This is a genomic window from Paraburkholderia sp. D1E (assembly GCF_052682275.1).
The window spans coordinates 3,958,606-4,016,276 of record NZ_JBQYMB010000001.1; the positions used below are offsets into that span (position 1 = coordinate 3,958,606).

A 57,671-nucleotide genomic window follows, 5' to 3' on the forward strand; every position below is an offset into this window, starting at 1 on the left:
CCCTGTTTGAACGATAGAAGCCGGTCAATCCCATAGAAGTTGGGCAGCGCCCGAACCGCATTCGGCGACGCCAGAATCTGGCGTAACTGTGGAAACCACCAGAAATTCACCGACACCGCCACCTCCGCCGCCTGCACGTGATGCCACCAGAACGCCGGCATAAACAGCAACTCACCCGAATGAATCGTGAAGCTCAGAGGCGCCGCATTCGCGAACTCGGGGTAACGGGCAAGATCGGGCGCATTGAGGTCGACGTACGAGATATGTGCCGTCGCCGTTCCATGGTGATACGGATAGAGGCGAGCGCTCTCGTCCGGCGCAAAGAGCGTGAACTGCTTGGACCCGTAAAGCTGGGCAAAGAAGTTGTTCGAATAGTCGAAATGCAATTGCGTCGTCGTGCGTCGCCCAAACCATAAATTGATAGCCGGACGCTGTGCGACGATCCATTCCGGCACGACGAGATTATCAAGCAGTTCCGGCAGCACATCCGGTATCGACTGCTGCATCACGTAGATGTGATCGCCTGCGTCCTCTTCGAGCATGCGCGCGGTCGCGGTGCCGAAATCGATCTCGGCCGTATCGAACGCGTGAGACTTCGCGCCGTCATCGGACGAATCGAATTGATATCGCCCATCGCTGGACGTGCTGAGGGTGACCCGCTGCGTTTTCGACACACCTGCCAGATACGCGGGCGTCCAGCGATCGGCAATCGGCCAGTCGTTCAGTGCATCGGTGATGATGGCCGGCGTGTCCTGTTCGAAGAAGCTGGCGGAAAATTCACTGCGCGTGACGCGTGCAATCATGCTGTCTCTCTTGTTCATGGTCGTTGAGCTGCGCGCCGCAATCAGGCAGCGCCCAGCACAGTGCTGACGAGTTTGCCCAATACGTCGGCGTGCATCTTGACGATCGTCTCATGGTTGCCCGGCACGGACATCACCTCGATGTTCGAGCGATCGAGGACTGCCTGCCAACCCAGATCGGCCGGCAGCGCCGGATGACCTTCGAGCGGCGTGATCGACGCATCGCCGGCGGAAAAGACGTGCGCCTTTACGTCGATCGACTTCGGCCGCCACGCATTCATTGCTGTCCCGTGTGCGACCAGTCGCTCGAGAAAAAGCCGGTTCTCATCGGCCGATTCGTAGGCCAGATGCCACAGCGGATGGCACAGCTGTTTTCGCTGCTCGATCGCCTGCACGAGGCGACCGATCAATTCGTCGACATCCGTTACCTTGTCGATCGCAAGCGTCTGCGGATCGAAGTCGGTGAAGTTGTTCACGACGAACGAATACAGCGTCATCAAACGGGCCTCGTGCGGATCCACGTCGGTTGCATGAAGCGGCAGCGTCGTATCGAACACGCCGAGGAATTCGATTGAATCGCCCCGATCGATCAATTGGGTCGCAATCTCATAAGCGATCAATCCGCCGAACGACCAGCCCGCGATCCGGTACGGGCCGCCGGGCTGAATCGATTTGATTACGTCGACGAAACGCGCAGCGATCGCCTCCAGGGTACGCGGCTGCGACATCTGCAACGGCAAGGGCGGCAAGCCGTAGACCGGAATCGACGCGTCGATATGCGCGGCCAGATGCTCGAAATACCACGAGTAGCCCTGCAGTGTATGAGTGAGGAAAAGCGGCCGCTGGGTGCCCGCCGTATTGAAGGCCTCGAACGGTTGGAACGTCGCACCGGACGCGTTCGCCACCAACTCACGCGCCGACACTGTCTGCCGCGCATCGCCTGACGCGAGCAGCAACGCAAGCTTATGAACACTGCGTGTATCGAAGATGCTGCGCACCGTCAGCTTGACACCGAGTTTCTCGCCAATCCGCACCGCGACCTGCGACGCCATCAGTGAATGTCCACCGAGTGCGAAGAAATTGTCATGGCGCCCCACGCGATCGCCACCCAGTGCGTCGCTCCAGATCTGCGCGATGGTCTCTTCCAGCGCGCCTTGCGGCGCTTCGTAGGTGCGCGTATCGACGCTCGCGCCGATATCGAGTGCCGCAAGCGCGAGCCGGTCGAGCTTGCCGTTCGGCAGAGCCGGCAAAGCGTCGAGCGCGACAAAGCGGCTCGGCACCATATGCCCCGGCAAACGCTCGGACAACCACGCGTGAATCGTGTTGTGATCCAGTTGCGCGCCGGGCACCGGCACGTAGAAACCGATCAGTTGAACGGCACCGCCGCCTGCTTCACGACCCGCACCGCGCCCGATCGCGGCAGCCTTCGCAATCCCCGGATGCGCAGTCAGTTCCAGTTCGACGGCTGGCAATTCGACACGCTGCCCACGCACCTTGATCTGGAAGTCTTCGCGACCAAGATGAAGCAGTTGACCATCGGGCAGCCATTGCCCGATATCACCGGTGCGCAACAGACGCACCCCGGACGACGGACGCGCGATGAAACGCTCCGCACTCAGATCCGGCCGGTTCCAGTAGCCGGGACCCACGCTCGCCCCCTCGATGAACAGATACCCCACCGCGCCGACCGGCACCGGCTCCATCGCGTCGTTCAGCACATGCACGCGGCTATTGGCAATCGGCCGCCCCGCCGGTATCACCGCGTTGCGCCCTTCGAGCCCTTCGCCTTCGCTATAGGTGATGTCGTTCAGTTCGCTGCAGCCGTAGTTGTTGTGGAGCCGCGCGGCCGGCAGCGCATCAGCGAAACGCTCGCTCAACCGGCGGCTCAGCGGTTCGCCGGCAGTCGTCACGTGACGTAACGTTCCAAGGTCCTCCGCGTGATCAAGCAATACCGCCAGATGCGACGGCACCAGGTTCAGGCGCGTGATCCGATGCTCACGCAACGCAGCCGAGAACAGCGCTGCGTCCTTCACGACATGATCGGGAAAAACCACCTGCGGCACACCGGCCAGCAATCCCGACAGCATCTCCTTGATCGACGGCACGAACGATATCGACGTCTTCTGGCCGACCACTTCATCCGCGGCAAACGGCGTGCGTACCCACAGCGCCTGCAGACAATTCAGCACCTGCCGCTGTTCGACCATCACGCCCTTCGGCTGACCGGTCGAACCGGACGTATAGGCAATGTACGCGAGATCGCCGGGGTGTGACGGTGCATCCCCGAACGGCGCTTGGGGCGCTTGATCGGGGCTCAGATCAAGATCGAGCCGCAACACGTCGAGCCCCGTACCGGCCAGCGACTCAGTCAGACCTGAAGCGCTAATCACGACAGCCGGCATTGCATCGTCGAGCGTGCGACGCACATACGCCGTCGGATAGCCCGGATCGACCGGCACATAGGGACAGCCGAGCTTGAACGACGCGAGTATTGCAGCGAGCAGATCGATTGAACGTGGGTGATACAGCGCGATCCGCATACCCGCTTCGACTCCGCGGCTGCGCAGCGCATACGCGATCCGATCGCTACGCCGGTCGAGTTCGGCATAGCTCGCCGTTTCGTTGTCGAACCGGCAGGCGAGCGCGTCGGGTCGCTCGGCCGCACGTTGCGCGAACAGTGCGGCCACGCCCGTGTCCGCAAACGCGCAGTCTGTCTGGTTGACCCCGTCAATCAACGCGCGCTCGGTCAGGGTCACTGCGAGGAACGCCGACAGCGGCGCATGCGGGGTGTCGACCAGACGCGTGAGAATGTCCTGCAGCACATCGAGCATCAGCTCGATCTGTTGCGTGCCGAAGCGATGGCTGTCGAGATTCGCGACCACTTCCATGCCACGTGCGTCGCCAAAAATTTCCAGATCGAGGTCCGACTGCGCCGGGCGGTCCACGCTGTCGGGCCAGACGTCGGCGGTGAGTCCATCGCCCCAGTCGCTGGCGTCGACGGGCGGCACGTTCTGATGCCGCAACATGACCGGCACCGGCGAACGACCGTCGCTCTGGCGCAGTGCCGGCACCGCGGCGATCATCTGCTCGAACGGCAGCGCCTGATGTTCAAGCGCGTCGAGTACAACCTTGCGCGCCTGATCCAGCAGGTCGACAAGCGTCGGATTGCCGCTCAGATTCAGCCGTAGCGGCAGGATATTGATGAAGAAGCCGATCAACGGTTCGAGCAGCGGATCGTCGCGACCGGCCGTCGTCGTGCCGATGCATAGATCGTCGCGGCCGCTCTGCCGATGACACAGCACCGCCAACCCCACGAGGAAGATCGTGAAGAGACTCGTGCCGCGTTGCTGGCTCAGTTGCCCAAGCCCGGCCGCGAGACTCGCCGGCAGTTGCCTGCGCACCACCGCGAGCGGACCATGCTCGACGCCTGCCGGTGTGCCCGGCACCGCGAGATCGACCGGATCGCTGTAGCCGGTCAGCGTCCTGGACCAGTAAGCGGTGTGCGCACGCAGATCCTGTCGACGCTGCCAGTACGCATGATCCGCGTACTGGATCGCCAACGGCGCCAACGCGTTGGATGCAGTGCTTGCGTTCAGATGCGAGGCATACAACGCCCGCAGATCGCTGACGAACACGCCCAGCGACCAGCCGTCCGAGATGATGTGGTGCATCACGATCGACACGACGTGCCGCAGCGGCGTTCCCAGCGGCATCACCCTCAGCACGCGGACTTGCAGCAACGGGCCACGCTGCAGATCGAACACGACTGCCGCATGGCGGTCCATCGCGGCGGCCAGAGCGTCACTGACGACGTCCTCCACCTGGAAATCGACCGGACCGCATGCGTCGATAAACTGCGACGGCAAATCCGCGTCAGCTGCAAAATCGAAACGGGTACGCAGCGTCTCATGCCGCGCCGCGAGTGAATCGAATGCGCGTTGCAGCGCCGGCAACGACAGCGGCCCTTCCAGCAACAGCGCGCCATGCATGTTGTACGCACGACCACCGTCGCGCTGCTGGATCAGCCACAAACGTTCCTGCACATACGAAAGCGGCAGGGGCCCGCTGCGTTCAACCGGCGCCAGCGCCTGGCGAAGCGGCGCCTGCGTCCCCCGCTCGCCCAGTTGCGCGGCAAATCCGGCCAGATCCTGCGACTCGAATAAGGCCCGCAGCGTCGCACTGTCGCCGAACTGCTGACGCAAGCGGCCGATCACCCGAACCGCGAGCAACGAGTGCCCACCCAGTTCGAAGAAGTTGTCGTGCCGCCCCACCCGCTCCACATTCAACAACTGCGACCAGATCTGCGCAAGCATCTGTTCGACGCCGCCTTGCGGCGCTTCGTAATCGCTGCGGCCGTACGCGCCGATATCCGGTGCCGGCAACGCGCGGCGATCCAGCTTGCCGTTCAGCGTCAGCGGCATTTTTTCGAGCGCCACGTAAGCTGCCGGCACCATGTACTCCGGCAGGCTTTCGCGCAGATAGGCGCGGATAGCGTCGATCGGCTGGACGTCGCCGGCGTAATACACCACGAGCCGTTTGTCGCCGGGCGTGTCTTCGCGCGCGATCACGGTCGCATCGTTCACACCATAGCGGCTCAGCTTCGCTTCGATCTCGCCGGGTTCGACGCGAAAACCGCGAATCTTGACCTGATCGTCATTGCGGCCGAGATACTCGATGTTGCCGTCCGGCAGATAACGTCCGAGGTCGCCGGTGCGGTACATCCGGGCACTCGGCGCCGTCGAGAACGGGTCTTTCACGAACCGCTCCGCAGTGAGCACGTCGAGATTGAGGTAACCCAGCGCAACCCCCGCGCCGCCGACGTGAATCTCGCCCGGCACGCCGATCGGCGCCGGCTGACCGTGCGCATCGAGCAGATAGACGCGCGTGTTCGAAATGGGCCGGCCGATCGGCAGCAGATCGTCGTCGCCGCTGTCGGGACGTAGCGCGTAGGTCGTCGAGAAGGTGGTCGATTCGGTCGGGCCATAGCAATGCACCAGATGCTGCGGCGCGCTGTTGCGCATGATCCGTTGCACGGCGCGCACGTCGGCCGCATCGCCGCCGGTGAGCAGGTAGCGCAGTCCGGTGAATACCGGCGCGAGCGCATCCGCATACGAACTGAGCAAGCCCGCGACCAGATGCAGAATACTGACCCGTTCGGTGATCAGCAGCGCCGCAAGCTGCGGAGGCGCCAGCAGATCCGCCTGCGACACCACGACGAGACAGCCACCGTGCAGCAGCGCGCCCCACACTTCCATCGTGCTGGCGTCGAACGCCGGATTCGACGTGAAGGCGATCCGGTCCTGCGCGTTGAAGTCCGCGTAGCCGTTGTTGAGCACGAGACGGTTGATGCCCTGGTGCGCGACCACCACGCCCTTCGGCTGGCCCGTCGAACCCGACGTGTACATGATGTACGCAGCAGCAGCGCCACCGCGCTGTAGAGGCAATGGCGCCGAATCCCGAATACTGCCTTCCTCGCCCGCGAACAGCGTATCAAGGTCGAGCCGCAGTGCCCGCGTACCTTCCGGCACGGCGAAATCGCTTTGCGTCAGCACGCGTGCCGCACCACAGTCCGCCAGCATGAAGGCTTGCCGGTCGGCTGGCGCATTGCGATCCAGCGGCACGTAGACCGCGCCGCATTTCAGTATCGCCAGTTCCGCGACGATCAACTCGATCGAGCGGTCGAACAGAATCGCGACCCGGTCGCCCGGCTGGGTACCGGAGGCGGTGAGGTGGCGAGCCATGCGCTCCGCTTGTGCGTTCAATTGTGCGTAGCTGAGCGAGCGGCCACCGTCCAAGATGGCGAGCGCCGTCGGCGTCGACACAGCCTGCGCTTCGAACAGCGCATGTACCCCTTCAGCGGCAGGAAATGCGACATCGGTCGCATTCCAGACTTCGAGGACTTGATGCCGCTCCGCTTCTGGCAGGAACGGCAGATCGCAAATTGGCGTGCCGGGCGCGTACTCCAGCGCATCGGCGAGACTTTCCAGCGTTCGACGCAGATAGCCGCACAACCTCGACGCGTCGAAACGCGCGACGACTTGCGCTGTGAGCTTGAATGCCTCACCGAGATCGTCGACGCTCAACGCGCACGGGTAGTTCGTGCGCTCTTCGCCGTCGAGTATTTCGATACCTTGCCAACCTTGCGCCCCCTCGATGCCGGCCGGCCCCTGCTCGGCACTGTGCCGGTAATTCAGCAGCGCGCTGAAAAGCGGCGCAGGCGCGGCCACGCCGCTGCATCGCTGGGCAAGTGCGAGCGAAGCATGCTCGTGACCCAGCAGTTCGGACACGCTCTGATGCGTATGGACCAACGCGTCCTGCACGCCGACACCACTCACGTTCACGCGAATCGGCAGCGTATTGATGAACAGCCCCAGCGCCCGCTCAGCGCCCGCGCCGCTTTGCCAGCGGCCGAGCAGCACCGTGCCGAACACCACGTCCTCACGGCCCGACAGCTTACCCACCACGTGGCCCCACGCGAGGTGGAACAGACTCGCTGCGCTGACGCCCAGCTTGCGGCTCTGCGCGCGCAAGCGGGCGGACAAGGCTTTATCGAGCGTGAGACGCGACTCGCCGATGATGGCGTTATCACCTTGCACGTTCGCAAGACCATACGGCAACGTCGGCTCCTCGACGTCCGACAGCATGTTCCGGAAGAAGGCTTCATGCGTGGGTTGACGCGCGCCAAGACGAGCTTGTGCGACATACTGGCGGAACGGTGGCGGCGGTTGAAGCGCCGCGCCTTCGCCGAGCAGATACGCCTGCACCTCCTGCAGCAGAATCTCTACGCCGGTGTGATCCAGCGCGATATGGTGGAACAGCAGGATCAACACCCAGCGACCGCTCGGCGCATCCTGCGCGAACTGCACCGCCATAGGCGGCGCCTGGCGGATGTCCAGCCGATAGTGCTTCGGATCGAAACGCTGCTGCAATTGCGTGGCGACGTCGCCTTGAGCCGGATCGGCTGCCACTTCGTTCACCGACAACGCCGCTTCACGCCATACCACCTGCACCGGCTCACGTAACCCTTCCCACGCGATACTGGTACGCAGAATGTCGTGACGTGCAATCACCGCCAGCAACGCAGCGACGAACCGTTCGAGCGTCGTACGGCTGTCGAATGCGAGACCTGCGCGCAGCAGATACGAGTCGCCCTGCTCCGACGCGAGATGGTGGTAAAGCACACCCTCCTGCAACGGCGCGAGCGGGTAGATATCCTGCACGTTGACCGCACCGCCCGGCACCGTGTCGACGATCGTATCGATCTCCGACTGGCCCAGCTCGACAAGGCTGAGCATTGGTGGTGCGATGTGCTGCGCGTCGGCGGGAATCCGATTCGGCGGCACGGTGAATTCTTCCGCGTGGCTCACCGCTTCGGCGAGCGCAGTCAGCGTCGGCGTGCTGAACAGCGCCTGCACGTCGGCATTCAGGCCCGCCTGCCGCATCCGCTCGACCAGCCGTACCGCCAGCAGCGAGTGTCCACCCAGTTCGAAGAAGTTGTCGTACCGTCCCACGCGTTCGACGTTCAGCAATTGCGACCAGATGTGCGCTAGCGTCTGTTCCGCTTCGCCCTCGGGCGCCGCGTAGTCGCGCAACGCGTAAGCCAGCGCATCGGGCGCCGGCAATGCACGACGATCCAATTTACCGTTCGCCGTCAGCGGCAAAGTGTCCATCTGCACGTAGGCTGCGGGCACCATGTGCGGCGGCAGGCTGCGCGATGCATGGGTACGCAACACGTCGGTCAGATTCGCCGTGCCCGTGAAGTACGCCACAAGGCGTTGATCACCGGGCGTATCTTCGCGGGCGATCACGGCCATTTCGCGCACACCGTCCACTTCCGACAACCGCGCATCGATCTCACCCAACTCGATCCGGAAGCCGCGGATCTTCACTTGGTTATCGTTGCGGCCCAGATACTCGATGTTGCCGTCGGCAAGCCAGCGGCCCATGTCGCCGGTACGGAACATGCGCGCGGATGAGTGGGTTGATTCAGTTGCGCTGAATGGATCGTTCACGAATCGCTCGGCGGTCAGCTCAGGCCGGTTCAGATAGCCTCGCGCTACTTGTGCGCCGGCAATATGAAGCTCGCCGCCGACGCCGACCGGCACCGGCTGTCCCTGAGAATCCAGAATGTAGATGCGCGTGTTCGCGATCGGTCGGCCGATATGCAGCGTGACGTCGCCCTGCCGCAGCAAGCCGGACGTCGCGACAACCGTCGTTTCAGTCGGCCCATAGTTGTTGACGAGCGACTGCTGCGCGCCGATCGCGTCGGGCCACCGCTTGAGCCGGTCGCCGCCGATCAGCACCGTATGCGCCTCGGTATTCGCGTAGCCGGACGCATACGCGAGCTCCGCCAGCGGCGTGATCACGAAGCTGACGTCCAGCTTCTGCGCATGCCACCAGCGCAACAGACTCTGCGGATCACCCGCCGTCGACGCCGGCGGCATCAGCAAGGTCGCACCGCAACACAACGCGGGCCACAACTCCCACGCGCTTGCATCGAAACCTACGCCGGCCATGCCGGTCGTGCGGCAGCCCTCGCGCACGCCGAACGCCTTGTTGTGCCACGCGACCAGATTGCCCAGATGACGATGTTCGACCATCACTCCCTTGGGCTGACCGGTCGAGCCCGATGTGTAGATCACGTAAGCCAGATTGCGCACGCCCAGTCCTGCGGGCGCAGGATTCTGCGTTGCATGTTCCATTGCTTCAGGATTCGCGGCATCTGAGCCAATGTCGATCATCTGCGGCGCGCTGCTCACCTCTTCCAGCACGGCGGCCGTACGCGCATGCATCAGCAGCGCGACCGGCGCGCTATCGGTCAGCATGTACGCGAGCCGCTCGGCCGGATAGCCGGGATCCATCGGCACATACGCGCCACCGGCCTTGACTATCGCGAGCAGCCCGACCACCATCTCCACGCCGCGCTCGACACAGATCGCGACGCGATCGTCCGGCTGCACACCGAGGCCGATTAGCCGATGAGCAAGCTGGTTCGCCCGTACGTTCAATTCGCCATACGTCAACGACCGAGCTCCGTGGCTCACGGCAAGCGCGTGCGGCGTACGCGCGGCCTGCGCCTCGACGAGCGTGTGAACCGTGCGATGCTGCATGTCAGCGAAAGCCACATCCGTCGCGTTGAACGCTTTCAGCACCTCGTGCCGTTCCAGCGGCGGCAAAACCGTCAGCTTGCGTGTTTCGGTGTGCGGCGCGCTTTCCAGCGCGTCGACGAGACTCTCCAACGCTTGCTGCATGTAGCCGCATACGCGCTGTGCGTCGATGCCCGACACCGCCTGCACGGTCAGGCCGAAGCCGTCGCCGAAATCGTCCACCGACAGCACCAGCGGATAGTTGGTCCGCTCGTGGGATTCGAGCATCTCGATGCCCTGCCACGTCTGCTGCCCAGCGACCAACGACTCGTGCCCGTCTCCATGACGATAATTCAGCAACGCGCTAAAGAGCGGCGCAGGCGCCGCCACACCGCTGCAACGCTGCGCCAGCGCGAGCGACGCATGGTGGTGTTCGAGCAGCGCCGCCAGCCGCGCACTGATTTCCTTCACCCCCGCACGAACGCTCTGCGCGCCTGCACTCACTCGCAGCGGCAGCGTGTTGATGAAGAGACCCAAGGCCCGGTCCGAGCCCGCTGTGCCCTGAAACCGGCCGAGCAGTACCGTGCCGAAAACCACCTCTTCACGGCCCGATACCACCGACAGCACGCGCCCCCATGCAAGGTGGCACAGGCTCGCCGCGCTCACGCCCAACTGTCGGGCCTGCGCACGCAGTCGGCCGGCCAGCGCCGTCGACAGCGTCTCGCTGCGCTCGGTAATGCCGCCGCCATCACCTTGCACTTCGCCGCGACCGAACGGCAAGGTCGGTTCGTCGATCGTCTGCAACATCTCGCGGAAAAATGCTTCCTGCGCGTCGCGCCGCCTCACGCCCTGCTTCATATCCAGCTTCGCCTGCGCGACATACGTGCGATACGGCATGGCCTCAGGCAAGGCCGCGGCTTCATCCAGCAGATAGGCCTGAACTTCCTTCTGTACGATGCCTAGCGCCGCATGATCGAGCGCCATGTGGTGGAAACGCAGCATCCCCACCCAGCGATCGCGCGCCGTGTCCTGCGCATACGCGAGCCGCAGCAGCGGCGCTTGCCGCACATCCAGCCGGGTATGACGAGTATCGAAGCGCGCCTGCAATTGCGCTGCAATCTCCCCATCGGCAGGATTCAGCGCCACTTCGTCGAGGCCGGGCGAAGCGTTGCGCCACACGACCTGCACCGGCTCGTCCAGCCCTTCCCACACGATCGCCGTTCTCAGAATGTCGTGCCGCGCGATCACACGCTGCAATGCGTGGACGAAGGCGTCCAGATGAGCACGGCTGGCAAACGCGAACAACCCATGTAGCACATAAGGATCGCCGCGCGACGTCGACCAATGGTGATACAGAATCCCTTCCTGCAGCGGTGCGAGCGGATAGATATCCTGTACGTTGGCGGCGCCGCCCGGCACCGTGGCGACGATCGCATCGATCTCACGTTGATTCAGTTCGACGAGGCTCAGCATCGCCGGCGTGATGTGCCGGGTCCCCACTGGAATCAGGTTGAGCGGAATCTGGACTTCGTCAGGTTCGCTGTCCGTATCTGTGCCCGCGTGCGCGGCGAGTTCGACCAGCGTCGGCGCGGAAAACAGCACACGGATATCTGCCCGAAATCGTGCCTCGCGCATGCGCTCGATCAGGCTCACCATCAACAGCGAGTGCCCGCCCAGTTCGAAAAAATTGTCGTGCCGGCCGACGCGTTCTACCTTCAGAAGCTGCGACCAGATCGTCGCCAGCGTCTGTTCGATGCCGCCACGCGGAGGCTCGTACTCGCGTCGGACATACGCGTCGCTGTCCGGCGCCGGCAGTCCCTTGCGATTCAGTTTGCCGTTCGGCGTCAGCGGCAGGCGCTCCAGATACACATACGCTGCCGGCACCATGTACTCCGGCAGGGTCTGTCCGAGATGCGTGCGCAGTTGCTCCACATTCAGCGGCTCGCGGACTTGCCCTGGCGCTGCACCCAGCGTGTAATACGCTACCAGCCGCTTGTCCCCAGCACCGTCTTCGCGCGCGACCACCACCGCCTCGCCGATCTGCACGTGCTGTGCCAATCTGGCCTCGATCTCCCCCAGCTCGATCCGGAACCCACGGATCTTGACCTGATCGTCGTTGCGCCCCAGATACTCGATGTTGCCGTCCGGCAGATATCTTGCGAGGTCGCCGGTCCTGTACATCCGCGCACCCGGTTCATCGCCGAACGGATCGTCGACGAATTTTTCCGCCGTCAGCTCAGGCCGGTTCAGGTAGCCACGCGCGACCTGTACGCCCGCGATATGGAGTTCCCCCGCCACGCCGATCGGTACCGGCTGACCCGCGCCATTCAGAAGATAGATGCGCGTGTTGGCGATCGGCCGACCGATCGACGGCGTCGGCGCACGCTCGTCGCACACCCAGGCAGTCACGTCCACCGCGGCTTCTGTCGGACCGTACAGATTGAGCAGAGGCGTCGCGCCCAACTGCGCCTTGAAACGGCGCACCAGCGCGCCGGACAAGGCTTCGCCGCTGCAAAACACCCGCTTCAGGCTGTCACACTGCCCGGCGTCGCCTTGAGCGAGGAACACCTCCAGCATCGATGGCACGAAATGCAGCGTGGTGATGCGTTGCGTCTGAATCAAGGTCTTCAGATAGGCAGGGTCCTTGTGTCCCTGAGGACTGGCCATCACCAGCCGCGCACCGGCCAGCAGCGGCCAGAAAAACTCCCACACCGACACGTCGAAACTGAACGGGGTTTTCTGCAACACCGCATCGCTCGCATCGAGGCCATAAGCCTGTTGCATCCATTGCAAGCGGTTGACCACGCCACCGTGTTCATTCATCACGCCTTTGGGCTGCCCGGTGGAGCCTGACGTGTAGATCACGTACGCCAGGTGCCCGCGCTTCAAGCCGATCTGCGCGACCGGCAAGTTGAGTGCCGCCTGAGCCTCCCACGGCCGCTCCATGCCGTCGAGTTCCAGCACCGGCACGCCCGCCTGCGCGTCCAGCAACGCGCCAAGGCGGCGGCGTACGGTCTGCTGGGTGATCACAGCAGCCGGCGCCGCATCGCCCAGCATATAAGTCAACCGGTCCTCAGGGTAGTCCGGGTCCAGCGGTACGTACGCACCACCCGCCTTGAGCACCGCTAGGAGCCCAACCGTCATTTCGAGGCTGCGCTCTACACAGATTGCCACGCGGCTATCCGGTCCCATCCCCAGCGCTCGTAGGTGATGCGCGAGGCGATTAGCGCGTTCGTTCAGTTCCCGATAGCTCAGGCTTTGCTGTTCGTACACCAACGCCATCGCATCCGGCTGACGTGCCGCCTGCGCTTCGAACAGCTCATGGATGCAGACGTCCTGTGGATACGCGACCCGAGTGTCGTTCCACGCCACCAACACCTGATGGCGTTCGGCCTCGGGAAGAAAATCGCCCTGGCTGTGACCAGCATTCGCGTCGTCGGCAATCGACTCCAGGACCGCAGCGTAGTATCCGAGAATCCGCGTTCCCTGCGCGGACGACAGACGTGTCGCATCCAGTTTGATATCCAGTACAAGCTCGCTCAATGCGTCGGAGAAATTCACCGAGAGCGCAAAATTCGTGGCCTCGAAACCGTTACCGCCGTGCGTGACAAAACCAGCTGTTTTTTCCAGCGCTTCGTAAATGTGGAAATTGATGTAATTGAAGGCGACTTCATTGAGGGGCGCCCGGTCGTTGTCCAGTTGAAGTTGGAAATACGGGTAGTGCCGGTACCGAATCACAGCCAGTTCCGTGTTGAACGTTTGCCGGATCAACTCGACCCAGCTCGTGGGCGCGAGCACCTGGCGCAGCGGTAGTGTATTGAGAAACAGACCAAGCACCTTCTCACCGTCGGCCCTTTCCTGGCGGACGTTGGAGACGAGGCCCGTGGTGACGTCGGCTTTCCCCGACAGCATGGACAGCACCCGCAAGTGCGCGCTCAGCAGCACGCTTCGCATCGGAACGCCCAACGCATTCGCCACGGCCCGCAGCCGGGTACGGACGTTTTCGTCGACCGTCACGCGCAGGTTCACCTGCCCTGTCTGACTCGCCCGATCGTCGCCGGCCGGTAGCGCACAGAACGAATGACCGTCGAGGTAATCACGCCAGAATGCCTGGTGTTCCCGCGAGGCCAGCGCACTGCGCTCGGATTCGACTGCCGTTCTCGGGCTGCGGGCCAGCGGCGCCAAAGCCAGGCGGCTTTGCTCGCTGCCCAGCAATTTCACATACGTCTGGAAGAGTTCAGTATTGAGCGAGGCCACGCTCCAGCCATCCAGGATCGCGTGATGAAAACTCAACGTATATTGGATGTCGCTGCTACCCCGCAGATGAATAAACACGCGCAGCAGCGGCGCGGTGTCCAGTGCAAATGAGGTTTTCCGTTCCGCGTCGACAAACACCGCCAGCAGGCGTTCCTGCTCCGCGTTGTCATGCATCGACAGATCGATGACTGTCAGCGGCACCTGGCCATCGGCATGCACCAACTGCAACGGTTCGTCGAAGCGCTGAAAATCAAACGAAGTGCGCAGCACCGGATGCTTGCGAGCCAGGGCATCCAGCACGATGCGCAGTTTCGTTTCGTTCCATTCCGGGATGCCGAACCGATAGCTGAAAACGTCGTGATACAGCGCCGCGTCCTCGGAAGACCGCTGGTTGTGATAAATCATCCCCCTTTGCAGGAAGGTCAACGGATAAGCTTCTTCGATGCCCTCGGGCAACCTCGCCTCGTCGGCTGCACTGAGCTGCAGTATCGACGCTTGCGGAGCGGCGCTAACCTCGTCGAGCGACAGCGCCTGCGCCAGCTTCGCGATGGTCTGATGAGTAAAAAGATCGACCAGCGCAAATTCGATTCCTTGCTCTTTCGCCTTCGACAACACGGACACCGCGCGGATCGAGTCGCCGCCCGACGCGAAGAAATTGTCGTTCACGCCCACTTGATCGAGGCGCAGCACCTGAGCCCAGACGGCGGCGAGCCGCTCCTCGATGGCGCTCCGTGGCGCGACATACTGCAAGAGATCGACCGACTGGGCCGGGCGCGGCAGCGCCTTTTGGTCGACTTTCCCATTGGCGGTCAACGGGAATCGCTCCATCGGCACAAAATGCGCCGGCAGCATGAAGTCCGGCAGGGTCCGGGCCAACGCCGTGCGAAGCTGCGCGCCGTCCTGCTGCGAATGATCTTCGTCGAAGACCAGGTATGCGACGAGGCGCTTCTCGCCCGGCTCGTCCTCACGGGCCACGACCAGTGCCTGATGCACGCCGGGCAACGCCGACAGTGCTGCCTCGATTTCGCCCAGTTCGATGCGGAAGCCGCGAATCTTGACTTGCGAATCGATCCGTCCGAGATACTCCAGCCTGCCGTCAGGCAGGAACCGGGCCAGATCGCCGGTTCGATACAGGCGCGCGTCGGATTGCTGGCTGAACGGATTCCTGATAAAGCGTTGCGCCGTGAGTTCAGGCCGGTTCAGGTAGCCTCGCGCAAGACCCGCTCCACCGATGCAAAGCTCGCCGGGCACGCCGATCGGCATGAGGTTCAGGTTTTCATCCACTACATATGCCGAGAGATCGGGAATCGGGCGTCCGATGCAACCCGGCATCCTTACCGACGCCTGCAATGGCCAGTACGTCACGTGCACCGTCGTCTCCGTGATGCCGTACATATTGACCAACTGGCATGGCTGATTGCGCGGGTCGTCGTACCAGGGCTTGAGCATGCCGACTTCCAGTGCCTCACCGCCGAAGATCACATGCCGAAGCCGGTGCGCCTCGCCGCTTTCGGCCTGTGCCGCGATCAACTGCCGGAACGCGCTCGGCGTCTGGTTCAGCACCGTTACGCCCGTCTCGCACAGCAGTGCGTAGCACGCCTGCGGCGAGCGGCTCGTCAGCTTGGGCACCACGACCAGCCGGCCACCGTGCAGCAGCGCACCCCAGATCTCCCACACCGAGAAGTCGAACGCGAACGAATGGAACAACGCCCACACATCTTCTGCGCCGAAGCCGAACCATGCCTCGGTCGCGGTGAACAGTCGCGTCACGCTGCGGTGTTCGATCATCACGCCCTTGGGTTGACCCGTCGAGCCCGAGGTATAGATCACGTACGCCAGCCGGTGTGACGTTAAACCTTCCACCACCGGATTGTGGGTCGGCTGATCCGCCGACGCATCCGCGTCCAGCCCGATTGTCGGCATCGGTAACTTGCCCAGCACGTCGCGCGTATCCGTCTGCACGAGCACCGCCAGCGGCGCGCTGTCCTGGAGCGTGTACGCAAGCCGTTCCGGCGGATACGCCGGGTCCAATGGGACATATCCCGCCCCCGCTTTCAGGATCCCCAGCAGCCCCACGATCATCTCGAGGCCGCGCTCCGCGCAGATCGCCACCCGGTCGTCCGGCTTCACCCCCAGCGCGATCAACCGATGTGCCAACCGATTGGCTCGCACGTTCAGCTCGCCGTACGTCAGACGCTGCCCTTCGTACTCGACGGCGATCGACTCCGGTGCATGCTCTACCCGGCTTTCGAACAGACGATGAATCGGTTGATCCTGCGGGAACACCGCTCCGGTCGCGTTCCATTGCGTCAGCGTGTCGACTTCCGCTGGCGCCGGCAACGTGAGTTGCGCCACGGGAATCCGCACATCGTCAAGTACCTGCTTCAGCAAATGCTCGAACCGCTGGCCGATGGCTTCGATTTCATCGTGCTCGAAATAGGCACGGCAACTGCTCGTGACCGTTCGAGCACATGTTGATCTGCGCCACACCGTCGCCGAAGCGCATATCGTAGTCGTCGCGTTCGTACGACACTGACATGTCGAACACCTGCGCCCGCTGCGATTGCAGCAGTCCGATCGCACGGTTCAGCTCGCTCACCGGAAACCGCTGATGCCGGTAGTCCTGCTTGAGCACCTGCCCGAGCGACCTGAGCAGTTCGTCGAAGCGCAGCGTACCGTCGAACTGCAGGCGCACCGCGCTCACTCCTGTGAACATCCCCGCCGTCAATTTCATCCGGGCATTCGCGCGGTTCAGGATCGGCAATCCCATCGCCAGATCGTCGCGCTGCGCCGTCCGTGAAAAGTACACATACAGCAGACCCAACATGACGTGAAACGGCGTCGATCCACAGGACTGCGCGAGCGCAACGATGCGCTCGTAAAACGCACGCGGCAGACACAGCGCGTGATGCCCCGCCGGTGCCACCGACGTGCCGAAGCGCTCGCGGTAGCGCGGCGCGAACAGCGGGTCGGGCACCGAACGATACTTGTCCAGCCAGTACGCGCGTGAGCGCTCGAACTGCGGCGATGCGTGAAACGCCTGGTCGTGGTCAACGAACTCGGCATACGACGGCGCCGCCAGTACCGGCTCCTCGTTCGCTTCCAGCGCGCTGTAGATTTTTGCCAGCGAATCGACCAGCAGACCGATCGCCCAGCCGTCCACGATCAGATGATGGAAGTTAAGCGTGAAGTAAAAGCGCGTCTCGTTCAGTTCCAGCAGCTCGAAGCGGAACAGCGGCTCGCCGTCGAGCGCAAATGGTGTGGCCAGTTGCTGCTCGACCCAGGCCAGCGCGTCAGCCGCCGGGTCGTCGGTGGCGGAGAAATCGCGCAGCGGCGCTTCAACCGTCAGCGTCTTCGCGATGGCCTGGTGCGGCACGCCGTCTTCGTCGCCGCCCGGCACCAGCACGATACGCAGCGCGTCGTGCTTCTGCACCAGCAGATTCACCGCGCGCTCGAAACGGACCGGGTCCACCCGGCCGGCTATCTGCGTGTAGCCGCCGATCTTGTAGATCGGCGCGTCGCCATGCAGCAATTGATCGAACCAGATTTCCCGTTGCGCGGTGGTCAACGGATAGACATCGCCAAGCAAAGGACCACGATTCATGCGAACGTCTCCCCGACCTGTGCCGCCGCACTGTGCAACGCGCGCCGTTCAGCGGCGCGTACATGCTCGACTGCCTCCACGACGCCGCGCGCCTTGACGATCGTCTCGTCGAATTCCTCCGCAGGATCAGACAGCGCTGTGATCGCCCCGCCCACGCCCAGTTGCGCTTGCCCGTGGTCGATCAGCACCGAACGGATCACAATGCTGAAATCGCACGCGCCGGACAAGCCGAACCAGCCGAGCGCGCCGGAATAGATGCCACGCGGGCCTTCTTCGAGCCGGTCGATTATCTCCATCGTGCGTTTTTTCGGTGCACCGGTCATCGAACCGCCCGGGAACACCGCACGCACGCAATCGACCGTCGCGACCGCGTCCTTCAATCTGCCGCGCACTGTCGACACCAGTTGATGCACGTGCGAGTACGTCTCGACATCGAACAGCTTAGGCACCTGCACCGAGCCGAGCATGCAAACCTGACCCAGGTCGTTGCGCAGCAGATCGACGATCATCAGATTCTCAGCACGATCTTTTTCGCTCGAATGCAAGTCTTCAACGTAATCCGCGTCTTCGCTGGGTGTACGGCCGCGTGGCCGGGTGCCCTTGATCGGCTTCGCTTCGGCATAACCGTGACGGTCGACGCTTAGAAAACGTTCCGGCGACGAGCTCACCAGATAGAAATCGCCGACGCTGAAATACGCGGCGTGCGGCGCTGGTGTGAGCTCGTGCATCGCGCGATACAGCTCAAACGGTGAGTGCTCGAACGGGAACGTGATCAGATTCGTCAGGCAGATTTCATAGCTTTCGCCGTGGACGATTTCCTGCAGCGCCTCTTCGATTTTCCCGATATAGGCCGACCGGTCGTGGCGCATCTGCGCGTTGCCGGCGATCCACTGCTCGACTTCCTTCAGCGACAGCCTTTTCCTCACCACGGCATCGGTTGGCGTCGACGCAGCCGGCGTAACCGCCAAATCGGCGGACAGCAGCTCGCGCACCTCGCGCTCATCAGCGTCGAACCACTGCACCGCGTCGCGGCGTGCCGCCTCGTCGCCATGTTCGGTCAGGAAAAGCAGATAGGTCTTGCGCTCGAGGTGATCGAGCACGACGAGGCGCGTCGCGAAGATAAACGCGGCGTCGTGCGCGGCCGAGTCATATGCTCTCGTGCCGATCGTTTCGCCTTTGAGTTCGTAGCCGAACACGCCTGCATAACCGAGATCGAAACCGAACGGCAGATCCACGTCGCAGGCGATTTTCCGCTCGGCCAGATTAGCCTTCAGCAAATCGAACAGGCTCGGCACACGAACCGTTTTCGTGAAGCCGTTCTGTTCGATCGTGGCTTCCTGCGTGCGCACGTCGTACGTGATCTGTTCGCCGAGCGGACCGTGTGCATCGCCCATGAACGAGAATCGCGAAAAACCGGGTACCACGACACTGCTCTCGAGCAGGAATCGGCTGCTCGAATGAGCAAATAGTCGCTCGAACGTCGCCAGCGCATCTGGGCAATCGTTCAGCACCCTGACTTGTACCTGAAAGAAACTCATGAGAATTCTCCGCGTTGTCTCGTTGGCGGCCAGGTCGGCTACCTTGTCTGACGGCCTGGTTAACCGCCTGTTTGCTGGCGTTCGGCGGTTTGCCTAACGGTCTTCCGGCGTGCGGGCGAGTTGCCCGTCCGACGCTCAGGCGACCATCTGACTTTTGTGCGCCATCGCGAGGTCGCGAAAATTGCGGAACAGGTCCGTGCCGGCTTCAGTACAGATGGACTCCGGATGGAACTGCACGCCGTGCAGCGGGCGCGTCTTGTGCCGGATGCCGTGGATCATGCCGTTGTCGTCCCACGCGGTCAGCTCGTATGGTCCCTTGAGCTGCTTCACCACCAGTGAGTGATAACGCACCACTGACAGATCCGCTGGCAGATCCTTGAAGACGCCGTAGCCGTCGTGACGGATCACGCTGACCCTGCCGTGCATCGGCTCGGGTGCAAGCACCACCTCCATGCCATGCAGATGAGCCATGCATTGATGACCGAGGCACACACCGAGCAGCGGCACCTGGGCTTCACGGATCGCGCGCGCACTGATGCCGACATCGGCCGCGCGAGCCGGTGTGCCGGGTCCGGGCGATACGATGATGCAGTCGTAGCGGTCGAAATCGATTGCGTCGAAGTCAGCGGTATTGAGCAGGACCGTCGGCTCTTCGCCGCAGACCTCGCCCATGCGCTGATAGATGTTGTAAGTGAAGGAGTCGAAGTTGTCGATGATCAATGTCTTGCACATGACGGGCCTATTGTGAAGAACCGTGTGTCTTTCGCATCGCGACCGGCACGGGTCTGTGCCGCCGCGATGCGCCTCGTTTATGCATGTCGATGCGCTGCAACCCGCGCCACCCCATCGTCCGCACCGGATAGCGGTGCAAGACGGGTCTGACGTGGGCTGTCATACTGATAGGTGCTGCCTGGTGTGAACGCGTACAGATGTGCGTCAACGCGTCTGGCGTGTTCAGCTTACCGAGCGCAACCGCCCCTTCACGTATCGCGCAAAGCGGCTGACACCCGACTCGATTTCGTCCGGCACCAGGTTGCTGAACGCGAGCCGCACTTCGTTTTCACGCGAACCGTCGAGCGAAAAGAACGTCATTGGCATCACGATCACGCCGTACGCGCGCGCGCATTCGACCGCCTCACTCTGGCCGAACTCGAACGGCAGATTCACACCCAGAAAAAAGCCACCTTCCGGACGATTCCACGTGACCACGTCACTGTTATCTCTAAATTCATGAGCCAAAAAGCCGACCATCGCGTCGCGATTACGCGCGTAGTGTTTGCGTGGTGCGTCGACGAGTCGGGCGAGACTGCCGTTTTCCGCGAGCAGTACACCGCCGACCAGTGCCTGAGTCACCTGACTCGTATTCACCGTCACGAAGCTCTTGCGCTCGCTCAACTCGCCGGCAAGACGCCGCGCTTCGCCTTCACTGCCGAACAACCGCCTGGGCATCACCGCGGCGCCGACACGCAGCGCCGGGCATAAGCTCTTCGAATAGGTGGCGAGATAGACCACGCAGCCTTCGCTGTCGAGCGAAATCATCGACGCAGTCGGCTCGCCCTCGAAGCGAAACATCCCGTACGGGTTGTCTTCGAGCACGACGATCCGATGCTCGACGCAGCCGGCGATGATCGAGCGCCGCTCCGCTTCACTCAGCACCGTGCCGGTGGGATTGTCGAATTCCGGCGTCAGGTAGAAACCACGCGGCGTTTTGCCCTCGCGCCGCAACGCCTGAGTCGTGCGGTGCAACGCACGGTGCCAGCTTTCGCCGGCTCGCGGTTCGATCGGCACAATCTCGATGCCGGCAAAATCGGCAACGCCTGTAATGCCGATATACGTCGGGGTGCGCGCAAGCATCACGTCGCCCGGTTCCCGGCACAGCGCGGGCACGATCAGCGCCAGCGCTTCCTGACAGCCAGCCGTGATGATCACCTGGTCCGCCGTGCAGTCGATCCGCTCGTCGATTCGCAATTGCTGCGCAACCAGTTCGTTGACGCAGCCGTTGGTGCGGCCGTACTGCGCGATCCGCCGGCCTGCGACCAGCACACTCTGACCGGCCGATTGCGCCGCATGGGCCTGAAACAGCGGAATCGCTTCAAGCCAGCGCTCGATCGAAAAGAACGCCTCCGCGGGCCGGCCGGACGCGAACGAGATGGCCTTCGGATAGTCGTTCGCCGCCTCGTTGAGAAAGTTCATCACCGACAGACGCGATGACTGCGCCGGTGCGGTTACAGCTGCTGCAAATGCTGATCCTGATGTCAAGACCGACTCCTTCTTGCGGGAATGGACACGCTCAATATGAGTTGGACTTTTCCAACTGATCGAACAACGACTGAACGTTTTGCTCGACGAAACCCTCTTCGCCGCTGCGGTTGATCAGTTCGAAGCTCATACCGGAATTCGCGTCGCGAGCGGTGAATGCTTGCGTGAGACCTGGCCCTTCGATCACCGACGTGTCGAATTGCATGCCGCGCGCGGTCAGCTCCGCCACGCTCGACGCGACGTCGTCCACCTGCAAGGCGATATGAGCGACGCCCGGTCCGAAGTTGCTGACGAGGCGCGACACTTGCGACTCCGGCTCGGTGCCCTGGCACAGCACGAACTTCAGACCTTGGTACTCCATTTCGGCAGATCGCATTCCGGTTTTTTTTCCGTTTATATGTAACCGCCTCACCAGCCTGAATCCCAATACTTCCGAATAGAACTGAACGGCCGATTCAAGATCGACGACAGCGATCGCGATGTGATCGATAGCACGGTAGCGCGGTTTCGATTCATCGCGATGCAGTCCAGTCTCATACTTTTCCGGCATACCCTTGTCCGCAGCCATCTGTCAGTTCCTGAGAAATAATTATGCGAGACCCGTTGCCAGCGCCGATGCTGATTGGTTGGGAGTAGATCTTCAGTTGGCGACTGGGCTGGAAAAGGCCGTTGCTCTGAACTCTCGCCGCTCGTCCGCGATACTGCATCTAGTGCGCCGCGTCGACTCGTATAGCTTCCGATGCGGGTCTCGCCACGCGGAATGCCAGCAACAGCGTGCCAAACAGCAGCGCCGACGCAATGAAGAAAGCCAGTCCGGGATAATGCCAAGCCGCCCCTGGTCGGATCGACCACGCGAAGCCGAGTCCGAAGATCAGCGGCCCGATGATCGACGCCAACCCCTGCATTGCCTGAATGACGCCCTGGAGTTGCCCCTGTTCGGTCGCTGCAAGACGGCGCGTCATCAGCCCCTGCAAACCCGGCATGAACAGATTCATCGCGGCATAGACCGGGATGGCGGCGAAATAACCCGCTCCCGTCTTCGCCAGGCCGAAACAAGCGTAGCCGATGGCACCCGCAGCGGCGCCGATCAACACAGCCCCGCGCTCGCCCAACCGCGCGACCACAGGCCCGACCAGGGCCACCTGCACCAGCGAGCCGAGCGCACCGCTTGTCAACATGACGAGACCGACCGTGACCGGGCTCCACGCGTAGCGGTAGCCGCCGTAAAGCACGAAGATCGCCGGCCCTACCATCCACGCGAGCGCGAAAGAAAAGGCCAGCAGGGACAGGATGGCAAGGTCGCCACGCGCCCTTAGAAACGACAGCGCTCCGAACGGATTGAGCTTGCGCAGATCGATCCACGCCGAGCGTTGGCCAGGCGTCAGCGACTCCGGCAGCACCGCGAAACCATATGTGCAGTTGAGCGCGGTGAGTCCGGCGGCCACAAAAAACGGTAACCGCAGATCGAAACCTGCGAGCAGACCGCCCAGCGCAGGGCCTCCGACGAAACCCAAACTCAGCGCCGAGCCAATCCAACCGAAGGCTCGCGCCCGCTCCTCCTGCTGCGTCACGTCCGACACATATGCGTTGACCGTTGCAAAGCTGGCTGAGGTGATTCCGTTCAGTATCCGGCCGACCAGCAACCACATCATGTTCGACGCAAACGCCATGATGAGGAAGTCCGCGGTGAGACCGGACAAAGAGATCAGCAAAACCGGGCGGCGCCCAATACGGTCCGACAACAGCCCGAGCGCCGGGCCGCAAAGCAACTGCATGACACCCCAAACAACGCCGATCAGCGTACTCCATAGCGCTGCCTTGGCCGTGTTGCCGTCGGAAAAAACCTTGATCAGATTGGGTAGGACCGGCAGTACCACGCCGAAGGAAACGGCATTCATCAATGCGGTGAAGTAGATGAAGCCAAAAGCGGCACGTCGGCCAGGCTGCGCCGCGGCTTGATCGAAGGCCGTCATGCCGCGATATCTCTACACGGACCGCACGCGCCATTCAAGCCAGCGTATAGGTGAACTAGAAAATCGGCGTTACACATTTCATACGCTCCAATTGACGTTTTCTTGTGAGGACTGCTGCCGTTTCTCGCGTGCTCGCGATTGAGTGCTGCGATCATATATTTGGCAGGATGCACTTGTCACGCACATAAAAATAAAAATTCTATTCGGCCAATATTTCAATGAAATAAAAATGAAAGCTGTTCGACAATGAATTCATCTTTAACTTTAAGTGCTATGCATGACTCTGCTACGATGCCTTATTCGTCGACTGTTATGGATTTCCATTGTAATCGGGCGCGAGTATTGAATATTGTTCGAGTCATCAACCGATAAATAAAATATGAATGACTATTCAAAAATTAAACCCAATTGAAATCTTGCCGTAAGCAGGTGTATCGGGCGGCGTCGACGCTGGTATCCAACTCATCGGGTCGATGTACTATCGGTTGATAACATCATGCGCCGCGAAATCTACGGCGAGCCTGGTGCGAAGCAGCGTCCCCTGGTGCGCTCGTCATGCTGCTCTCTAATGAGCGGGATAAACTGACTGAAGGCGGTCGCTCGAACGTCTTTGTAAAACTGGACGGACGTTGGGGGACCCCGCCCGTCTTATCTGGGCTGCTACCGGGCGTGATGCGTGGCGTGCTGATGGAGAAATCCGAACTAAATGCAACACTACAACTGCTCAACCGCGCGGACCTCTTGTGCACCGAGGGGTCAATCCTGTTCTGCGCATGGTGTAGCGCACTCAAGGCGGAATGAAAACAACCGCGCTGACATATTGCCTGCCTTCATGCGGTCGCTGTCGTCGCCCGCCAATATCACACAAAATGACGACTGACCCGTTACAACCTCCCACCGATGCCCACTCTGCACCGACACCGATCCGATCCGCTTAACGTCAAAGAGTTTCGCACGCTTGCGCGCCGCCGTCTGCCGCGCCGAATCTTCGACTATGTCGATGGCGGCGCGGAAGACGAACGCGGTCTCGTACGCAATCAGGTTGCGTTTGAACGCCTCACATTTTCACCACGCCGCCTCGTCGACGTCAGCCATCGTGATCTGTCCACGCGCTTGCTCGGCGGCATCGCGTCCGCTCCACTGCTTATCGCGCCGATGGGACTGAGCGGCCTGGTGTGGCCACGCGGCGACATCGAACTGGCGCGCGCGGCCGAACGCGCACAGATTCCGTTCATCCTCTCGACCGCATCGAATGTGTCCATCGAAAGACTTGCAGGCGAAGCGGGCGGAGATCTCTGGTTCCAGCTCTACGTGCTGCATCCGGCGCTAGCCGATCAATTAGTCGCGCGGGCGCTCAAGGCAGGCTACCGCACGCTTGTTGTCACCGTCGATGTGCCTCTCAACGGCAAGCGTGAACGGGACGCGCGCAACGGCTTCGCGCTACCACTGCGCTACACGCCTGGCGTGCTGCTCGACGGCCTGTTGCATCCCCGCTGGTCGTATGCGCTGATGCGCGACGGAGGGGTACCCGAGCTGGCCAACTTTGCGTCCGCGGATGCGTCCAACGTCGAAGTACAAGGCGCACTGTTGCGCCGTCAGATGGACGCCAGTTTTGCCTGGGACGACCTGCGCCGGATACGCGATCAATGGCCGCACCGACTGATCGTAAAAGGTATATTGCGCGCGCCGACGATGCGGCCCGGTGCGTCGAACTCGGAGCCGATGGCGTGATCCTGTCGAATCACGGCGGGCGTCAACTTGACAGCGCCATCGCGCCGCTCGACGCGTTACCGGCGGCGCGCGTGGCTTGCCCTTCGCACGGAACGTTGCTACTGGACAGCGGCATTCGACGTGGCTCAGATGCGGTGAAGGCCGTCGCGCTCGGCGCCAGCGCTGTGCTGCTGGGACGCGCGGTTCTTTATGGCCTCGCCGTGGACGGCATGACGGGCGCGTTGCGCGTCATCGATATCATCAAGGATGAAATCGATTGCACGATGGCCATGCTCGGATGCGCGCGCGTCGCGGATCTCGATGCGTCGTATGTTGGCATCGCAGGTCCCCTTAGCTGACGGTGCGGTTTGCCCTGGACTTAAGGATGACCTTGCCGCGTTCGAGTCGCGCTAAACCTTGTGCCTACACGTCTTCTGATATCACAGGAGACGTTTTATGTGGCTGGATCGTTTTGAGCGGGTTGACGGGAAGCTAGCGGTCGTAGGGGTTGACCAGTGCGGTCAGTCCACATTTATCCCGCCGGAACAGATGTATAAGTCAAAGCCCCGCAACTTAAGAAATTCGGATGCGATAACTCTACGAACTTCGTTCTGTGATTGGACACAAACGTCAACATGTGAATACGCCGCAGCGTTCGGTACCATATCTGGCGTAACAGAACTCCATGAAACGTACGTCGTACCGACGCAAAGCACGAGAGTTGTGCTTCCCGCATTGCAGCTTCAACGGGCTCTGCTGGGCGCGCCGTCTGTCGTCGCGCAATATGTCTACGCCCCAAATGGGCTAGAACATCTCTGCTCACCGATTCTGGATAATAAGGATTTTTCGATAGGTTTCCTATCGAAAAAACAGCTTGGTCGAACGAGAACCAGAAACTCGTTTATACAACGAATAGAGTGGTTCTATGCGTTTCCCTCCGCCTATCGGGCGTGGAGCAGTTTCTATCGCCTCGCATGTTGCGGAAAGATTGGGGTTGAACTCCCAGCCGCCGAGGTGTTGATGTCGGCACACGGCAAATACGTTGGCGACACTCTCTATGTACACGGGCTTGACATCCTGGAGTTGACTCCGCTCGAGCCCCCTTTGGAGTGGGCAGAAATCAACCGAGAACGATACGTCGTTGCCGGTGGCCTGGCGGAACACATAGCTGCCCGCAAGACGCAGGACACTCGCTTAAGACCGCGCAGCGACAAATGGGATATGACCGACGACGAATGGATCGCCATCGAACCAATTGCTTCACATCGTTCTCACCCTGATCGACCTGGCCGGCCATCCAGGCACCTCCTCCGGGACGTCGTCGATGGCGTCATTATTAAGTTGGGAACGGGAATAAGCTGGAGTGAGCTCTGGAATCAACGGGCCGCTTACGGAGCAAGTCCTACGTTTCACAAGCGAATGAAAGTCGATGGGCGTTGGGATAAGATTGTTGAGATACTTGTCCGCACCAGACAGCAGGCCTCGTGAGTATCCCGCGGAACTCGTATGGTCGGCACTGGTGGTCGGCAGGCTGCAGCCTGCTTGACGCGATAGAGAACCCCGTCACGCTCAGTCGAAATCGCGACCGCGTTGCAGGCAACCAGACTACTTTGCGCTGAAGTAGAAACTCTGGATGCGGCGACACAGGTTCTCACTCAAAGTTTCAATTGACGAAGTTCGGGAGCGCCAGGCGACAAACATAGCTTCGAGGTGGTTTTGAGGTCGGCGACAATCACAGAGGCACGCCACCTCCAAAGGAAGCAACGTCGGGCAATCTCCCTGTTGAAATTTTCCGCGCCGTGGTGACGAGGATGGACGGCCCAACTGCATTCTAGCGACGGACACGTCAAAGACGCATCCGTCATGGCCGAGGCCTTCGACTAGTCGTTATTTTTTCTTGGGATCGTGGGTTGGGAGCGATGGATGCTTCGGTTTAGTTGGCGGATTCACGTGATGTCTTCTGTCATCTTTGCCATCATCGCGTTTCGGCTTCGGTCCAGGATTAATGTGATTTGACATGATTGCTACCCCGTACTAGGTCAGTTAACGTTGGAACTTACAAATCTGCATCCTAGGTCGCCACGGTGCAGTGCAGCGCCTTCATTTAGCCCACCACTACTTTCTCTGCCCCAAAAGGCATCTGCACAACAGTCCTCCATTGCAGCACAAGATTAACATTACTGTGTCCAGAGTGCGCTCCTCAAAAGGCATTGAACGAGCGCAGAGGCCTACCGTTTCCACCTACGACTCTTGAGTGCCGACAGGCGATAGACCGGAGATCAACTTCTGCGAAAGAGTAGCTGTCGTGTCGGTGCGATAACGTGACTACGCGATAGATCCTTCTTTATCCCACCTCACGGTCGAGGAATGCGCGACACGTCGCGAGACGCACAGCTAAAACCAGTCTCCCCACGTTCCAACACAACATCTGCCGCGCCGTTCCGCACAGCTCCGAAAATGAAAACGAGAACATACGCCGCCTCAGACTCCCCATCGGCAAACCTAGCCCTGTTGCTCGTCAATCTGCGCGTATACACAATGGTATGGCCCCATTAATTTGACAATTAACTCAGGTTGCTATATAAGAAAATGGATGATTGGAGAAACGGTATGAAAAAACCTGCTGTCAAGGCGGCGGCACACGGCAAACACGCGGCGGGACGCAAAAAGCCGTCGTTACGCCCCGTCCCGACGATGTCAGCGCGCCGCAAGGCAGCTTTCGCAAAGTTACGTCCAATGACGCTGGGCGAACTAGACGCCGCACTTTCCAAAATTGCCTTGAAGAAAACGCCGTCAAAGTAAACTTTGGCCGACGGGTAGGACAGAACTAAAAGAAAAAAGGGTTCAGGTGCTTGAGGTCAAAACGACGGGTATTCTAGTCTCGCACTTTGCGTCGACTAACACAGACCTTCCCGAATTCGTCGCGTCTTTCACCGAGTGGAAAGCCGCAGGCGGGCCTGGCGAAGATGATTCCTATGAGTTTGGCAAGGATTCGGCGTACGTCACCCCAAAGGTAAATGGCGCGAACAATGTCTTGAGACATGTACACCTTGTGCCCATAGTGGACCAAAGACAAGCCGCTAAATGGGACAGACAGTGGGAGCAACACTCACGCCGTACAAGTGATCGCGTCTTGGTCTATGTCGATGACCAAGGCAAAAGGTTCCTGCTCATCGCGGTTTTGGAAGAGCCCGATGCGCACGATATTGCCCAAATGAAGACCAATGACAATAAACGACGCATGGAACTTTTCGCTGCTGTTGCAGAAGCGTTCATCTACAATCGCGAAATCATCGCCTAGCAGGCAGCGGAAATACCGACGTTGATGAGCCAGCGGATGAGGCGACTGAAACGTTATTGTGATGAGCCTTACCAATCTCCGTTGCTCACTTTCCAATTGGCGCAATTAGCACAAGCGCCGCTGCAAATTTAATCTAAATTCCTAGCAGACAACTGCTGCTCAGCCTGCGGCGCTAAGTTTGCCTGGAGCACTCGCGTGGCCCCTGTTATCCACTCGTGCGAACTGTCGACGCTTTGCAAAAGAACGGCCTCCCGCGTCCAGAAGTTCAGACGTAGCAAGAGGACTACGACAAACTATGGATAAAATCATTCGCTATAGGACGTGCCGGGAAACCAGAGAGGCACCTATGCCGCGAATACTTCTAAATTGCAATACCCGAGTGACAAACACTCTCCCTTTTCCACGATCCGACAATCGAATTGGAGCCGTGGCTCCGTGTGCTAAGACGGAGTACACAGGAGACCTCATTCCGGAACTCGACTCGGTCATTCGTGCACTAAACACTGCGTGGTCGACGAGAGATTGGGGATGGATAGAAGTTGATGCCAAGTTCGTTGGCCGTGTCACGAGAGATCACTTGTAAACAAGCCGGTAAATTGCTATAACCAATAGACTCTCGTTGCTGTCCGATTCAATCACATTTTACTTGAGGCTTGATGGCCCAGTTGATCTATTCGCTATGCACCGACGACAGCGCCATGCTGCTGCCCGACGCTGAGGAAGAGGTACTCCCTGGAGTGCCGTGGGGTGACTGCGCGGCCCTCTGCACGCCAGCTTTCTGGCGAGCGCTTCTCTTCCAGAATAGCGGCACGCAACCGCAGTGTCGGCTAGGCCACAATCTGCTGGAAGAGGTAACGGCGTGTGTCCTCGGCGGATATGGAATTCCAGCCGAAGTTGGTTTGGCAGCTTTTGAGGCGTTAAAAGAGGCCGATCTTATTCGGCCTGGTGTTAGCGAAGCAGTTTTCTATGAAAGTCTCAGTCGCCCCCTAACGATAGGAGGGCGAGAAATTTCATACCGCTTCGCCCGCAGCAAAAGCAGTTGTTTGGCTCATATTGCAGCGACATTTGCGAGAGAAACGCCACCCGAGCAGCCGCTAGAACTTAGACATTGGCTCATGGGCCTACGAGGGGTCGGACCGAAGACCGCGTCATGGATTGTGCGCAATTTTGCAGATACCGATGACGTCGCAATTCTCGATGTTCATATCGTAAGAGCTGCACAGTTTTGTGGTTTGTTCCCGGCGAAGATTTCGATGCACTCGCAGTATTTCGAGCTTGAACGACGATTCATTGAGTTCAGCAATGCACTGGGCGTTCGGGCCTCTGCTCTTGACGCATGCATCTGGGCCCACATGAAACGCTCGGGAGCGCCGCTAGTGCGCCGTCTGAACAACGGGTGACGGCACTTTCCTCAGTCCGGTGTCTCGTGGGTTGGGAGAGTAGTCGGTCGATATCGTCGTACAGCACAATGCCGCAGCGTCTCAGGGAGACGACACGTGGACACCTCCGACGCCGACCACTGGCAAGGACCAGGTGGTGAGGTTCGAGAGCATCGGCTCGCCTCGTGTACCTAAGGGCGCGGAAAATAGTTGCAACGCTGTCGCGCATAAAACCAGCGTCGCGATTAATGCGCCGGCATCCCGAAGTATTAGAGTGTCCGCATTCGAGTATTTCATCTCGGTACGTTGCGGAACAGCAAGCATCCAGAAGATGGTAGCTGCAGAGCATGGCAAGCAGGCCTCTGCCTCTGCGAACAGCTTTTCTTGCGCGAATTGTCCGTATTCAAGCTCTATCAGCCGATGGCTTTCTGGGTCATAGTGGAACAGGCCAGCGTGGTCGCTGAGACCTTGCACAACAATCTCTATCGGATGGAGGCCGCCTGCCGATGGGGATGCCCGATGGGAAATTGAATCACTCAATCTCTCTCGAACTCGGCATCCGTGCCAAAGCAGTTCCGACGCCTGATTCGTATTTAAAGCCTTCTCCCCATACTGCGTACGGCGCCGGTCAAGCACGTCGAAGATCCGATCGGATGGAGTCTTTGTGGGAGCGATGAGCTTCGTTACGCTCTTGGCCGGATACGTCAGTGACGGGGTCGAGCCAGCTTTCGCGCGTGGACGTGGATTGGGTTCAGTAAGGAGTATTTCCGAGCTCATACATTACGTTCTTGTGCTTGATACAACCCCTGCAAGTTCCACACGCGAAGTTCGAACGGTGGCAAGAATGTGCCCAACAAAGCAGCTCCATTGGAATACCCGATTTGCGGATGAGATCTGCTGAAGTCAAATCAATTGCTGGTGCACGAACCCGCAGATTACCTTCCTGGAGGCTGAGTAACGCACTCATTGCATCGATGAACTCGCGCGTGCCATCTGTGTGAGTCGCGTCGGTCACGACCGCCCCGAGCAGAAGCTCTTCAGCGCCATGGATAAGCGCGGTGGACGCTGCTAGCGTGATCAGAAGCTGATTCCGGTACGGCCACCAGTCATGGGACGGCGCGAAGGAATTCGGAGGAAGTCCGCTCAGATCACCAGACCCGATTGATGAGCAGTCAATTCTCACGCAAACATGTTCGATGTCTAGCGAAGCACAGATTTGCGATGCGGCACGCAATTCCGCGTCAGCCGGCAATTGCCCGTAATCGATGGAAATAGCAAGCGCTGGCCGCAACCAATATGCCAGCGCTACCGAGTCCTGGCCGCCAGAAAGCAAAAGCGCCGACCTCATCGCTCTAAGGCCGTCCATACGGCCTTGTAGATCGCTGTATCGAGGTCACGTTCAATAAGGCACCCTGTTCCCTCTAGCATTGTCAGGTCATCCGCTTTCTCTAGCTGAGTGAAGGCGATGACCGGCTTGCGGCGAGAGACCGCGTATCCAACCTCGAACAGGGTACCGGCGTCCAGCCCATCGCACACTGCAAACACAACGTCGCTGTGGTCGATGCCTCGCAGGTCCTCGTGTGCAACGATGTCCGCCCGGCCTTCCCCCGCGTCGTGGATTGGCGAGAAGACGTCAACATCGAGCTTCAGGAAGGTTTCCCGAAGGCTATCAATCAGCCATCGTTGCGCGACGGTAAAGAATGGTCCAGCCAGATATATCTGGCGCCGTTCCCCAGCGGTTACGGTGGGACGGCAAGCGTCCGGAGCCGTGTGCTCCATGAAATCCAGATCCAATGGCAGGTACCCGGAATTGCAGTAGCTCGCCGTTGCCAGAGACGCTCTGTAGGCCGCGTCGACCGGACTCAGTCGCTCAATCGCCCACGCTTGGCAGAATACGGCGGAAAAGACATCGCCGGATCCAATAGGGATAACGCGACCGGTCTTGAAGCAAGGCACGCGCTCAGTGCGGACGCCGTCGGAAACTATGGCACCGTGAGGGCCTTGTTTTAAAACTACGACTTCTGCATTCTCTTGCCGGTGCAGATGTGTTAGTTGTGTGTACGGATCCTCACTCTCGGTGAGAAGCTTTGCCTCGGCAGAGTTCACCACGTAGGCCAAGTGTTTAGCGATTGAACCATTCGCACGAAAGTATCCGGCGTGTAGCGGCGCTTGCGGGTCATAGACTGCGTATTCGGCCGCCACTTTCGCCGCGCCTTCCACCATGCCATAGCGAAGAACGACATCCCCGCCGACCTCCATCTCGAGGTCTTGGTAGCTCCGCGGTAGAGCTGGCTCCTGCTGCGGACTGGCTAGACCGTGCGTCCAACGAAAGGCGAACAAATTGGCACTCGTATGCTGGACGAGAGCGAAGTCGTATGCGCCAAGAAGGCTCAGCCTAACTTCGGAAAGCGCTGAGTCAGGAAAAAAGGCATGCAATTCGACGTCTGAATTCATTGAACTCACTGCAGCCGCAGCCCGGCCGCCAGAGCCGAGAATTTCGCGCTTTTCTGGGAACTGACAGATCTCCCTGTAGACGCCGCCGGCGATGGTGAGTTTTGTCATCGATGTACAACCTGTATCTCGACGCGTGCTCCGGAGACGTCGCGTACTTCGCCAATAAAACTGCTTCCGCTCTCGATACACTCAATCAGGCGCAGTAGCGCGTCCGAGGTAATTGAGCCGGCACGCTGACCATTGTACGTGGCGATGGCAACTTGCAAACCGTTTGGCCTCGTATCAAGCTCGATGTCCAGCTGCAGTGCGCCGGCCTTAGCGCGGAAATCGCTTTCCAGTAGCTGCACGACCGCTGGGACCGGTGAGTTCAAAACGGTGCGAAAAGTTAACCGCTCGCACGGACCCCGTGGTGGCGTGGGATCATAGACTGTGCCGCCGGATCCAGACATTCTGCGCTCCTGTTCTGATTGTTCTCAACCCGCCGAAATTCAATGTCTATTGCTGGCGGATATAATACTAGCAAGGTGCTCGTCTGTCTGGCAGCATTTGATAAATTCGCCAGATTAGTTGAGGTACGTCGATATACTTAGCCACTGCGTCGCGCACACCGAGCCAACCTAGAAGTTACAAACATCCGAAAAAAAGCGAAGGGGGGGTGCGTTGAACGCCGTCAAGGAATATGTCCTCAATAAAGGTTCATCGCCGTGGGTAAACGGTATTGCGGCGGTTCTTTCGGTGCTCGCCGGAGCGCTCGCTTCCTTCTTCACAAGCTCAATCAGACTTTCTCTCGCCCTACCTGCCGACCCGAACGTCGGAAACATTTTTCGTTGGTCGAATTGGCATCTGACGGTTGAGGCCACCGTTTTTTGGGCCCTTGTCTTTTCAGCTGCTGGCTTGTTTGCCCTGACAAAATATTCGGATACGAAAACAGATAACGAGCATAAGGACTATCTCAGCAAAAAATTACGTGGTCTGGAAAGCATGCCGCCCGATGCATTTCTTGCGAAGCTCGAAGCCGAACTCGCGTTTGGTCGAGAGATTGTAGGCGTAGCTACCGCATCCGCGAAGACCACCGGTGGTCGCTTGCCGGCTACGCAAATAGATGTCGAAATTCGAAAAATTCTGGAAGCGTTTGCGAGAATCGCTGGCGCCTACGATGACAAGGTAGATGGCAACTATCGTGCGTACCTAATGGGCTTCACGAGAGACAGGCCAGAGGCAAAACTTCGGAACGCGATAGACCTCCCCAACCTGCCATTAGACGCGCAAATGGGCTTTCTTGAGACGTTTGAGTCGTTATGCGTGGTTCTTAAGCCGGAGGGCCAGCGCGCCCCAGTGTTCCCTGGCAAGGTCGATTTTGCGCTTCCGGTGTACGGCCGCTCTGCTGCAGTCGAAGACGGGAACTTGTTACCAGGAGCTCCGAAAGCGTATAAATCAGGCCGGGTATATGAATGTCCGTCTGTGGATGCTTTGAAAGACCGCTTGGACGCGTTGGTTACAGACAGAAATCAGGCAGTTGCACTCCGACGGTTCTTCGACGACGGGCAAGGACGACCCGTTCGGAGTTTCGTCAGCCTCGCGGTGCCGATGAATAAATGGGCTTCTCGCCCCTTGGAGCTGGAAGGAGTCGAGACCTACGGTGTGTTGACGATTGAAGCCAGCCATGAAAACATCTTCAAGAGCGCCGAGAGTTTCTTCCGCCCGGTCGTTCAGCCCCTCCTGTACATGCTGTCAGACCTCATTGCCCTTCGAGACACGTCGATCGCTGTCGGAATCGATGGGCAACATCTGACAGTGGGTGAATAGCTGGACGTTTCTGAAGCCTGCCAGACGGTACGGGATAACTGCGCACCGGCCGGCCGACTTCGAGCCAATCAGAATAACAGTCAAAAGGTCAACGCAGAAAGCACGGGGGCGGCGGCACTATTTCGACAGCGACTTACGAATCTCTGGAAGGTTGCTGCCGCATTCTTACAAATATATTTCCGCAACGCTGCGAATCGTATTTTCAAGTCATCAGCGCATTCGAAGACGTCGAGCTTAATCGCATTACCCGCTGCACGGCGTTCGCAGGCAGTGCAGGACCAAATTTCGTCGTCGCATCAGTCTGCCGGCACTGCAGCACGACAATTGCGCCCGGATTTACGAACTGAATCTATGGGCAACTTTCGCGATCGCTGGCGGAATGTATGACAGCTCGGTTACCTACTGAGCTCGACGTCCGCGCTGGTCCCGTGTCGCCCCGGGTGTACCCCCTCAATTCAAAATTCGTGTACTCCAAGTTTCATGACAGATGGAAATAACCCGGCCAACGATGTCTCATAATCGTTCGAACGCCGGACCCTCTTTATGCACCGGGAATCAACCTGCGCAAATCGGCATAGCTACATTGTAAGCGTGAGGCTGAGGCCGCCCCTTCGCGCGGTCGCTCGAGTCAGCCCTGCGCCACCGAATGGATTGGTAGACCAATCAAGATACCGACATCGTTCCGCAGCGAGAACAGGTTTCGTTTGTCTCTTGCGTGAAGAAGCGTGCGAAGCTCAGGTCAAATTTATTTGTTTGAGCCTCAAATCCGAGTCGACTCATATTCATTAATAATCAATAGGTTATAGAGATACCCCATCACAGGTTTCGTTTGTACGTCACCATCATGAACTCTCCCAATACGCCCTCCCCGCCCGTCCTCGGCCGTATTCTTGCGACTGTCAGCGTCGGCTTCGTCGTCACGCAACTCGACGTGACTATCGTCAACATCGCGCTGCCTAAGATCGGTGCGGACCTGCATGCGAATGTCGCGGGGCTGCAATGGGTCGTCGACGCGTACACGCTCGCGTTCGCCGTGCTGATGCTTTCGGCGGGCGCGCTCGGCGACCGGCTCGGCACACGGCGCATGTACGCGGCCGGCATCGTGCTGTTTGCGCTCGCGTCGCTCGCCTGCGGATTGGCGCTCGATGCCACCATGCTGGTGGCGGCGCGCGCGGTGCAGGGCATCGGCGCTGCCGCCATGCTGCCGAACTCGCTGGCGCTGCTTAACCAGTCATATGGCCACGATCCGAAGCTCCGGGCACGCGCAGTCGGGCTGTGGACCGCGGCGGGCGCGATTTCGATCGCGGCCGGACCGGTGGTCGGCGGTCTGCTGATTGCGGCGTTCGGCTGGCGCAGCATCTTTCTCGTCAATCTGCCGATTTGCGCAGCCGGTTTCCTCGCAACTTTGCTCTGGATACCACGGCCTGAATCCGCACGCAAAGACGCGCGACAAGCGGTGCAGGCTAAGGCTGCTGCTACGACCGGAGTAGGTGCTACAGCTCCAGCCGGAACTGCAACTGCAGTAAGCCCGCGCGGTATCGATCTGAGTGGTCAGGCCCTCGCGATCGTCGCGCTCACCGCCTTCGTCGCCGCTGTCATCGAGTTGCGACCGTTAGGGCTGAGCCATCCGCTGGTAGCCGGCGGGTTCGTACTCGCGCTAATCGCAACGGGCGCCTTTATCGCCGTGGAATCGCGCGTCGCGGCACCGATGCTGCCGCTCTCGCTATTCAGCAAGCGCACTTTCAATGCGGCGGTGCTGTTCGGCATCTGCGTGAATCTGACGTACTACGGCATGGTGTTCGTACTGAGCCTGTATTTGCAGCGCGTACGCGGCTATACCCCGCTGCAGGCCGGCCTCGCGTTCCTGCCGCTGACGGGCGGATTTCTGCTCTCGAACGTGGCGAGTGGCTGGGTGGTCGGGCGCTTCGGCGTACGCGTGCCGATGATCGCCGGCGCAATCACCGCAGGACTCGGCTATGGCCTGCTGCACTTCGTCGATGCGTCCACGCCGCTCGTCGGTTTGCTGTTGCCGTTCCTGCTGATTCCCTCGGGAATGGGCCTTGCGGTCCCGGCGATGACGACCGCCGTGCTGGCCTCCGTCGAAGCGCAGCGCGCAGGCACCGCTTCCGCTGTGCTGAATACTGCCCGGCAAGCAGGTGGCGCGGTGGGCGTAGCCGCCTTCGGCGCGTTGGCAAGTGGTGCTGCCGCCACGCAGATCGTTTCGGGAATGCAGGCCGCGACGGCGATCTCGGTCGGTCTGCTGGTAGTCGGTGGCGTAATGGGCTGCCTTGTCCATCCGGAACCACATGCGTCGGGCTCGAAGCCGCATAGGACGGGTGCCAAACAAGTTACTGAATCGCGCTGATCGTCTTAGCACTCTGGTCGGCGCGGATCGGTGAATCGGCGGATTGGCGGATTGGCGGGTCGATGAATTGACGGATTTGGTGGATTCGTGAATCAGTGAGGCGCACCGAGCGCCTCACCTCTTTTTCGCCATGAGTGCGAAAAAGACCCCCGCGATGCTTCCGCTCCGCAGGGGTCCTTTTTGACGCTACCACGCTGCCAGCAAGCAGCGATACACGATACAACTCACGTTGCCGCCACGGCTTACAGCGGCGCTTCCTGAATCGTGCCGGTGTCGATGGCGCGCTCAATCAGCCCCTCGTTTTGCGCCTTGGCGATCGCGTCGGCGATCAGCTTTTCCGGCTGTTCGATTTCGGCCTTGATCGTGCCGATAAGACCGGAGGCATCCAGAACCACCAATGTTTTCGCCGAATCGGCAAGACTGATGATGACGCGGTGCGGTGTCGGCCCTTCGCCGAGACTTGCGCACAATTGCGTGACCTTACCGCCAATGGTTTGCTCAAAGCTTTGAATCATTATTTGCTCCCTTGATTACAGCCAGAATCAAAAGCGACCGGCACAGACTACCTCAACTGCGAGATCAGAGATGCAGCCCGCTGCGGGGCGAACGCGCGCCATCGATACTGATACGGCCTGCTCCGGTCACGAACAACAGCAGGAAACCGCCGGCGATACCGATGTTCTTCCAGAAGTGGATCACCATATCGCGTTGCAAAGCGGGGTCGGTCACGTTCCAGAAATCGTGGCCCAGCACCGCGGTTGCCACGGTGTAGACGGCCATGATGAGCGCGAGCGGGCGGATCCTGAAGCCGACGATCAGCAGCAGACCGCCGAGTGCCTCGACCGCCGTTGCAATCGGTGCGGCGACCTGTACGAGCGGCACACCCTTCGAATGCAGATAGCCGACAAAGCCCGCATAGCCCAGCAGTTTCATCACACCGCCCCACAAGAACAGCACGGCAAGGGCGATACGCGCGATGAGGATGACGCCGGAATCGACGGGACGCGTCATGAGGAGCTCCTGTAAATGAATAAGCAGCAGACCCGCTCAAGCCGCCGCAGTTCCCTGCTTTGCATCTGAGAATATGTGCATTACCCGCCTTTTCCCAGCGCGAGCCGGTGTGAGCGGCGCAATTCGCGCCGTCTCAAGGGAACGGAAAGGGTGTCCGAGCGCTCGGCGAGCGCCCGATTTTGCACGGCACAGCCGGTATCGCCGCCGTGCTCAAGCGTGGGGATACGTCGCGACCTCGATCAGATTGCCGTCCGGATCGCGGCAATACACCGACGTCATCTTGCCGCGCGCGCCATCGCGCTCAACCGGGCCGGCCTCTATCTCGACACCCTGAGCGAGCCAATGCGCCTTGACCTCGGCGGGACTCGTGGTGGTAACAAAGCATAGATCGGCGCTGCCCGGCACCGGCTCGCGCCCGGTGAACCACGCGACCGTGTCCGCATCCGCCGGACGCAAGTTGATCTTCTGATTGCCATAGGTCATTGCCACGCGCGTGCCGGTACGTGACTCGAACTCGCTGCGCCGCATGCCAAGCATTCGAGCGTACCAGGCCGCGCTGGCTTCCACGTCGGCAACATTCAGAACGAGATGATCGAGACTGTCTATCGCGAAGCTCATGGGTTTCGACGCCGTGGTGAGGTGCTATTGCTGCGGTGCATCCGGCGCGAGCAAGACACCCTTTGTCAACACGAAGCAGCCGTAACCGCGCTCTTCGCCGGTGGCGATCACGCAATACGCTTTGCGCGCCCGCTCATAGAACGCGAAACGTTCAACCGAAGCAAACGGCACCTCGCGCCCCTCCGCCGCATTGATCTCGATCTGCGCTTCGCGCTGAACCGCCGGAATCGTATTCGGCTCCCCCACCACTTCCATCCGCGATGCCGGATGCTCGATGAATGTATCCAGCGGCATCACCGACAGGATCGCGCGAATTGCACGCGGCGCGTTCACGCCATCGAGGCGGAGCAGCTTGCCCAACACCGTCTCCTGCGCAACGGATGCGCCCGGGAAGTTGGCGTCGCAAAGCACCAGTTCGTCGCCATGTCCCATCGAGCGCAACGCATGCAGCACATCGGCATTCAGCAGCGGGTCCAGATTCTTCAGCACGGTGTCTCCTTGAGGTCCGACTGGCGGCGAGCCGCCCGGGTTTGGACAGTGTGTCCTCGTAGCGCGTCGTGATCGATTGTAGCAAGACCACGGCGCACAGTCCGTTGCCGGCGGCTCGTCGTCAATCAGTTTTCCCACCCGATTCGACGAGCGACATTCCGGCGACACTGCCACCGCAGCCATCCAACCAACGCGAGCAGCACGAGACCCGCGCCACCCAATACCGGCTCGCGCCAGGCCAGCAACGCAGTGAAGGTGAACGCGCGCGTGCCGGCCAGCAGAGCGAAGCCGGCGACCGCGCTGGAGAGCGCGTCGACGGCGCCCGACAGGCGCGCGAACGTGAGGACAGTACCGGAAGCCGTGGCGGCAACGGACTCGTGCATGATCGTCTCCGTGAAAAAACCGTGAGTTGTCAGGTGGCGGCAGGCACCTGATCGAGGAAGCCGGTCACCGCCTGCAGGCGACCGTGCGTGTCGAGCACGCCGAAGTCGGAACCCTTGACGATCGCCTCGCCGGCCGGCGTGGTCAATTCCCACGAAAAACGTAACCGGTTCGCGAAGCCGTCGACCTCCGTCGTGCGATGAAACGTGTGATGCGGGAAGCGTTCATGCACCGCACGGATCATCGCGTCGATGCCGTCATGGCCCGCGCCTGCCAGCAGCGGATCGCGATAGTCGGCGTCGGTGGCCCACGTCGCGGCGATCAGGTCGCGGCGGCGCGCGGCATCGGTTTCATTCCATGCGTCGAAATAACGATCGATCAAATCGGTGTGTGCATTCATCTCTGACTCCTTGATTGGCATCACTGAGCACTACGCCTCGCAGACAGGTTGTATGCGGCGAGCTCGGAGTGAAGATTGCCGGCTCGAACGCAGCACGTCGATTACGTGGGAGGTAAGTATCCGGATGCACCGAAGCGAAGATCCGCGCCTGATTGACCGCAGGATTGGCCATTCGGCCGAATCGTCACAGGCCGTGTCAGCCGCTAACCTCATGCCGAAAATGGGGCCGCGCAACGTTGACACGCGGCATGTGACGGACTGAACGGGCGCGGACACGAGCCGCTTTTTCAATATGGTTTTTTCAGTTGCAAGAACGTATCCACAGGGATACAATCATCAGCAAATCGGTTCACCTCCTGTGTACACGGTCAACCGCACCGAGGCATTCGACAACTGGCTTGCCGGCCTTGCGGATTTAAGAGCAAGGGCAAAAATCCTGGTGCGGGTCCGGCGTGCGGAACGAGGTCATTTCGGCGACGTAAAGCTGCTGGAAGACGGTGTGTCCGAGATGCGCATCGATTGCGGTCCCGGTTATCGGGTCTACTTCGCGCGCGAAGGGCGCGTGGTGTGCCTGCTGCTCTGTGGTGGCGATAAATCCACGCAGTCGGCCGACATCAAGCATGCCAAATCAATGTGGGCAGCAATCAGAAAGGAACTGTCATGAGCAAAATCAAAACCGCGCGGTTCGACGCATCGCACTACCTCGATAGCGAGGAGATGATCGCCGAATATCTCAACGCAGCACTGGAAGAAGGTGACGCCGACCTCCTCCTCGCCGCGATCTCCGACATCGCAAAAGCACGCGGCATCGCAAAGGTCGCGGCCGACGCCGGGCTCGGGCGCGAAAGCCTCTATAAAACCCTCGCCCCCGGCTCCAAACCGCGCATGGATACGGTGTTCAAACTGCTGCGCGCGCTGGGCGTCAAGCTCAACGCAGTACCGGAAGGTGTGGCGCCCGCCTGACTCACGCTTGCCGTGTTGTCGCTTGAGGCAACGCCCTGAATGTGTTTTGTCTTCGTGGGTGCGCCTACGTTTTCTCGGGTATTGCCGCGTATTCCTGGGTATTCCCGGGTATTCCATTACCTGTCAGGTAATGGATCGCTAACGCGCTTTGGCTATCATCTGCAGCATGAACACACTCTCTCTGGCGCAAACCATTCCGTCGAACGTGCCGACGGCAAGCCGCACGGTCGGCGATCTGCTGCGCGAATGGCGGCAGCGGCGAAGAATGAGCCAGTTGCTGCTCGCCGCCGAAGCCGATATTTCAACGCGGCATCTGAGCTTTGTCGAATCAGGCCGCGCAGTGCCCAGCCGTGAAATGGTCATGCACCTCGCCGAGCGGCTCGATGTGCCACTGCGTGCGCGCAATTCGCTGCTGGTCGCGGCGGGTTATGCGCCGCTGTTCCGCGAACGTCCTTTGACGGACCCGCAACTGGCCGCCGCGCGCGAGGCAGTCGAGTTGGTGCTCAAAGGCCATGAGCCGTATCCGGCACTCGCGATCGACCGTCACTGGACCATCGTTGCCGCGAACAATGCGCTCGCGCCGCTGCTCGCAGGCGCAAGCCCGGAACTTCTGAAACCGCCGGTCAATGCGATGCGACTGAGCTTGCATCCAGAAGGCATCGCCGCGTCGATCGTCAATTGGCATGCCTGGCGTGCGCACGCGCTGTCCCGGCTGCAGCGGCAAATCGATGTGAGCGGCGACGACACGTTGAGCGCACTGCGCGACGAGCTGGCCACGTATCCCGCCCCGCCCGGTGCGGAGGTGGCTGACCACGACGATACCGCGGGCAATCAGATCGCAGTGCCGCTGCGGTTGCGCACGCCGATCGGCGTGCTGTCGTTCTTCAGCACGACAACCGTATTCGGCACACCGGTAGATGTCACACTGTCGGAGCTTGCTATTGAAGCGTTCTTTCCCGCCGATCAGCAAACCGCGACGGCATTGCGCGAGTTTGCCGAAAGTCAACGCACCGAAAGCCAAGCGGCCGACACCTCGAAGCCATAGCAGGAGCGCAGACAGCAGGGCCGCAGAACTGCAGAAACCCAAGCAGCATAGAACACTGAGTTGTTACCGCTTGCAGCACCATTCAAACCACACGGAGAAACGCATTTGATCAACAACGCCCTACTGGTCCGCCAACTCGGGCCGGCCGACCGCGACGCCTACTTTCAGCTTCGCCTGCGGGGACTGAAGGCACATCCGGAGTCGTTCGGTCAAAGCTACGAGGAAGCGGTGGCCAAGGGCGCGTCGCAACATGACGCGATGTTGCAGGGCACGCGCGCGGCCGAAGGCGATTTTTTGCTCGGCGCTTACGCGTCGGCCGATACGCCGTTGATCGGCGTGGTCGGATTGCTGCGCAGCCAGCGCGACAAGGAACAGCACAAGACCGCCGTCATCGGCATGTATGTCGCGCCGGAAGCTGCGGGCAGCGGAGTCGGGCGCGCCTTGCTTAACGAGTTGCTGACGCGAGCGGCACAGATAGAAGGCCTACGGCAAATCCAGTTGATGGTGAGTAGCCAGAACGAAGCGGCGCGCAGACTCTATGAGTCGGTTGGCTTTCGCAAATATGGCTGCGAGGTCGGTGCATTGAACGTCGGCGGGGTGTTTCACGATGCCGATCTGATGCAACGCTTCATGTAACTGCTATCGAGCGCCGCACCACCTTCGGTCGCCCTGCTTCAGCACGCGATCCGTGCTATCTTTTTCAATCACCTTTCCGCTGCACCAACCCCGAGACGGCTCATCCGCCCCTCGGGCTATCTTCGATTTGCCGTTCGCCAGTCCAACACCATGTCCGATCTCTCTACTTCGCTTCCACGCATACCACGCCGTTTCGACATCAATCCGAAACCGCTAGGCGCCGCGCTCGTCCTGATCGCGCTGGGCGCCCTCTATCTGGCGCAGAGCGTCAGCGGCCGTCAGGCGGCGCTCTACATTGTCGGCGCACTGCTGGGCATGTCGCTCTATCACGCGGCATTCGGCTTTACCTCCGCATGGCGGGTCTTCATCGCCGATGGCCGCGGCGCCGGTCTGCGCGCACAAATGCTGATGCTGGCGCTCGGTGTGTTGCTGTTCTTTCCGGCGCTCGCCGCAGGCACGCTGTTCGGCCGGCCCGTGGTCGGCCTGGTCGCGCCGGCAGGCACCTCCGTGCTGGTCGGGGCCTTCATGTTCGGCATCGGCATGCAGTTGGGCGGCGGCTGCGCGTCCGGCACGCTGTACACCGTGGGCGGCGGCAGCACGCGCATGATCGTCACGCTGGTGGCGTTTGTCATCGGTTCGGTTGTCGCCACCGCGCACATGCCGTTCTGGACCGCACTGCCGTCTGTTAAACCGCTTTCGATGGTGACCACATTCGGTGCGGGCTGGGCGATCGTGCTGAACCTGATCATCTTCGCTGCGATCGCGGCGCTCACCGTTCTGGTCGAGCGGCGCCGCCATGGGCGGCTGGTTGACGAGCCGCTGCGCGCGCCGCACGCGTCGCCATGGCTGCACGGCCCGTGGCCGTTGTTTGTCGGCGCAATCGCTCTGGCCTTGCTCAATTTCGCGACGCTAGCGCTGTCCGGCCGGCCGTGGGGCGTGACGTCGGCGTTCGCATTGTGGGGCGCCAAGCTATTTGCCGCGCTGGGTATCGATGTGGCCAATTGGCCGTATTGGGCCGCTCATGCCAACGCTGGCGCGCTGGCCGCCCCGGTTACACATGACGTCACCACGGTAATGGACATCGGCATCATCCTCGGCGCCATGACGGCCGCCGCGCTCGCCGGCCGTTACGCGCCGGTCTGGAAGGTGCCGACCCGCTCACTGGTCGCGGCGGCGGTCGGCGGCCTGATGCTCGGCTACGGAGCCCGTCTGGCCTATGGCTGTAACATCGGCGCCTATTTCAGCGGCATCGTGTCAGGCAGCTTGCATGGCTGGCTGTGGCTGGTCGCCGCCTTCGCCGGCAACGTACTCGGCACCCGGCTGCGCCCGGCGTTCGGGCTCGAAGTCGAACGGATCCGCGCAAACGGTTGCTAGAGGTTACAAATGCGGCCTCATTTGTAACTGGGGCCGCATCAATTTGTTACGCTTCTGATTTGTCCCCATAGCAGCGTCAATGAACGGTATTTATTACTTTTAATTGGCCTCGCTTTCTATTTCCTTTCCGATTCAGACCTGATTTTCCGGTTCTTGACCGGATGTGCAGCTTTGCTCAGACAAATAATAAAGAAGCCCGCCACACAAGGGTTTTCATGGATCGGAGTGAATTCCCGGCGCGCCAAAAACCCGCGCGGCATCATCTATTACAGGACCGTGAAAGAGTTACCGATATTTGATGCATCTTTTTGAGATATTTTTTTGATAAGGGATTGATTTCTTGTTTTACCCTTCATACAATTCGTCCCAAGCTGTTACGAAATGTAACGCGATGTATCAAAAGGTCGCCATCTGTATCAGGTGGTGACATGTAGCCGGAGGTTATCGTTTCCGGCGAGGCACAAAAGACATAACGGCAAAAAATGCCGACATAGTAATTCGGGGCTTCGGAAACACAGAAAATGGACCGTAGCAGCGAGACGCTGGATTCAATCCGCGAGATCAACTTGTCTTACATCATGCTCGCGCAACGTATGTTGCGTGAGGACAAACCGGTCGGCATGTTCCGACTGGGACTGTCGTCGGAACTGGCTGATTTGCTTGCCGGGCTGTCGCTCGCGCAGATCGTCAAGCTAGCCGCTTCCGATCAGCTTTTATGCTTCTTCCGCTTCAACGACCACTCGATGTTGTCGGCGTTGACGCAAACAACGAAGCACGCAACAGTTGCACCGACTCACGCGGCGATCCTGCTTGCAGGCCAGCCTGCTGAGCAGTTTGCTTAATTGAGGTGACCGCGATGCTCAAGCGTAGCCTGACGGAAGACGCACAAGAAGTATTCCGTGCCATCGCACTGATCGAACTCGGCGCGCGCATGCAGGTGCTCGAAAGCGAATTGACGCTTTCGCGCGACCGCATGATCCGCCTGTACCGTGAGGTCAAAGGTGTATCGCCGCCCAAGGGCATGCTGCCGTTCTCGGCAGACTGGTACATGACGTGGCTGGCGAACATTCACGCGTCGTTGTTCTACAACACGTACCTGTTCCTGAAGAATGAAGCGCGTTGCTCGCATCTGGATGCGTTGACCAAAGGGTATCGGCTGTATCTGGAACATTGCCAGCACAGCGAAGCCGAACCGGTGCTGGATCTGACGCGCGCCTGGACGCTGGTGCGTTTCTTCGACGCCGACATCCTGCAACTGACCAAGTGCTGTCGTTGCACGGGCAAGTTCGTCGCGCACAGGCACGATTTGCAACACAACGTGGTGTGTGGCGCCTGCCAACCGCCATCGCGCGCCGGCAAGACCAAAAAGGCGGCCGCCGCTCGTCAGGAAGCGCTCGAAGCAGCGCAGATTGCGCAAGCCGCCTGAGTTAAGTGGAATCGATGAGGGCCGGTCCAGCCTGATTCGAATCGAAGCACCTTGGAAAAAGTCCGCCATCCCGCGGACTTTTTTTTGTGTAGCTCCCGCCCTGCCACGGGACACCTCACATCTAACACCCGACGCCAGGCGCTAGCCCGCTACCTCCCGCTGCCGCATCAGTCCACCAGTCCCACCGTCTGCACCACCAGCCACAGATTCGCCGCACTGATCACCACGAACAGCGACCACGCGACGAACCGCGTCGGCAGCCTGTTGGCGAATTCGCCCATCAACGAGCGATCGTCGGTCATGCGGATCAGCGGATAAAGCGCGAACGGCAGTTGCAGGCTCAACACGACCTGGCTTGCGACCAGCAGTTTGCCGACTGCGCCATTACCCATCATCTGCACACCAATCAACGCCGGAATCAAGGCGAGTGCCCGCGTAATGAAGCGCCGCTGCCAGCACGGAATTTTCAGCTTCAGGAAACCTTCCATGATGACCTGTCCCGCCACCGTGCCGGTGAAGGTCGAACTTTGCCCCGACGCCAGCAGCGTGATCGCGAACAGCACCGCCGCGAAACCCGTGCCGACGATCGGCGCCAGCAACTTGTACGCGTCTTCGATTTCGGTGACCTGATTGTGGCCGGTCGCATGAAACGCAGCGGCCGCGAGAATCAGGATCGCCATGTTGATCAGCAGCGCGATCACCAGCGAGACGATCGTATCGATGCGCGACATGCCGATCGCCGACCTGATGCTGGCCGGATCGCGCTTGACCGCGCGCGTCTGCACGATTGAGGAATGCAGATAGAGGTTATGCGGCATCACGGTCGCACCGAGAATGCCGATCGCCAGATACATCGGTTCGCGGCTGCTGAGTGCCTGCCACGAAGGAATCAGCCCTTGCGCGACTGACGGCCAATGCGGCTTCACCAGCGCCAATTCGATGATGTAACCAACGCCGATGGTCACGATCAAGCCGAGCATGATCGCTTCGAGATCGCGGAAATTCTTGCCCTTCAGGCCGAGCACAATCAGCGTGTCGAACGCGGTCAGCAACACGCCGGTGGTCAACGAGCATTTGAAGAGCAGATGGAAGGCCAGCGCGCCGCCGAGCACTTCGGCCAGATCGCAGGCCACGATCGACAGTTCAGCGAGCAACCACTGAAAGCGCGCGATGCCCGGTGAATAACGCAGTCGCGACAATTCCGCGAGGTCTCGCCCTGTGGCGATGCCAAGGCGCATGCTCAGGCATTGCAGCGCCATTGCAGCAAGACTCGACAACATCACGACGAACAGCAGGCTGTAGCCGTAACGCGAACCCGCTTCGATATCGGTGGCCCAGTTGCCAGGGTCCATGTAGCCGATCGAAATCAGCAGGCCAGGCCCCGCGAATTGCAGGATTTTTTTCCAGAACGGTGCGCCTTGCGTAATGGCGACCGTGCCTTGCACCTCGGATGGGCAAAACGGCGCAGTTGCGGTGGTCGGTAATTTGAACTGCAATCCGGTGGTCTCTTGAAGGGGATAAACCGTGGCGCCTTGTGCAGGCCGCCGCGAACCGCCTCAAGTGTACAAAGAAACCTCCGGTAATGTCCCGCTCAACGCGTAACGGCCGACGTCGCGCACACGATAGTCGAGCGGATCGTGCAGCGTATGCACGCGAGCATTGCGCCAGAAACGGTCGAGCGCGAGCGGCGCGTGCGTGGCGCGCGCACCGCAGGCGTCGAACAGTTTTTCGCTGACGTCGAGCGCGGCCCGATGCGCGACGATTTTCGCCTCCGAGGTGGCGAGCGCCACGTGCGCACGGGTTTCGGCGTCCAAAGCCACACCCTGCTGCCACGCGTCTTCGAGCGCGTAGGCGGCACGCGCTGCCAGCGCTTCCGCGCTCACCGCCTGCAGGCGCATTTCGCCGAAACGCTGGATCAGGTAGGGATCGTCGGTGGCTTTATCGACGCCGGAAGTGATCCACGGCTTGCCGTACTGTGTGACGTATGCACGCGCTTCTTCGAGCGCGCCCTGCGCGATGCCGACGAACAGGTTGGTCAGCACCTGCTGCGAGATTAGCGTGCGCAAACTGGCGTATGGCGTGTCAGCCCGCTCCAGCACCTCATGCGATTCGACCAGGACTCGCACGAAGGAGACGCTACCGCTGTCGGTTTGCCGCTGACCGATCGGATTCCAGTCTTCGTGAACGGTAATGCCCTCGCGCGTGGTCGGCACCACGGCGAACACCGCTTTGCCGGTGGCCGGATCATGTGCGGAAACCGTCATCATGTGCGAGCCGCGCGTCCCCGAGCAAAATCCTTTCTGCCCGTCGAGACGATAGCCGCCATCGCCGGTTGCGCTTGCAACGAGTCGCGTGTCGAGCGGATTGACCGCATTGCCCCACCACCAGCGCCCTTCCACCGTGCCGCTCAGATAGCGGGCACGTTGGTCCGGGCTGCCCCACACATTGACGCTGACCACCTGCAGGCACGTGAAGCCCAGAAGATGCGCGAGCGCACTGTCGACTCGCGCGATCTTGCGGATTGTCTCGTAGATCTCAGGCCAGCGCGCCCCGGGACCACCGAATTCACGCGGCACGGCGAGCGTTAGAAGACCCGCGTCGGCGATCCATTGCTTTTCCTGCGCGGCGTGGCCGCCGTCGCGATCGCGCTGGGCCGCGCTGGCACGCAACGCATGGAGCAAACCGGCGAGATCGCGCACCACGGGCGCAGCGTCGGTTTGCAGCGTCTGCAATGCCTCGGGATGGCGAAGTTCGTTCATTCAATGTCCACGTGAAGATATTTGGCGAGGAGCGGCGCAAGGATTGTCAGCGCGGCCGGTTCGCCTTCGACCCGGTGAGCGGGAGCCTCGCTGCGCTCATCGTCGTAAATAGCATGATAGACGGTGATGTCTGCGCTGAAAACGTGGGTCGCATGCGTGTATTCGTCATGCAAATGGCGGTCGAAGTGCGACGATCAAGCGCGTTGTGCAAGCCGCCGCACGAAACGATCGCCGACGAACTGCACCACCGTCACGATTACGATCAGCAGCACGATCACGGTCACCATCACAGTAGTATCGAAACGCTGATAGCCGTAGCGAATCGCCAGATCGCCAAGGCCACCGGCGCCGACCGCGCCCGCCATGGCCGAGGAACCAATCATCGCCACTACGGTAATCGTGAAGCCGCCCAGAATGCCCGGCAGCGCCTCGGGTAACAGCACATGCCAGATGATATGCCGGCGCTGCGCGCCCATTGCCTGCGCGGCTTCGATCAAACCGCGGTCCACTTCGCGCAAGCTCACTTCGGCCACGCGTGCAAAAAAGGGAATCGCCGCGATACTGAGCGGCACGATCGCCGCCCATACGCCGATCGTCGTGCCGATCAGCAAACGTGTGAGCGGCAGCAGCGCGACCAGCAAAATGATGAACGGCGTGGAGCGGAACGCATTGACGAGCGCACCGAGCGTGCTGTTCACCACACGTTTTTCATAGATACCGCCGCGCGTGGTGGTGACCAGCACCAGTGCGAGCGGAATGCCGATCAACGCCGCGACGAAGGCGGATACGCCGACCATGACGATGGTGTCGCGAATTGCATCGGCGAGTTCCGCGAGCCAGAGATCAGACATAACCGAGCACCTCGACATGATTGGCATAGTGACGCGCGCGCTCGAGCAGCGTCGCGATCTGCGTCTGCACCGTACCGTCCGCATTCGCACGCACCTCTGCCGACACCACCAGGCGCCCTTGCGCATGCCCCTGAATCCGGTCGATGCCGCCATGCACGAAACTCACCCGGCCACCTTCCATGCTCAATGCAGACGTCAATCCGCCGAGGTCGGGTTCACGTGCATCGCTGCCGGTGAAGCGCACATCAAGCAGAATCTGTGCATCCGCATGCTCGATCCCGTGCAACGGTTTGACGCGCGCAGCCAGGTCGGCAGGCAGATCATGCACCAGGGTCCGCAGTAACGCGCGCGTCGCGTCGTGCTGCGGGTCGCCGAACACCCGCCACACGGGTCCCGTTTCCACCACTTCACCGCGCTCGATCACGGCCACCGTATCGCAGACCTCGCGAATGACCTGCATCTCATGCGTAATCAGCACGATGGTCAGATTGAGCCGCTGATTGATATCGCGCAGCAACGCGAGAATGGCTTGCGTTGTTTCCGGATCGAGTGCGGACGTCGCCTCGTCGCACAACAGAATGTCCGGGTCGGTCACAAGGGCCCGCGCGATCCCAACGCGCTGCTTCTGGCCGCCGGACAAACTCGCCGGATAGGCGTCGCGCTTGGTTGACAGACCGACCAGTTCGAGCAACGCGTCGACCTTTTTGTCGATCGCCGCCTTAGGCGCGCCGGCGATTTTTAGCGGCAACGCAATGTTTTCGCGCACCGTCTTCGCGGAGAGCAGATTGAAATGCTGGAACACCATGCCGATACGCCGCCGCAGCGTGACCAGACCGCGTTCGTCGAGCTCGCCGACGCTTACGCCATTCACGCGCACCGCGCCGGAACTTGGCTTTTCCAGACCGTTGACGAGCCGCAGCAGCGTCGATTTGCCCGCCCCGCTGCGGCCGATGATGCCGAACACTTCGCCGCACGCCACATTCAGCGTGACATTCGCAAGCGCCGCGGTCGACACACCACGCGTGTTGGCGAACACCTTGCCCACGTCGTCGAATACGACGGCTTCGTGCGCGGCATCGGCCGCAACACGATTCAAGGCGAGGGACGGTGCGTCTTCAATGAACTGGGGCACGTCGAACAGATTAGCCATGGCTTCGCTCCTCTATGCTTCCGCGGTGGATCGCGCACCGGTTTGCGTGTTACGCCGCCGATGCTGCGCGCCGGCATGCACCGCGGGCAGTCGTGCGCGGCCGCCACCGAATAACTTTTCGCGCAGCGTCGGCGCCGGGTCGTAGTCTTCCTTGTAGACGCCGCGATTCTGCAGTTCCGGCACCACCAGATCGACGAAGTCTTCGAACGATTCGGGCATGACGGTACGGGTAAGATTGAATCCGTCGACGCCGGCCTCTTCGATCCACGACTCCAGTTCGTCCGCGATCTGCTGCGGCGATCCGACTACGGGTTTCGCGCGGCCGCCGAGCGTCATCTGCTCCAGCACCTTGCGTTTGGTCCATACGCCGCTCACGCTCTTCTTCGAAATAGCTTCGACTGCCGATTGCATCGATTCGGTTTTCACATACGAAATCGGTTCGTCCAGTTCGTACTGCGAGAAGTCGATACCGGTCGAACTGGAGAAATGCGCGATGCCGCCCTCGGCGCTCGCATAACGCCGGTATTCTTCGAATTTCTCCTGCGCGGCGCGTTCTGTTTCGCCGACTACAACGGTGATACCGGCAAAGATCTTGATGTCGTCGGACGCGCGGCCGAAGCTCACCGCCCGTGCTCGAATGTCGTCGACAATGGAGCGCGTGAGCTGCTTGTTCTGGCCGCCGACAAACACGCATTCCGCGTGACGTGCCGCAAAATCGACGCCGCGGCTCGACGAGCCTGCCTGATACAGAACCGGCGTGCGCTGCGGGGACGGTTCGCTTAAATGAATGGCGTCGATCGAATAATACGGACCATCGTGTTTTACGCGATGCACCTTGTCAGGATGCGAGAAGATGCGTGTCTCGCGATCGCGCACCACTGCGTCGTCCTCCCAGCTCTGTTCCCATAGCTTGTAAACCACGTCCATGTAATCGTCGGCGCGGTCGTAGCGGTCGTCGTGGCTGATCTGCTGCGCGAGACCCATACCGCGCGCCGCGCTGTCCAGATAGCCGGTGACGATGTTCCAGCCTACCCGGCCACGGGTCAGATGATCCAGCGTCGACATGCGGCGCGCGAACAGGTACGGTGGCTCGTAAGTCAGATTCGACGTGACGCCGAAGCCGATATGCTTCGTCACATGCGCCATCGCGGGCACGATCAGCGATGGATCATTGATCGGAATCTGCACCGATTCGCGCAACGGCGTTTCGGGGCCGCCCTGATAAACGTCGTACACGCCAACGATATCCGCGAGAAAGATCCCGTCGAACTTGCCGCGTTCGAGCGTTTGCGCGAGGCTCGTCCAGTAGTCGAGGTCGGTGTAATGCGCGGAGCGGTCGCGCGGATGCGTCCACAAACCATGATTGATATGGCCGACCGCATTCATGTTGAACGCGTTCAACAGAATCTTTTTCTTCGCCATCGTACGGCTCCTTGCTCTATTCAACGTTGCTAGCTGCGTGTTTAGCTGTGTGGCTTAGTTGAGTGACTTACCAGGCGACGGCGTAGAGATTGCCGAAGGCTTTGTCGAGCGCGGCGCGCACAGCGGGCGAATGCTGATAGATCGAGATGAACTTGCGGATACGCGGATCATTTACGCTTTCAGGGCGCACGACCCACTGGATCGCATAATTCTTGTTTTCCAGGCCGTCGAACAGCAATGCGCTATTCGGATCGGTGGTGCCCGCGAGCTTGATGAAGCTCGGGTAGCCTTGCGCGAGATCGACGTCGTCCAGCGAGCGGGCTAATTGCGATGCCTCGAGCTGAACGATCTTCAAATGCTTCGGATTGTCGACGATGTCAAGCGTCGTGGCGCGATAGTCGATGCCCGGCGTCAGCTTGATGAGACCGGCACGTTGCAGTAGCAACAGACCCCGCCCGCCGTTGACCGGATCGTTCGCGATGGCGACAGTGGCGCCGTCTTTCAATTCGTCGAAGCGTTTGATCTTTTTCGAATACAGACCGATCTTCATGATCGTGCCCGGCGCGATTGCGACGAAGTTATAGCCGCCCTGCTTCTTTGCGTTCTCGAGAAACGGAATGTGCTGGAAATAGTTGACGTCGATATCCTTGTTGGCGAGCGCCGCGTTCGGCGTATTCCAGTCGGTGAACTCGATGATCTTCACATCCAGCCCCTGCTCCTTCGCCTCGCGCGCGGCCACTTTGAGCGCCTCGATTTGCGGGCTGGTGGCGGTGCCGATTTTCAGCGTGGCCGTGTCTGCCGCGACTGCGGGTGCCGCCGATAACGCCAGCGCAAAACCGAGCGCGCCAATAAGCCTTAGCGTCGGTGCACGAAAAAAACGCCGCACGGTAGAAAGAGAAATGCGCATGGTGAACTCGTTAGGGTTGGGGCGTGGTGTGTTTCGAGGCGAGCCGATCCCACGGCATGCGGGTGTGCCGGACTCAGTCGGACAACGGAAATCTGCAACGCGCGGTTTAACCGACGCGCAGCAACAATGGAACGCGCGAGCGGATCAGCGCGGACAGCGGCAGGTCGGGCAGGTCATCGCCTCTCTCCAGATGAGGTGCGAATCATCATAGACGGCGGGAAACCAGCGGTCTACGAACGGATTTTGGGAAGGAAAGCGGGAAAAATGATTTGGGGTGGCCGCGCCGCACGCAGGGGCTGGCGCACTGCCTCAGCAAAAAAAACGCCGGGCCGCGCCTAAGCGCAACCCGGCGTTCTTCGCCAGCTAACTAACTAAAAAGTAAACCCTAGCGCTTCGCCACCTGATCCGGCAACACCGAAGCAGAAGCCGCAACAACCGGGCCCGAAGCCGGCGCAACCGCCCCCACCGCCTCATCGCCCGCAGGTTTTACATCGCCCCAGCCGCCGCCCAGCGCGCGAATCAGATTCACCGTCGCCACCGCTTGCGTGCCCGACAGATGACTCGCCTGCAGTTGCGAAATCAGCACCTGCCGTTCGCCGTCGATCACATCCAGATAGCTGACCGCGCCTTCCGTGTACTGCGTGCGCGACAGATGCGCCGCGCGCTGCGAGGCCACGACCGCATCGTTCTGCTCGCGCATCTGATCCTCGAGCAAGCGCAGATCGGCCAGGTTGTCCTCGACCTCACGGAACGCCACCAGCACCTGTTGACGATATTGCGCTACGTCCTCGTCATACTTCGAGCGAGCTTGGGCAAGGTTTGCCTTGCGGCGACCACCGTCGAACAAAGGCAACGTCAGTGCGGTACCGGCGAAGGGGCCGAGGATAAACGCGCGACTCGACCACATGAACAGATCGCCGAGCGTCGCCGATTCAAAGCCAGCCCCGCCGGTGATATCGAGCTTCGGGAAGAACGCCGACTTCGCCAGACCGACCCGCGCGTTCGCCGCCATCATCGCCCGCTCCGCCGCCGAAATGTCCGGCCGACGTTCGAGCAGCGCCGAAGGCAAACCCGGTGGCACACTCACCGTCACCGGCGCGAGCGGCGCCTCCGCAAACGAAAAATCTGCCGGCGGCTTACCAAGCAGAATCGCGAGACTATGCTCGGAGGCCGCGCGCTGACGCGCCACGCCAACCGCATCGGCCCGTGCGCTCGCCAGTTCGTTGCGAGAGCGCGAAACATCCAGTTCGCCGATATCGCCTTCCTTGAAACGTCGCTCGACCAGTTTCAGCGTGTCCTCGCGCAATGTCACGGTACGGCGGTAGAGATCCTGATCCGTATCGAGCTCGCGCAACTGGAAGTAGTTCTGCGCAACATCAGCCTGCAACGACAACTGGACCGACCGGAACAGCGCTTCACTTTGCTGCTCGTCCGCGCGCGACGCATTCACGTTCGACCCGACCCGTCCGAACAGATCGGTTTCATACGATGCACCGACCTGTGCGCGCCAGATCGTGCCGTTCGTACCGCCCACGCTATCCGGCTGAAACTGCGAGGCTGCCGATGCCCGTTCACGCGTCGGGCCAAAACCCGCGTCGAACTTCGGGAACCAGTCCGATTTTGCCGCCTGCGTCACCGCACGTGCCTGTTGCACACGCGCCGCTGCGGCCTTCAGGTCCTGGTTCGCAGCAGCCGCCTGCTCTTCCAGCGCGTTGAGCTGCGGGTCGCCGAAAATCGTCCACCATTCGCCGCGATGCGCGTCGTCGGCAGGCTGGGCCTGCTTCCACGTGCCCGTGTCCTGCGGCGATGCGGCGGACGTAGCCGATGTGGTCGACGCTCCCGACGCAGCGGCAGGCGTTTCCTTGAACGCAACCGGCGTATCCACCTCCGGCCGCTTATACGTGGGCTCGACTGAGCAGGCCGCGAGCAACGCCACCAGCAAACCGCTGGCAGCCGCTCTGCCCCATCCGTTTAAAGATTCAAAACGATTCATTTTTGTTTTCTCCTCAGGCTTCCGTCGCCGGCGCCCCAAGGTGCGGCGCGTCTTTCTGCGCGACGTGAATCGTCCCGCCCGCCAACGTACGCAGCACCACATAGAACACAGGGGTCAGCATCAGGCCGAACAACGTCACGCCGAGCATGCCGAAGAACACCGCGATACCCATCGCGTGACGCATCTCCGAACCGGCGCCACTTGAAAGCACCAGCGGCACCACACCCATGATGAAAGCGATCGATGTCATCAGGATCGGGCGCAGACGCATGCGGCTCGCCTCGATCGCCGCTGCCAGTGGCGTACGCCCGTCATGTTCCAGCTCCCGGGCGAACTCGACGATCAGAATCGCGTTCTTTGCCGACAGCCCCACCAGCACCATCAACCCAATCTGCGTGAAGATGTTGTTGTCGCCACCCGTGAGCCACACGCCGGTCAGCGCGGACAGCACGCTCATCGGCACGATCAGGATCACCGCGAGCGGCAGCGTCAGACTTTCATACAACGCGGCCAGCACGAGGAACACGAGCAGCACGCTGATCGGGAACACCCACAAGCCCGCATTGCCGGCGATGATCTGCTGATACGTCAGGTCGGTCCATTCGAGCTTCACGCCATGCGGCAAGGTTTCCGCCGCCACGCGTTCGGCCGCGGCCTGCGCCTGGCCCGACGAGAAGCCCGGTGCCGGTCCACCGTTGATGTCGGCAGCCGTATAGCCGTTGTAGCGCACCACCATTTCCGGACCGTACGTAGGCGTCACCGTCACCAGGGACGACAACGGCACCATGTCGCCTGCAGCATTGCGTGTCTTCAGTTGCAGAATGTCGTCAGCACGTTGACGGAACGGCGCATCCGCCTGCACCCGCACCTGGTACACGCGGCCGAAGCGGTTGAAGTCGTTGACATACAGCGAGCCCAGATAGATCTGCATCGTGTTGAAGACATCCGTGACGGGCACGCCGAGTTGCTTGGCCTTCACGCGATCCAGGTCGACGTTCAGTTGCGGCACGTTGATCTGATAGCTCGAGAACGTCGGTCCAAGTTCAGGCGTTTGCGCCGCTTTCTTCACGAACGCTTCCGCAGCCTTGTTCAACTCCGCATAACCCACCGCGCCGTGATCTTCCAACTGCATCTTGAAACCACCGAGCGTGCCGAGACCCAGTACCGGAGGCGGCGGAAACACGGCGACGAACGAATCCTTGATCGCGCCGTACTGCTGGTTCAACGCACCGGCAATCGCGCCGGCCGAGAGTTTCTTGCTGCCGCGATCCTTGAAAGGCTTCAACGTGACGAACACGATGCCCGCACTCGAACTATTGGTGAAGCCGTTCACCGACAAACCCGGGAACGCCACCGCGCTTTCCACGCCCGGCTGCTTCAAGGCAATCGCGCTCATATCGCGGATCACCTTTTCCGTGCGATCCAGCGACGCGCCGTTCGGCAACTGCGCAAACGCAATCAGGTATTCCTTGTCCTGCGCCGGCACGAAACCGCCCGGCACGACGCGCGAGATCAGCACAGTCGCACACAGCAGGATCGCGTAGACCGCGAGCATCGCCCCTTTACGGCGCAGCACGCCCTTCACGCCACGGCCATATTCCGTCGAGCCGCGATGGAACACCTTGTTGAACCCCTTGAAAAAGCGGCCCAGTACACGATTCATCACACGGGTCAGGAAGTCTTCCTTCGCACCATGGCTGCGCAACAGTAGCGCGGACAAAGCCGGCGACAAGGTCAGCGAATTGAACGCCGAGATCACCGTCGAGATCGCGATGGTCATCGCGAACTGCTTGTAGAACTGGCCCGTCAGGCCGGTCATGAAAGCGAGCGGCACGAACACGGCGACCAGCGTCAGCGCGATGGCGATAATCGGCCCGCTCACTTCCTGCATGGCCTTATAAGTCGCATCGCGCGCACTGAGCCCGCTTTCGATGTTCCGTTCGACGTTCTCCACCACCACGATCGCATCGTCCACCACGATCCCGATGGCGAGCACCATTCCAAACAATGACAACGCATTGATCGAGAAGCCGAATGCAAGCAGCAACGAGAACGTACCGACAATCGACACCGGCACCGCAATCAATGGAATGATCGACGCACGCCATGTTTGCAGGAACACGATCACCACGATCACCACCAGCGCAATCGCTTCGAGCAGTGTGTGAATCACCGCCTCGATACTCGAGCGCACGAACTGCGTCGGGTCATAGACGATCTTGTATTCGACGCCAGCCGGCATGTCTTCCGCCAGCTCCTTCATCGCCGCACGAACCTGATCGGAAATCGCCAGCGAGTTCGCGCCCGGTGCCTGGTTGATCGCGAGCGCCACCGCAGGCTTGTTGTCGAGCAGCGAACGCAAGCCGTATTCCGACGCCGCCAGCTCGACACGCGCGATATCACGCAGGTACGTCACGCCGCCATCCGGCGCGGTTTTGACGATGATGTCGCCGAATTCGCCCTCAGTCTTCAAACGACCGCGCGCATTCACCGACAACTGCAATTGCGTGCCCGGCACCGAAGGCGATGCGCCGATTACACCGGCCGCCACCTGAATGTTCTGCTCACGGATTGCGTTAACCACTTCGGTTGCCGTCAAACCGCGTTGTGCGACTTTCTGCGGATCGAGCCAGACGCGCATCGCGTAGTCGCCCGAACCCCACAGCTGCACTTCGCCGACGCCCTGAATCCGCGCGAGCCGATCCTTGACGTTGAGCAGCGCGTAGTTGCGCAGGTACGTCATGTCGTAGCGATTGTTCGGCGAGATCAGGTGGACCACCATCGTCAGCGTAGGCGAACTCTTGATGGTCGTGATGCCGAGGCGCTGCACGTCTTCCGGCAGGCGCGGCAGCGCCTGGTTGACGCGGTTCTGCACCAGCTGCGTCGCAAGGTCCGGATTAGTGCCGAGCTTGAAGGTCACCGTCAGCGTGAGATTGCCGTCGCTATTGGCTTGCGACTGCATGTACAGCATGTTCTCGACGCCGTTGATCTGCTCTTCGAGCGGCGCGGCGACAGCCTCGGCGATTACTTTCGGATTGGCGCCCGGATATTGCGCGTGCACCACCACCGAGGGCGGCACCACTTCCGGGTACTCCGAAATCGGCAGCTTGAAGAGCGAAATGATACCGCCCAGCAGGATCAATACCGATAGCACGCCGGCAAAGATCGGCCGATCGATGAAGAATTTGGATATATTCATGGGAAGCTCTTAACGTTGGAGCATGCGCCGCTACGGCTACTTGATGTGGCTACACACAAGCGCGGCGCACGAGGCTCACGAATTCTTGTCCGCTGTTTTCGCTCGCGTCTGTGCGAGCGGCGCGCCGTTCGGATCCTGATCTGCGGTCATCGGCACCATGTGAGCGCGTACTGCATCGCCCGGACGCACACGCTGGATACCATTCACCACGATCCGGTCGGTCGCCTGCAAACCGCCCTTAACGACGCGCAGGTTGCCCTGCATATTGCCCACCGAGATTTCGCGATACACCACGTGATTCTTCTCGTCGACCACCAGCACGAACTTCTTGTCCTGATCGGTGCCCACCGCTGCATCGTCGATCAGCAGTGCCGGATGCGGTTCGCTGCCGCCGACCTTGACGCGGGCATACAGCCCCGGAATCAATGCACCATCCTGGTTATCGAAGCGCGCGCGCACCCGAATCGTGCCGGACGACGTATCCAGCCGGTTGTCGACGGATTCGATCGTGCCGC

43 protein-coding genes and 1 pseudogene (2 of these 44 only partly in view) are annotated in these 57,671 nt (G+C 60.7%); 16 read left to right on the forward strand and 28 right to left on the reverse strand.

Going from position 1 to position 57,671, the window contains the following annotated elements; genetic code table 11:
- The 8 genes from ACUN0E_RS17795 to ACUN0E_RS17830 all read right to left on the reverse strand — a co-directional run.
- Nucleotides 1-821 carry the 5' portion of a cupin-like domain-containing protein gene (locus tag ACUN0E_RS17795; RefSeq protein WP_445567455.1) on the reverse strand. 358 nt of this gene lie to the left of the window's left edge, so only the first 821 of its 1,179 coding nucleotides appear in the window; it begins with the start codon at nt 819-821; its stop codon lies off the left edge, out of view.
- A gap of 23 nt (nt 822-844) precedes the next feature.
- Complete coding sequence (locus ACUN0E_RS17800; protein WP_445567456.1) at nt 845-16,633, reverse strand: amino acid adenylation domain-containing protein; 15,789 nt, start codon at nt 16,631-16,633, stop codon at nt 845-847.
- A complete protein-coding gene (locus ACUN0E_RS17805; protein WP_445567457.1) occupies nt 16,566-17,747 on the reverse strand; it encodes a condensation domain-containing protein in 1,182 nt (393 codons plus the stop codon). Before ACUN0E_RS17805 ends, ACUN0E_RS17800 begins: the two co-directional genes overlap by 68 nt.
- A complete protein-coding gene (pabB, locus tag ACUN0E_RS17810; RefSeq protein WP_445567458.1) occupies nt 17,744-19,285 on the reverse strand; it encodes an aminodeoxychorismate synthase component I in 1,542 nt (513 codons plus the stop codon). Before pabB ends, ACUN0E_RS17805 begins: the two co-directional genes overlap by 4 nt.
- Nucleotides 19,286-19,420: 135 nt before the next feature.
- Nucleotides 19,421-20,017: an anthranilate synthase component II gene (locus ACUN0E_RS17815; RefSeq protein ID WP_445567459.1), complete on the reverse strand. Its 597-nt coding sequence runs from the start codon at nt 20,015-20,017 to the stop codon at nt 19,421-19,423.
- Between the two features lie 222 nt (nt 20,018-20,239).
- Nucleotides 20,240-21,544, reverse strand: coding sequence for an aminotransferase-like domain-containing protein (locus ACUN0E_RS17820; RefSeq protein WP_445567460.1), 1,305 nt, complete (start codon nt 21,542-21,544; stop codon nt 20,240-20,242).
- A 31-nt stretch (nt 21,545-21,575) separates the two neighbouring features.
- Nucleotides 21,576-22,112, reverse strand: coding sequence for a VOC family protein (locus tag ACUN0E_RS17825; protein ID WP_445567461.1), 537 nt, complete (start codon nt 22,110-22,112; stop codon nt 21,576-21,578).
- A 139-nt stretch (nt 22,113-22,251) separates the two neighbouring features.
- Nucleotides 22,252-23,517 carry an MFS transporter gene (locus ACUN0E_RS17830; RefSeq protein WP_445567462.1) on the reverse strand — a complete coding sequence of 422 codons (1,266 nt, stop codon included), beginning with the start codon at nt 23,515-23,517 and terminating at the stop codon, nt 22,252-22,254.
- Between the two features lie 531 nt (nt 23,518-24,048).
- On the opposite strand from ACUN0E_RS17830, the pseudogene ACUN0E_RS17835 reads away from it, so the two are divergent.
- The 7 genes and pseudogenes from ACUN0E_RS17835 to ACUN0E_RS17865 all read left to right on the forward strand — a co-directional run.
- Nucleotides 24,049-24,318: pseudogene (locus tag ACUN0E_RS17835) on the forward strand (aminotransferase class IV); the annotation flags it as partial.
- A gap of 99 nt (nt 24,319-24,417) precedes the next feature.
- Nucleotides 24,418-25,248, forward strand: a complete 831-nt coding sequence (locus ACUN0E_RS17840; protein ID WP_445567463.1) for an alpha-hydroxy-acid oxidizing protein — start codon at nt 24,418-24,420, stop codon at nt 25,246-25,248.
- Nucleotides 25,245-25,586: an alpha-hydroxy acid oxidase gene (locus tag ACUN0E_RS17845; RefSeq protein WP_445567464.1), complete on the forward strand. Its 342-nt coding sequence runs from the start codon at nt 25,245-25,247 to the stop codon at nt 25,584-25,586. The genes ACUN0E_RS17840 and ACUN0E_RS17845 overlap by 4 nt, the downstream gene beginning before the upstream one ends.
- Before the next feature lie 97 nt (nt 25,587-25,683).
- Nucleotides 25,684-26,715: a transposase gene (locus ACUN0E_RS17850; RefSeq protein ID WP_445567465.1), complete on the forward strand. Its 1,032-nt coding sequence runs from the start codon at nt 25,684-25,686 to the stop codon at nt 26,713-26,715.
- 1,122 nt (nt 26,716-27,837) lie between these two features.
- Nucleotides 27,838-28,029, forward strand: a complete 192-nt coding sequence (locus ACUN0E_RS17855) for a hypothetical protein (protein ID WP_445567466.1) — start codon at nt 27,838-27,840, stop codon at nt 28,027-28,029.
- Between the two features lie 46 nt (nt 28,030-28,075).
- Complete coding sequence (locus tag ACUN0E_RS17860) at nt 28,076-28,528, forward strand: type II toxin-antitoxin system YafO family toxin (protein WP_445567467.1); 453 nt, start codon at nt 28,076-28,078, stop codon at nt 28,526-28,528.
- 656 nt (nt 28,529-29,184) lie between these two features.
- Nucleotides 29,185-29,928 carry an 8-oxoguanine DNA glycosylase gene (locus ACUN0E_RS17865; RefSeq protein WP_445567468.1) on the forward strand — a complete coding sequence of 248 codons (744 nt, stop codon included), beginning with the start codon at nt 29,185-29,187 and terminating at the stop codon, nt 29,926-29,928.
- 81 nt (nt 29,929-30,009) lie between these two features.
- Here the strand turns inward: ACUN0E_RS17865 and ACUN0E_RS17870 are convergent, their stop codons facing one another.
- From ACUN0E_RS17870 to ACUN0E_RS17885, 4 genes are all read right to left on the reverse strand, one after another.
- On the reverse strand, nt 30,010-30,447 hold the full coding sequence (locus ACUN0E_RS17870) for a hypothetical protein (protein ID WP_445567469.1): 438 nt from the start codon (nt 30,445-30,447) through the stop codon (nt 30,010-30,012).
- 211 nt (nt 30,448-30,658) lie between these two features.
- Nucleotides 30,659-31,273 (reverse strand): 7-cyano-7-deazaguanine synthase, encoded by a 615-nt coding sequence (locus ACUN0E_RS17875; RefSeq protein WP_445567470.1) that lies wholly within the window; start codon nt 31,271-31,273, stop codon nt 30,659-30,661.
- Complete coding sequence (locus ACUN0E_RS17880) at nt 31,252-32,469, reverse strand: PfkB family carbohydrate kinase (protein ID WP_445567471.1); 1,218 nt, start codon at nt 32,467-32,469, stop codon at nt 31,252-31,254. The genes ACUN0E_RS17875 and ACUN0E_RS17880 overlap by 22 nt, the downstream gene beginning before the upstream one ends.
- Nucleotides 32,466-32,708: a hypothetical protein gene (locus tag ACUN0E_RS17885; protein ID WP_445567472.1), complete on the reverse strand. Its 243-nt coding sequence runs from the start codon at nt 32,706-32,708 to the stop codon at nt 32,466-32,468. Before ACUN0E_RS17885 ends, ACUN0E_RS17880 begins: the two co-directional genes overlap by 4 nt.
- Nucleotides 32,709-33,021: 313 nt before the next feature.
- On the opposite strand from ACUN0E_RS17885, the gene ACUN0E_RS17890 reads away from it, so the two are divergent.
- Nucleotides 33,022-34,167: a hypothetical protein gene (locus ACUN0E_RS17890; RefSeq protein ID WP_445567473.1), complete on the forward strand. Its 1,146-nt coding sequence runs from the start codon at nt 33,022-33,024 to the stop codon at nt 34,165-34,167.
- Nucleotides 34,168-35,011: 844 nt separating this feature from the next.
- Nucleotides 35,012-36,532: an MFS transporter gene (locus ACUN0E_RS17895; RefSeq protein ID WP_445567474.1), complete on the forward strand. Its 1,521-nt coding sequence runs from the start codon at nt 35,012-35,014 to the stop codon at nt 36,530-36,532.
- A 242-nt stretch (nt 36,533-36,774) separates the two neighbouring features.
- On the opposite strand, the gene ACUN0E_RS17900 is transcribed toward ACUN0E_RS17895, so the two are convergent.
- The 6 genes from ACUN0E_RS17900 to ACUN0E_RS17925 all read right to left on the reverse strand — a co-directional run bounded on the left by ACUN0E_RS17900 (nt 36,775) and on the right by ACUN0E_RS17925 (nt 39,431).
- Complete coding sequence (locus ACUN0E_RS17900) at nt 36,775-37,047, reverse strand: hypothetical protein (RefSeq protein ID WP_063499832.1); 273 nt, start codon at nt 37,045-37,047, stop codon at nt 36,775-36,777.
- Nucleotides 37,048-37,111: 64 nt separating this feature from the next.
- The gene (locus ACUN0E_RS17905; protein ID WP_408229599.1) at nt 37,112-37,543 is read right to left on the reverse strand and encodes a DoxX family protein; all 432 of its coding nucleotides are present in this window, start codon (nt 37,541-37,543) and stop codon (nt 37,112-37,114) included.
- Between the two features lie 210 nt (nt 37,544-37,753).
- Nucleotides 37,754-38,161, reverse strand: coding sequence for a VOC family protein (locus ACUN0E_RS17910; protein ID WP_445567475.1), 408 nt, complete (start codon nt 38,159-38,161; stop codon nt 37,754-37,756).
- 24 nt (nt 38,162-38,185) lie between these two features.
- Entirely contained in the window at nt 38,186-38,650 is a 465-nt protein-coding gene (locus ACUN0E_RS17915; RefSeq protein ID WP_408229593.1) for an RbsD/FucU family protein, read from the reverse strand.
- A 125-nt stretch (nt 38,651-38,775) separates the two neighbouring features.
- Nucleotides 38,776-39,033: a hypothetical protein gene (locus ACUN0E_RS17920; RefSeq protein ID WP_408229590.1), complete on the reverse strand. Its 258-nt coding sequence runs from the start codon at nt 39,031-39,033 to the stop codon at nt 38,776-38,778.
- A gap of 29 nt (nt 39,034-39,062) precedes the next feature.
- Nucleotides 39,063-39,431, reverse strand: coding sequence for a nuclear transport factor 2 family protein (locus tag ACUN0E_RS17925; RefSeq protein WP_408508913.1), 369 nt, complete (start codon nt 39,429-39,431; stop codon nt 39,063-39,065).
- Nucleotides 39,432-39,723: 292 nt separating this feature from the next.
- On the opposite strand from ACUN0E_RS17925, the gene ACUN0E_RS17930 reads away from it, so the two are divergent.
- The 7 genes from ACUN0E_RS17930 to flhC all read left to right on the forward strand — a co-directional run bounded on the left by ACUN0E_RS17930 (nt 39,724) and on the right by flhC (nt 44,875).
- Nucleotides 39,724-40,095, forward strand: a complete 372-nt coding sequence (locus ACUN0E_RS17930) for a type II toxin-antitoxin system RelE/ParE family toxin (protein WP_445567476.1) — start codon at nt 39,724-39,726, stop codon at nt 40,093-40,095.
- Nucleotides 40,092-40,394, forward strand: coding sequence for an addiction module antidote protein (locus ACUN0E_RS17935; protein WP_408229581.1), 303 nt, complete (start codon nt 40,092-40,094; stop codon nt 40,392-40,394). The genes ACUN0E_RS17930 and ACUN0E_RS17935 overlap by 4 nt, the downstream gene beginning before the upstream one ends.
- A gap of 166 nt (nt 40,395-40,560) precedes the next feature.
- Nucleotides 40,561-41,439: a helix-turn-helix domain-containing protein gene (locus ACUN0E_RS17940; RefSeq protein ID WP_445567477.1), complete on the forward strand. Its 879-nt coding sequence runs from the start codon at nt 40,561-40,563 to the stop codon at nt 41,437-41,439.
- A 105-nt stretch (nt 41,440-41,544) separates the two neighbouring features.
- Nucleotides 41,545-42,075, forward strand: a complete 531-nt coding sequence (locus tag ACUN0E_RS17945; protein ID WP_445567478.1) for a GNAT family N-acetyltransferase — start codon at nt 41,545-41,547, stop codon at nt 42,073-42,075.
- Between the two features lie 150 nt (nt 42,076-42,225).
- A complete protein-coding gene (locus ACUN0E_RS17950) occupies nt 42,226-43,449 on the forward strand; it encodes a YeeE/YedE family protein (RefSeq protein ID WP_445567479.1) in 1,224 nt (407 codons plus the stop codon).
- A gap of 521 nt (nt 43,450-43,970) precedes the next feature.
- Complete coding sequence (flhD, locus tag ACUN0E_RS17955) at nt 43,971-44,291, forward strand: flagellar transcriptional regulator FlhD (protein ID WP_408229570.1); 321 nt, start codon at nt 43,971-43,973, stop codon at nt 44,289-44,291.
- A 14-nt stretch (nt 44,292-44,305) separates the two neighbouring features.
- The gene (flhC, locus tag ACUN0E_RS17960) at nt 44,306-44,875 is read left to right on the forward strand and encodes a flagellar transcriptional regulator FlhC (RefSeq protein ID WP_408229567.1); all 570 of its coding nucleotides are present in this window, start codon (nt 44,306-44,308) and stop codon (nt 44,873-44,875) included.
- A gap of 167 nt (nt 44,876-45,042) precedes the next feature.
- On the opposite strand, the gene ACUN0E_RS17965 is transcribed toward flhC, so the two are convergent.
- From ACUN0E_RS17965 to ACUN0E_RS18010, 10 genes are all read right to left on the reverse strand, one after another.
- Nucleotides 45,043-46,371 carry an Nramp family divalent metal transporter gene (locus ACUN0E_RS17965; RefSeq protein ID WP_445567480.1) on the reverse strand — a complete coding sequence of 443 codons (1,329 nt, stop codon included), beginning with the start codon at nt 46,369-46,371 and terminating at the stop codon, nt 45,043-45,045.
- Nucleotides 46,372-46,431: 60 nt separating this feature from the next.
- Nucleotides 46,432-47,634, reverse strand: coding sequence for an acyl-CoA dehydrogenase family protein (locus tag ACUN0E_RS17970; protein ID WP_445567481.1), 1,203 nt, complete (start codon nt 47,632-47,634; stop codon nt 46,432-46,434).
- A complete protein-coding gene (locus ACUN0E_RS17975; protein ID WP_445567482.1) occupies nt 47,631-47,807 on the reverse strand; it encodes a hypothetical protein in 177 nt (58 codons plus the stop codon). The genes ACUN0E_RS17970 and ACUN0E_RS17975 overlap by 4 nt, the downstream gene beginning before the upstream one ends.
- A 21-nt stretch (nt 47,808-47,828) precedes the next feature.
- Nucleotides 47,829-48,485: a methionine ABC transporter permease gene (locus ACUN0E_RS17980; RefSeq protein WP_408508917.1), complete on the reverse strand. Its 657-nt coding sequence runs from the start codon at nt 48,483-48,485 to the stop codon at nt 47,829-47,831.
- Nucleotides 48,478-49,635, reverse strand: coding sequence for a methionine ABC transporter ATP-binding protein (locus ACUN0E_RS17985; RefSeq protein WP_445567483.1), 1,158 nt, complete (start codon nt 49,633-49,635; stop codon nt 48,478-48,480). The genes ACUN0E_RS17980 and ACUN0E_RS17985 overlap by 8 nt, the downstream gene beginning before the upstream one ends.
- 12 nt (nt 49,636-49,647) lie before the next feature.
- Nucleotides 49,648-51,057, reverse strand: coding sequence for an LLM class flavin-dependent oxidoreductase (locus tag ACUN0E_RS17990; protein ID WP_445567484.1), 1,410 nt, complete (start codon nt 51,055-51,057; stop codon nt 49,648-49,650).
- Nucleotides 51,058-51,124: 67 nt separating this feature from the next.
- The gene (locus tag ACUN0E_RS17995) at nt 51,125-51,964 is read right to left on the reverse strand and encodes a MetQ/NlpA family ABC transporter substrate-binding protein (protein ID WP_445567485.1); all 840 of its coding nucleotides are present in this window, start codon (nt 51,962-51,964) and stop codon (nt 51,125-51,127) included.
- Between the two features lie 385 nt (nt 51,965-52,349).
- The gene (locus ACUN0E_RS18000; protein ID WP_408229543.1) at nt 52,350-53,957 is read right to left on the reverse strand and encodes an efflux transporter outer membrane subunit; all 1,608 of its coding nucleotides are present in this window, start codon (nt 53,955-53,957) and stop codon (nt 52,350-52,352) included.
- 13 nt (nt 53,958-53,970) lie between these two features.
- Nucleotides 53,971-57,156 (reverse strand): efflux RND transporter permease subunit, encoded by a 3,186-nt coding sequence (locus ACUN0E_RS18005; protein ID WP_408229540.1) that lies wholly within the window; start codon nt 57,154-57,156, stop codon nt 53,971-53,973.
- A 75-nt stretch (nt 57,157-57,231) separates the two neighbouring features.
- Nucleotides 57,232-57,671 carry the 3' portion of an efflux RND transporter periplasmic adaptor subunit gene (locus ACUN0E_RS18010; protein ID WP_408229537.1) on the reverse strand. 772 nt of this gene lie beyond the right edge of the window, so 440 of the gene's 1,212 nt are visible here — the last part of the coding sequence; its start codon lies beyond the right edge, outside the window; the stop codon is at nt 57,232-57,234.

Bases quoted from the DNA above. Each gene is read 5' to 3' on its own strand.
- ACUN0E_RS17855 (WP_445567466.1), top strand. From the start codon at position 27,838: ATGAAAAAACCTGCTGTCAAGGCGGCGGCACACGGCAAACACGCGGCG.
- ACUN0E_RS18000 (WP_408229543.1), bottom strand. From the start codon at position 53,957: ATGAATCGTTTTGAATCTTTAAACGGATGGGGCAGAGCGGCTGCCAGC.
- flhC (WP_408229567.1), top strand. From the start codon at position 44,306: ATGCTCAAGCGTAGCCTGACGGAAGACGCACAAGAAGTATTCCGTGCC.
- ACUN0E_RS17815 (WP_445567459.1), bottom strand. From the start codon at position 20,017: ATGTGCAAGACATTGATCATCGACAACTTCGACTCCTTCACTTACAAC.
- ACUN0E_RS17910 (WP_445567475.1), bottom strand. From the start codon at position 38,161: ATGAGCTTCGCGATAGACAGTCTCGATCATCTCGTTCTGAATGTTGCC.
- ACUN0E_RS17840 (WP_445567463.1), top strand. From the start codon at position 24,418: ATGCCCACTCTGCACCGACACCGATCCGATCCGCTTAACGTCAAAGAG.
- ACUN0E_RS17805 (WP_445567457.1), bottom strand. From the start codon at position 17,747: ATGAATCGTGGTCCTTTGCTTGGCGATGTCTATCCGTTGACCACCGCG.
- flhD (WP_408229570.1), top strand. From the start codon at position 43,971: ATGGACCGTAGCAGCGAGACGCTGGATTCAATCCGCGAGATCAACTTG.
- ACUN0E_RS17925 (WP_408508913.1), bottom strand. From the start codon at position 39,431: ATGAATGCACACACCGATTTGATCGATCGTTATTTCGACGCATGGAAT.
- ACUN0E_RS17880 (WP_445567471.1), bottom strand. From the start codon at position 32,469: ATGACAAAACTCACCATCGCCGGCGGCGTCTACAGGGAGATCTGTCAG.
- ACUN0E_RS17990 (WP_445567484.1), bottom strand. From the start codon at position 51,057: ATGGCGAAGAAAAAGATTCTGTTGAACGCGTTCAACATGAATGCGGTC.
- ACUN0E_RS18005 (WP_408229540.1), bottom strand. From the start codon at position 57,156: ATGAATATATCCAAATTCTTCATCGATCGGCCGATCTTTGCCGGCGTG.
- ACUN0E_RS17980 (WP_408508917.1), bottom strand. From the start codon at position 48,485: ATGTCTGATCTCTGGCTCGCGGAACTCGCCGATGCAATTCGCGACACC.
- ACUN0E_RS17935 (WP_408229581.1), top strand. From the start codon at position 40,092: ATGAGCAAAATCAAAACCGCGCGGTTCGACGCATCGCACTACCTCGAT.
- ACUN0E_RS17940 (WP_445567477.1), top strand. From the start codon at position 40,561: ATGAACACACTCTCTCTGGCGCAAACCATTCCGTCGAACGTGCCGACG.
- pabB (WP_445567458.1), bottom strand. From the start codon at position 19,285: ATGAGTTTCTTTCAGGTACAAGTCAGGGTGCTGAACGATTGCCCAGAT.
- ACUN0E_RS17985 (WP_445567483.1), bottom strand. From the start codon at position 49,635: ATGGCTAATCTGTTCGACGTGCCCCAGTTCATTGAAGACGCACCGTCC.
- ACUN0E_RS17995 (WP_445567485.1), bottom strand. From the start codon at position 51,964: ATGCGCATTTCTCTTTCTACCGTGCGGCGTTTTTTTCGTGCACCGACG.
- ACUN0E_RS17850 (WP_445567465.1), top strand. From the start codon at position 25,684: ATGTGGCTGGATCGTTTTGAGCGGGTTGACGGGAAGCTAGCGGTCGTA.
- ACUN0E_RS17970 (WP_445567481.1), bottom strand. From the start codon at position 47,634: ATGAACGAACTTCGCCATCCCGAGGCATTGCAGACGCTGCAAACCGAC.
- ACUN0E_RS17865 (WP_445567468.1), top strand. From the start codon at position 29,185: ATGGCCCAGTTGATCTATTCGCTATGCACCGACGACAGCGCCATGCTG.
- ACUN0E_RS17920 (WP_408229590.1), bottom strand. From the start codon at position 39,033: ATGCACGAGTCCGTTGCCGCCACGGCTTCCGGTACTGTCCTCACGTTC.
- ACUN0E_RS17930 (WP_445567476.1), top strand. From the start codon at position 39,724: ATGGTTTTTTCAGTTGCAAGAACGTATCCACAGGGATACAATCATCAG.
- ACUN0E_RS17900 (WP_063499832.1), bottom strand. From the start codon at position 37,047: ATGATTCAAAGCTTTGAGCAAACCATTGGCGGTAAGGTCACGCAATTG.
- ACUN0E_RS17875 (WP_445567470.1), bottom strand. From the start codon at position 31,273: ATGGACGGCCTTAGAGCGATGAGGTCGGCGCTTTTGCTTTCTGGCGGC.
- ACUN0E_RS17830 (WP_445567462.1), bottom strand. From the start codon at position 23,517: ATGACGGCCTTCGATCAAGCCGCGGCGCAGCCTGGCCGACGTGCCGCT.
- ACUN0E_RS17895 (WP_445567474.1), top strand. From the start codon at position 35,012: ATGAACTCTCCCAATACGCCCTCCCCGCCCGTCCTCGGCCGTATTCTT.
- ACUN0E_RS17905 (WP_408229599.1), bottom strand. From the start codon at position 37,543: ATGACGCGTCCCGTCGATTCCGGCGTCATCCTCATCGCGCGTATCGCC.
- ACUN0E_RS17825 (WP_445567461.1), bottom strand. From the start codon at position 22,112: ATGGCTGCGGACAAGGGTATGCCGGAAAAGTATGAGACTGGACTGCAT.
- ACUN0E_RS17950 (WP_445567479.1), top strand. From the start codon at position 42,226: ATGTCCGATCTCTCTACTTCGCTTCCACGCATACCACGCCGTTTCGAC.